Source organism: Streptomyces sp. NBC_00385, from assembly GCF_035917155.1.
Taxonomy (GTDB): Bacteria; Actinomycetota; Actinomycetes; order Streptomycetales; family Streptomycetaceae; genus Streptomyces; species Streptomyces poriferorum.
The window spans coordinates 1,922,672-1,980,102 of record NZ_CP107951.1 but is presented as its reverse complement, the minus strand read 5'-3'; the positions used below and the strand labels follow the sequence as shown (position 1 = coordinate 1,980,102).

Genomic DNA, 57,431 nt, shown 5'->3' with positions numbered 1-57,431 from the left:
GTCGGCGGTGACACGGTGGAGTGCAAGAAGAACGGGCCTGTCACGGTCAACGGCAAGGCGCTGGACGACAAGTCGTTCATCTTCGAGGGCAACACTCCCTGCAACGACGAGCCGTTCGGACCGATCAAGATCCCCAAGGACCGCATCTGGGTCATGGGCGACCACCGCCAGAACTCCCTCGACTCGCGTTACCACCAGGAGCTGCCGGGCGGCGGCACCGTCTCCACCGACGAGGTGGTCGGCCGGGCCGTCGTCATCGCGTGGCCGGTGAACCGCTGGGCGACTCTGCCCATCCCGAAGACCTTCGACCAGCCGGGTCTGAACGCCGCGATGTCCGTGGCGCCCGGTGCGATCGGCATCGCCGGAGCTGTGCCGTTCGTGTTCTGGCGGCGTCGACGGGCCGATGCGCGATTCCGGGCGGCAGAGGTGCACGGCAGCTCGTCGTGACCGGCTGACTCGTGTCGGTTCACCGCACAGGCGAGCTGAGACACCCCGCTGGGATGTGGCACGGACGGACCGCCCTCCGGTTACTCGATGAGCAACCGGAGGCGGTCCTTTTCGTGGGCGGCCCGGGGCTCCCCCGAAGCGGTCGGCGGGACGGCCGGGTGACGACGTGGCTGCGGAACTCCCGTTCGTTGTCCGAAGCAGTGGGCCTGTACGAACAGGTCCTGGAGCAGGCGAAGGCCGCAGAGTGAGGTAGGAACGTGACGGACATGGCTGCCGGTGCACGACCTGGACATGAAGAGCCCGCGGAGTCGTCTGACGGGCCCGGTCAGCCCGCCGATACCGTCGCCGGCACGCTGGACGGGCCACTGGGACCGGACGCTCCCGCGGACACGACCGCGACGGACGGCGGTGGCGGGAAGACGCGGAAGCAGCGGCCCTTCTGGAAGGAGCTGCCGCTGTTGATCGTCGTCGCGCTGGTTCTCGCTTTGCTGATCAAGACCTTCCTGGTGCAGGCGTTCTCGATTCCGTCGGACTCGATGCAGGACACCTTGCAGCGGGGCGACCGGGTGCTGGTGGACAAGCTGACGCCGTGGTTCGGCTCGGAGCCCGAGCGCGGCGAGGTGGTCGTCTTCCACGACCCGGCCGCTTGGCTGGCCGGGGAGCCCACACCCGAGTCGAACGTGGTGCAGGACTTCCTGAGCTTCATCGGCCTGATGCCGTCGGCCGAGGAGAAGGACCTGATCAAGCGGACGATCGCGGTGGGCGGCGACACCGTGGAGTGCGCGAAGGGCGGCCCGGTCGAGGTCAACGGGAAGGCACTCGACGAGCCGTACATCTTCCCGGGGAATTCGGCGTGCGACGACAAGCCGTTCGGTCCGTTCACCGTGCCCGAGGGAAAGATCTGGGTCATGGGCGACCACCGGCAGGACTCCTCGGACTCGCGCTATCACACCGATGACGTGACCAAGGGCTTCGTCCCCGTCGACGACGTGGTGGGGCGGGCCGTGGTGGTGGCGTGGCCGGTCGACCGCTGGGCGATGCTGTCGGTACCGGACACCTTCGACCAGTCGGGGATCGGCGCGGCGGCGGGCCTGGCCCCCGGGGCGCTCGGCCTCGCGGGTGCGCTGCCTCTCGTACTGTGGCGCCCCAGGAGGCTGACCGGCGGGCGTACCGCCGGGTAGGGTGCCGACTCGGATCAGCGATTGTCGATCTCCGATGGGGGACGCTGCGATGAGTGCAACAGGACGTACAGGAGACGGCCGCGGCCGGCTCGGCAGCAAACTGTCGGGGCTGGCCGTGGCCGTCGGCTGTGTGCTCTTCCTCGGCGGCTTCGCCTGGGCGGCCGTGGTGTACCGGCCGTACACGGTGCCGACCGAGTCGATGACCCCGACGGTGAACGCCGGCGACCGGGTCCTCGCACAGCGGGTGGACGGCGGCGAGGTGCGCCGGGGCGACGTGGTGGTGTTCACCGACGAGGCGTGGGGTGCCATGCCGATGGTGAAGCGGGTCGTCGGCATCGGCGGCGACAAGATCGCCTGCTGTGAGAAGGACGGCCGGCTCACGGTCAACGGCATACCCGTCGCGGAACCGTATCTTCAGGCCGGTGAACCCGCCTCGGGAAACGACTTCACGGCCGAGGTGCCGAAGGGCAAGCTCTTCCTCCTGGGTGACGACCGCAGGTCCTCGCTGGATTCCCGGGTCCACCTCCAGGAGGGCGACCACGGTGCGGTGCCGCGCAGCGCCGTACAGGCCCGGGTGGACGCCGTCGCCTGGCCGCTGGGCGGCATGATCGGGCGGCCGCAGGCCTTTGCCGCGCTGCCAGGCGGAGTGTCCACCCAGGGGCCCCTGAAGCTTCAGCTCGGGGCCATGGCCGGGGGCGTGGTGCTCATCCTCGGCGGTGCCGTGTACGGGCCGGTCGCGGCGCGGTCCGCCCGGTCGAAGCGGAACAAGCGGGAGACGGTGACCGCAGGTGCCCGCTGAGGCGCGCAAGGTCGCCCGTCTGGTGCTCCTTGATCCGGAGGACCGCGTTCTGCTGATGCACGGGTTCGAACCGGAGGATCCGGAGAGTACGTGGTGGTTCACCCCGGGCGGCGGCCTCGAAGGCGACGAGACCCGCGAGCAGGCCGCCCTGCGCGAACTGGCCGAGGAAACCGGGATCACCGACGTCGAGCTGGGCCCGCTGCTCTGGCAGCGGATGTGCTCCTTCCCGTTCGACGGACGGCGCTGGGAGCAGGACGAGTGGTATTTCCTGGCCCGCACGACACAGACCGCGACGGACACCAGCGGGCAGACCGGGCTGGAACGCCGCAGTGTCGCGGGTCTGAGGTGGTGGACCTCCGCCGAACTGTCGGCGGCGCGTGAGACGGTGTACCCGACCAGACTCGCCGAGCTGCTGCGCACGCTGCTCGACGAGGGTCCTCCGCGTACGCCGCTGGTTCTCGCCCCCGAAATCGCCTGAGCGACCGGGGGCGCCGGGCCCTGGCGCACAATGGGGGAACGCACGGCTGAAGGGGAACATGCCAATGAGCGCCGAGGACCTCGAGAAGTACGAGACCGAGATGGAGCTGAAGCTCTACCGGGAGTACCGCGATGTCGTCGGTCTGTTCAAATATGTGATCGAGACCGAACGGCGCTTCTACCTCACCAACGACTACGAGATGCAGGTGCACTCGGTCCAGGGCGAGGTGTTCTTCGAGGTGTCCATGGCGGACGCCTGGGTCTGGGACATGTACCGGCCCGCACGTTTCGTCAAGCAGGTACGGGTCCTGACGTTCAAGGACGTCAACATCGAGGAGCTCAACAAGAGCGATCTCGAGCTTCCGGGTGGCTGAGTTCTCCACAACGGCCGAGTTGTCCACCAAGATCCAATAGTTGGGGGCGGACGCGTCAGAGTCGGTGCCGGAGGTGGTGCCGATATGAACGCACGGGGGGCACTCGGGCGGTACGGCGAGGATGTGGCGGCACGGCTGCTGACCGATGCCGGCATGTCCGTACTGGAACGGAACTGGCGCTGTCGCGCCGGTGAGATCGACATCGTCGCGAAGGACGGTGACGCGCTCGTCATCTGCGAGGTGAAGACCCGCAGGGTGGGAGCCTTCGAGCACCCGATGGCCGCGGTCACACCGGTCAAGGCGGAACGCCTGCGGCGGCTGGCCGGGATCTGGCTGGCCCGGCGCGGCGGCCCGCCGCCCGGCGGGGTGCGGATCGACCTGGTCGGTGTGGTGCTGCCCAGGCGCGGTGCGCCCCTGGCCGAGCATGCGCGGGGGGTGGCCTGATGGCGTTCGCGCGAGCCTGCTCGGTCGCCCTCGTCGGTGTCGAGGGCGTGGTGGTGGAGGTCCAGGCGGACCTGGAGGCGGGGGTCGCCGCGTTCACCCTGGTGGGGCTGCCGGACAAGAGCCTGGTGGAGAGCCGGGACCGGGTCAGGGCGGCCGTGGTCAATTCCGGGGCGGAGTGGCCGCAGAAGAAGCTCACGGTGGGACTCTCGCCGGCCTCGGTACCCAAGGGAGGTTCGGGGTTCGATCTCGCAGTCGCGTGCGCGGTGCTCGGGGCCGCCGAGCGGATCGATCCCGCGTCGATCGCGGACGTGGTGATGATCGGGGAGCTGGGGCTGGACGGCAGGGTGCGGCCGGTGCGCGGGGTGCTTCCCGCGGTCCTGGCCGCGGCGGAGGCCGGGTACCGGCACGTGGTCGTGCCCGAGCAGACCGCGGGCGAGGCCGCCCTGGTCCCCGGGGTCTCGGTGCTCGGTGTCCGGAGCCTGCGGCAGCTGATCGCCGTGCTCTGCGACGAGGAGGTGCCCGAGGAGACGGCGGCCCACGACGAGGGCCGGCCCGACACGATGCTGGCCGGTCTGATGGTGCCGGGTGCCGGTATGGGAACGGGGATCGCCCGGGGCTCGGCGCAGGGCGAGGGCAGCCGGCCGGATCTGGCGGACGTCGCGGGTCAGGAGCGGCCGCGGATGGCCCTGGAGGTCGCCGCGGCGGGCGGACACCACCTCCTGCTGAAAGGACCGCCAGGCGCGGGCAAGACCATGCTGGCCGAGCGGCTGCCGGCCATCCTGCCGCCGCTGACCAGGCAGGAATCCCTGGAGGTGACCGCGGTGCATTCGGTGGCCGGCATCCTGCCGCCGGGCGAACCGCTCGTCTCCCGCCCGCCCTACTGCGCCCCGCACCACTCGGCGACCATGCAGTCGCTGGTCGGCGGGGGTAACGGGCTGCCGCGGCCCGGCGCGGTCTCGCTGGCGCATCGCGGGATTCTCTTTCTTGACGAGGCGCCGGAGTTCTCGGTGAAGGCACTGGACGCGCTGCGCCAGCCGCTGGAGTCGGGGCATGTGGTGGTCGCCCGCAGCGCCGGTGTGGTGCGGCTGCCGGCCCGGTTCCTGATGATGCTCGCAGCGAACCCCTGCCCGTGCGGGCGGCACACCCTGAGCGGGGCCGGGTGCGAATGCCCGCCCTCGGCGGTCCGCCGGTACCAGGCCAGGCTTTCCGGTCCGCTGCTCGACCGGGTGGACCTGCGGGTGACCGTCGACCCCGTCAGGCGCGAGGACCTGATGGGCCGCGGCGGCCGGGGCGAGTCGACGGAGACGGTCGCCGCCCGGGTGCTCAGGGCCCGGGCGCGGGCCGCGGAACGGCTGGCCGGGACCCCGTGGACCACGAACAGTGAGGTGCCGGGGCATGAGCTGCGGACCCGGCTGGCCGCGGCACCGGGCGCGCTGATGGCGGCCGAGCGGGACATGGAGCGGGGCATGCTCACGGCGCGCGGTCTCGACCGGGTGCTGCGGGTGGCCTGGACCGTCGCGGATCTGCGCGGAGCCGACCGCCCGGACGCCTCGGACATCGGGGTGGCCCTGGAGCTGCGTACCGGGATTCCGCGCGGGGCCCCGATGGGTGCGGGGGCGTCATGACCGGACAGGGGACAGCGGGCTGCCCGGACGCCGCAGGGGGAGCGGGCCGGTCGGGCGAGCCGCGGGGGCGGGCGGCCGATGACCGGCGGATGCCCGGCTGCACGCGTGCCCGCGACGGGGTGAGCGACGGGGAGCGGCTGGCCCGGGCGGCGCTGACCCGGGTGCTGGAGCCGGGGGACGTGCGCGGTGGGCGCTGGCTGCGGGAATGCGGTGGCACGGAGCTGATGCGGCGGATCACCACCCCGGACGGTTCGGCCGAACAGCTGAGCGGGATGACGGCGAGCCGGCTGGCCGGTTACCGGCTGCGGGCCCGGGCCGTCGAGCCCGAGCGGGACCTGGCGGCGGCGGCCTCGGCCGGCGGGCGCTTCGTCTGCCCCGGAGACCGGGAGTGGCCGAGCCAGCTGGACGACCTGGGCGACGCCCGGCCGACGGGACTCTGGGTGCGGGGGAGGCCCGACCTGCGGCTCTGGGCGCTGCGCTCGGTCGCCGTGGTCGGGGCGCGGGCCTGCACCCCGTACGGGGCCCACATGGCGACGACTCTCGGCGCGGGCCTGGCGGAACGGGGATGGGTGGTCGTCTCGGGCGCGGCCTTCGGGGTCGACGGGGCGGCTCACCGGGGCGCCCTGGCAGCCGGCGGCGCGACGATGGCGGTTCTGGCCTGCGGGGTGGACGTCGCCTACCCCCGCGGCCATGCCGAACTGATCGGACGCATCGTCGAACAAGGGCTCGTCCTCGGTGAACTGCCACCCGCCGATCACCCCACCCGCAGCAGATTCATCCTTCGGAACCGGGTGATCGCCGCGTTGACGCGGGGCACGGTCGTCGTCGAGGCCGAGTACCGCAGCGGCTCACTGGTCACGGCCCGGTGCGCACAACGGCTCGGCCGTCACACCATGGGAGTACCGGGCCCCGCCACCAGCGGCCTGTCGGCAGGTGTCCATGAACTCCTGCGAGGCGAGGGCGTGCTGGTGACGGACGCCGCGGAAGTCGCGGAGATGGTGGGTGACATCGGGGACCTGGCTCCGCAGAGGCACGGCCCGATGCTGCCCCGCGACTACCTGGATCCCGTCTGCGGCAGGGTGCTTGACGCGCTGCCGGCCCACGGCTCCGTCAACGGACGGGAGGTGGCGCGTGCGGCGGCGACGAGCGAGGACGAGGCACTCGGCAAGCTGTACGAACTGCACTCACTGGGGTTCGTCGAACGCGAAGGCGACGGATGGAGGTTGACGAAGCGGCCGACATGCAATGGCGACGCGCGGCGAGGCGGTTCTTGACCTGGGGCATTCGGGTGAAAAGGTGATGCCGATGACCTCGGTGGATCCTTCGGTGGCGCCCCCGGGGCCGGCGCGTGACGCGGTGGCCCCGGACGCCCGTCATGTCCTCGCCCAGGTGCGCGGTCGTGTCCGCCGCCACGTCCTGCTCCATGTCCGTTCGCCGGGAAGCCCACAGCACCGATCCCTTATCCTGCGCGGACCGCGACACTTCAGTCACGCTACGCTCACAAGGATTCCGGCCCAGACGCAAGTCCCCCAGCACTTCACGGCAGAACGGCTCAAGGCACCACATGCCCCAGCACACCTCCGGGTCTGACCGCGCGGCAGTACCACCGGCTGCGCGTGGCACTGTGCGCCCGCCCGCCCCCTCCTCGCTCGACGAGTTGTGGCGTTCGTACAAGACCACGGGCGACGGGCGGTTGCGGGAACAGCTGATCCTGCACTACTCACCCCTGGTGAAGTACGTCGCCGGGCGGGTGAGCGTGGGCCTGCCGTCCAACGTCGAGCAGGCGGACTTCGTCTCCTCGGGCGTCTTCGGGCTGATCGACGCGATCGAGAAGTTCGACATCGAGCGCGCGATCAAGTTCGAGACGTACGCGATCACCCGCATCCGGGGCGCGATGATCGACGAACTGCGGGCGCTGGACTGGATCCCGCGCTCCGTACGCCAGAAGGCGCGGGCGGTGGAGCGCGCCTACGCCACCCTGGAGGCACAGCTCAGACGCACGCCCTCGGAGGCGGAGGTCGCCGCCGAGATGGGCATCCAGCTTGAGGAACTGCACGCGGTTTTCAGCCAGTTGTCGCTCGCCAACGTCGTAGCGCTGGAGGAGCTCCTCCATGTGGGCGGTGAGGGCGGTGACCGGCTGAGCCTGATGGACACGCTGGAGGACACCGCTGCCGACAATCCGGTGGAAGTGGCCGAGGACCGTGAGCTCAGAAGGCTTCTCGCCCGCGCGATCAACACCCTCCCGGACCGTGAGAAGACGGTCGTGACGCTCTACTACTACGAAGGCCTCACCCTCGCCGAGATCGGCAACGTCCTCGGGGTCACCGAGAGCCGGGTCAGCCAGATCCACACCAAGTCGGTGCTGCAACTGCGCGCGAAGCTGGCCGACGCCGGCCGCTGAGACGGCCCGGACAGGCCCCGGACGCAGTTCCGGGCGGGCCCCGGGAGATGCGAACGGGTGCCGGGCAGACCCCCGGCGGGCCGCGGCAGGCGTGAACGGGCCCCGGACGGACCCGGCAGGGGCGCTTCGGCCAACGATCGGGGCCGCCCGCCCCCTCTCCGACACCCGCCGCCGTAGAGTGGTCGTGTGCCCAGGATTCGAGCGGCCTCCGTGGCCGAGCACCGGACCATGCAGCGCGGCGCCCTCCTGGACGCAGCGCGCTCCCTGCTGTCCGAGGGAGGCACGGAGGCCTTGACCTTCCCCGCCCTCGCCGAACGCACGGGCCTCGCACGGTCCTCCGTCTACGAGTACTTCCGTTCCCGCGCCGCCGTCGTCGAGGAGCTCTGCGCCGTCGACTTCCCCGTGTGGGCGGCGGAGGTCGAGAGCGCGATGGAGCGGGCGGGGACGCCCGAGGAGAAGATCGAGGCGTATGTCCGGCGCCAGCTCGACCTCGTCGGGGACCGACGCCACCGGGCGGTCGTCGCGATCTCCGCGAGCGAGCTGGACGCGGGTGCGCGCGAGAAGATCCGGGCGGCGCACGGCGGCCTGATCACCATGATCGTGGAGGCGCTCGGCGATCTCGGACACGAGCAGCCCCGGCTTGCGGCCATGCTGCTCCAGGGCTCCGTGGACGCGGCGGTCCGGCGCATCGAACTGAGTGTGGCGGAGGAACCCGCCGTGATCGCGGACACCGCCGTCGCGATGGTCCTGAACGGCGTCCGCGGCATCCGCGACGACCAGGACTGACCGCCCACGCCACCAGGACCGGCCAGGGTGCTTTCTGCCCTCGCCAAGGCCTACGGGGCACCGGGTGCGGGTACGCCCCACACCGGCAGCAGCCGCGAGGGCCCGCGCCGCAGCAGGGACGGCGGCAGCAGCGACAGCGGGTCCAGATAGGCCTCCGCGCGCCGCAGGCCCCAGTGCAGACAGCCGGAAGGGCAATGCGACGCCCCGGCCGACATGACCGCCACCACCTGTCCCGCCGCGACCTCGTCGCCCTTCGCGACCAGCGGGCGTACCGGCTCGTAGGTGGTCCGCAGCGGCGGATCGCCCGTCCCGGCGAGTTCGATCACGACCACTCCGCGCCCCGCCACGCCACCCGCGAAGGACACCCGGCCCGCCGCGGCCGCGAGCACCTGCGCGCCGGGGCCGGCGCCGAGGTCCACCCCGCGGTGCCCGCGCCCGTACTCGGTGGCCGGCGGCTCCCACCCGCGTACGACCGGGGGTCTCCCCTCCAGCGGCCAGCTCCGCCCACCGGCCGGATCCACCGGGACGGCTGCCCGGCCGTCCGCCGCACCGGGAGACACCACCTCATCCGCGGCCCCCGCCGCGCTCGGCGGTGGCCGCTGTGCAGCCCGGGCGTACAGCCCGCCGCACCCCATCGCGAGCAGTCCCACGAGCAGCAGCCCCGAGACGGCCGCCACCGCCCGGCCGGCCCGCCATCCGGAAATGGCGGCCCGCTGTCCCGGTCTGCCTGCTCGCCGCCCGCCCCCGCCGTCCGGCGCACCGGGGCGCACGGCAGGACGGTGACCGGGCCGGATCCGCTGACAACGACGTTCCGATGCAAATCGCATGCCGCCCACCGTCCCCCGCCCCGGGGGATCCGCGGGGATCATGGAGCGGATCTGTGGACTACCGGCCGGTTGTGGACAGCGCCGTCACCCGGCACCCGGCGGGTCCCGTACACTTCTTCTGGCGATCCGGGTCACCGGGTCGACTTCGCACGCCCCGCCACCTCCTTCTCTGCGGAGGTGGCCGCGCTCCTCGGTCCTTCGTGGCACGGCGCGTCGGGGCGTCAGGCGCGACAGCAAACCTGCGGTCGCGATAACCGAGCACCTCAAGGAGTACGGCCATGGCCGTCGTCACGATGCGGGAGCTGCTGGAAAGCGGCGTCCACTTCGGTCACCAGACCCGTCGTTGGAACCCGAAGATGAAGCGCTTCATCTTCACGGAGCGCAACGGCATCTACATCATCGACCTGCTCCAGTCGCTGTCGTACATCGACCGCGCCTACGAGTTCGTCAAGGAGACCGTCGCCCACGGCGGCTCCATCATGTTCGTGGGTACGAAGAAGCAGGCCCAGGAGGCCATCGCCGAGCAGGCGACGCGCGTCGGCATGCCGTACGTCAACCAGCGTTGGCTCGGTGGCATGCTCACCAACTTCTCCACCGTCTACAAGCGCCTTCAGCGTCTGAAGGAGCTCGAGCTCATCGACTTCGAGGACGTGGCCGCCTCCGGCCTCACCAAGAAGGAGCTCCTGGTTCTCTCCCGCGAGAAGGCCAAGCTGGAGAAGACCCTCGGTGGTATCCGCGAGATGCAGAAGGTGCCGAGCGCCGTCTGGATCGTCGACACCAAGAAGGAGCACATCGCCGTCGGTGAGGCGCGCAAGCTCCACATCCCGGTCGTCGCGATCCTCGACACCAACTGCGACCCCGACGAGGTCGACTACAAGATTCCGGGCAACGACGACGCGATCCGCTCCGTCACCCTGCTCACCCGCGTGATCGCCGACGCCGTCGCCGAGGGCCTCATCGCCCGCTCCGGCGCTGCGACCGGCGACTCGAAGCCGGGCGAGAAGGCCGCCGGCGAGCCGCTCGCCGAGTGGGAGCGCGACCTGCTCGAGGGCGACAAGAAGGCTGACGCCGAGGTCCAGACCTCCGCCGAGACCGAGAAGGTCGCGGACGCGGAGGCCGCTGAGGCCCCCGCCGCCGAGGCTGCTGCCGAGGCCCCCGCGGCTGAGGCCCCCGTCGCCGAGGCTCCGGCCGCGGACGCGGACGCCGAGCAGGCCTGACACCCGTCACGGCTGAAGACGGCGGGGGCCGGTGCCACAGGCACCGCCCCCGCCGTTCACCCGTAGATCTTTCAGACTTCGAGAGAGAAATACAGACTCATGGCGAACTACACCGCCGCTGACGTCAAGAAGCTCCGTGAGCTCACCGGCGCCGGCATGATGGACTGCAAGAAGGCGCTCGACGAGGCCGACGGCAACGTCGACGGAGCCGTCGAAGCCCTCCGTATCAAGGGCCAGAAGGGCGTCGCCAAGCGCGAAGGCCGTTCTGCCGAGAACGGCGCGGTCGTCTCCGTCGTCTCCGAGGACAAGACGTCCGGCGTTCTGCTCGAGCTGAAGTGCGAGACCGACTTCGTCGCCAAGGGTGACAAGTTCCAGGCCGTCGCCAACACGCTCGCCGCTCACGTCGCCGCGACCTCCCCGGCCGACATCGAGGCGCTCCTCGCCTCCGAGATCGAGCCCGGCAAGACCGTCCAGGCGTACGTGGACGAGGCCAACGCCAACCTCGGCGAGAAGATCGTCCTGGACCGCTTCGCGCAGTTCCAGGGTGCCTTCGTCTCGGTGTACATGCACCGCACCATGCCCGACCTGCCGCCGCAGATCGGTGTTCTGGTCGAGCTGGACAAGGCCGACGCCGACCTGGCGAAGGGCATTGCCCAGCACATCGCCGCCTTCGCGCCGAAGTACCTGTCCCGCGAGGACGTTCCGGCCGAGGTCGTCGAGGCCGAGCGCCGCGTCGCCGAGGAGACCACGCGCGCCGAGGGCAAGCCCGAGGCCGCGCTCCCGAAGATCGTCGAGGGTCGCGTCAACGGCTTCTTCAAGGAGGCCACCCTCCTCGGCCAGCCGTACGCGCTGGACAACAAGAAGTCCGTCCAGAAGGTCCTGGACGAGGCCGGTGTCACCCTGAAGCGCTTCTCGCGCATCAAGGTCGGCATCTGAGTCCGTCCGCGAAAAACGGTGGACCCCGATAGGGTCTGGTGCAGTCGACGGCCGCACACCGCCGTACGACCGCAGATCTGACGAGGAGGCCATTGCCGCTGAGGGACACCAGACCCACCGGCAATGGCCTTCTTCGTATGTGCACGAGGAGAATCTCCATGAACAAGGGCGCGGACGCCGCAACAGGTGACCACAAGCGCGACGACGGCAAGGTGCGCGGACGCTTCATGCTGAAGCTGTCCGGAGAGGCGTTCGCCGGCGGCGGGGGTCTCGGTGTCGACCCCGACGTCGTGCACGCCATCGCCCGCGAGATCGCGGCCGTCGTCCGCGACGGTGCGGAAATCGCGATCGTCATCGGCGGCGGCAACTTCTTCCGCGGTGCCGAGCTCCAGCAGCGCGGCATGGACCGGGCCCGGTCCGACTACATGGGCATGCTCGGCACCGTCATGAACTGCCTCGCTCTGCAGGACTTCCTGGAGAAGGAGGGCATCGACTCCCGCGTCCAGACGGCCATCACCATGGGCCAGGTCGCGGAGCCTTACATTCCGCTGCGCGCCGTACGGCACCTGGAGAAGGGCCGCGTCGTCATCTTCGGCGCCGGCATGGGCATGCCGTACTTCTCGACCGACACCACCGCGGCACAGCGCGCCCTGGAGATCGACGCCGAGGCACTGCTGATGGGGAAGAACGGCGTGGACGGGGTCTACGACTCCGACCCGAAGACCAACCCCGGAGCGGTGAAGTTCGACGCGCTGGAGTACAGCGAGGTGCTCGCCCGCGATCTCAAGGTCGCCGACGCCACCGCCATCACGCTCTGCCGCGACAACCAGCTGCCGATCCTCGTCTTCGAGCTGACCACCGCGGGCAATATCGCCCGCGCGGTCAAGAGTGAGAAGATCGGCACGCTCGTGAGTGACCAGGGCACCCGGGCCTGACAACCGGGGGGACCGTACCGGGGCAACCCGGTGGGTCCCGGGGGCGCAGGGGGTGCCCCCGAAGGATGGACAACGGCCTGCCGGTCGGACACCGTGCAGGTGAGGACGCGACGCAGGACCCGCCGGGCCCGAGCACGCCGGGCCCACTCAAGACACGCAGGAGCACGTGGTGATCGAAGAAACCCTCCTCGAGGCCGAGGAGAAGATGGAGAAGGCCGTCGTGGTCGCGAAAGAGGACTTCGCCGCGATCCGTACCGGCCGTGCGCACCCGGCGATGTTCAACAAGATCGTCGCCGACTACTACGGTGCGCTGACCCCGATCAACCAGCTCGCCTCGTTCTCGGTGCCCGAGCCCCGTATGGCCGTCGTGACGCCGTTCGACAAGACCGCGCTGCGCAACATCGAGCAGGCCATCCGCGACTCGGACCTCGGCGTCAACCCGAGCAACGACGGCAATATCATCCGGGTGAACTTCCCCGACCTCACCGAAGAGCGCCGTCGCGACTACATCAAGGTCGCGAAGACGAAGGCCGAGGACTCCAAGATCTCGATCCGGGCCGTCCGCCGCAAGGCGAAGGAGACCCTGGACAAGCTGGTCAAGGACAAGGAGTCCGGCGAGGACGAGGTCCGCCGCGCCGAGAAGGAGCTCGACGACACCACCGCGAAGTACGTCGCGCAGGTGGACGAGCTGCTGAAGCACAAGGAAGCCGAGCTGCTCGAAGTCTGATGAACGACTCCTCCTGGGGCGTCCCGCAGGGCGTCGGTCATCGGGCTGCGCCCGAGATGCGGGCCGCTCCGGCGGGTCCTGCATACGATGTGCATGACGCCCAGCAGACTCGGCCCATGCCCATCGTGCCGGACGTTCCCGACGCAGGTAGAGACGCTGACGACCGTGATGACCGGGACCAGGGGGCCGGACGCCTGAACGGCGGCCCCCTGTTCCGCGACGAGAAGCCGCAGGAGCCCATGTCCACCGCGCCACCACCCCCGCAGAAGAAACGTGCGGGCCGTGATCTGGGAGCCGCCATAGGGGTCGGCGTGGGGCTCGGTGCCGTCGTCGTCGCCTCGCTCTTCATCGTCCAGGCCGTCTTCGTCGGCGTGATCGTCGTCGCGGTCGTCGTGGGCCTGTGGGAGCTCACCTCCCGGCTGGAGGAGCGCAAGGGCATCAAGGCGCCCCTCGTGCCGCTCGCGATCGGTGGCGCGGCCATGGTGGTGGCCGGTTACGCGCGGGGTCCGGAGGGTGCCTGGATCGCCATGGCCCTGACCGCCCTGGCGGTACTCGTCTGGCGGATGACCGAGCCGCCGGAGGGCTACCTCAGGGACGTCACGGCCGGCGTCTTCGCCGCGTTCTACGTGCCGTTCCTGGCCACCTTCGTCGCCATGCTCCTGACCGCCGACGACGGGCCGCAGCGGGTCCTGACCTTCCTGCTGCTGACCGTGGTCAGCGACACGGGGGCGTACGCCGTCGGCTGGCGTTTCGGTAAGCACAAGCTCGCACCGCGCATCAGCCCCGGGAAGACCCGCGAGGGCCTCTTCGGAGCCGTGGCGTTCGCGATGGTGGCCGGTGCGCTGTGCATGCAGTTCCTGATCGACGACGGCACGTGGTGGCAGGGCCTGCTGCTCGGCCTCGCGGTCGCCGCCAGCGCCACCCTCGGTGACCTGGGCGAGTCCATGATCAAGCGTGACCTCGGGATCAAGGACATGGGCACGCTCCTCCCCGGGCACGGAGGGATCATGGACCGGTTGGACTCCCTGCTGCCGACGGCCCCGGTCGTCTGGCTGCTGATGGTGATTTTCGTCGGCTCCGGCTGAGCGCCCGCAGGCATGACACGAGTGAGGGCCCGCCGTCCACGGCGGGCCCTCACTGCTGTGACATCAGCCACGCTCCCGCAGCGCCGAGCGCATGTGGTGATGGAGCTCCAGCGCCCGGCGGCGCATCCACAGGATCCAGAGGCAGAACGCGACCACGCCGACGGCGAAGACCAGCGGAAAGACCACCGACCCGTTGACGGCCCCCAGGACGAGCAGCCCTGCCGCGACCAGAGCCATGAAGCCCAGCCAGTACGGCAGCCACCTGCCTCCCCGCTCGATCTTCCTCAGCTGATCGTCGACCAGGCGCAGCATGAGGGCCCGCTCCTCGGGATCCCGTGGCACCTCGCGGTGCCGAATCCTGCGGTTGAGGCCGGCGATCGCATGCGGGCCGGCGCCGGTCGCCCGGCTGGTCCTGCGGCGCTGGACAGCCAGGAACCCGACGACCACGAGGGTGTAGAACAGGCCCTGGACCATCCACACGCCGGGGTCTTCATCCCGGCGGAACAGGGCGCCCAGCCCCAGACCCAGTACAAGGACGACCAGTCCCTGCGCGATCAGGCTGTCACTGAACCAGTGCTTCACGGTCTGCACGGCACATACCTCCTGTGGTGTCGGCGGAGCGGCCCTGTCATGTCCCGGATACCCCGCACGGCCCGGTTCACCGGGGCCACAGCCGGGGTGCGGGCGACGAACGAAGGCACCTCCGCGCGTCTGCGACACTGGAAGAACCATGCCTAAGCCCGGAGAACTCACTTTCGTCGCGCCCCGCGGAGCCAAGAAGCCCCCGCGGCACCTCGCCGACCTCACGCCCGCCGAGCGCAAGGAAGCAGTCGCCGCGATCGGCGAGAAGCCGTTCCGCGCCCAGCAGCTCTCGCAGCACTACTTCACGCGGTACGCGCACGAACCGGCGGAGTGGACCAACATTCCTGCCGGATCGAGGGACAAGCTCGCCGAGGCGATGTTCCCCGACCTGATGTCCGTGGTCCGCCACATCAGCTGCGACGACGACACCACGCGCAAGACGCTCTGGAAGCTGCACGACGGGACGCTGGTCGAGTCCGTCCTGATGCGCTACCCCGAGCGCGTCACGATGTGCATCTCCTCGCAGGCCGGGTGCGGCATGAACTGCCCGTTCTGCGCCACCGGGCAGGCCGGTCTCGACCGCAACCTGTCGACCGCGGAGATCGTCCACCAGATCGTCGACGGCATGCGGGCCCTGCGCGACGGTGACGTTCCGGGCGGTCCTGCCCGGCTGTCGAACATCGTCTTCATGGGCATGGGCGAGCCGCTCGCCAACTACAACCGTGTGGTCGGCGCGATCCGCCGGCTGACCGACCCCGAGCCCGACGGCCTGGGGCTCTCGCAGCGTGGGATCACGGTCTCCACCGTCGGCCTCGTGCCCGCGATGCTCCGGTTCGCCGACGAGGGCTTCAAGTGCCGTCTCGCCGTCTCGCTGCACGCCCCGGACGACGAACTGCGTGACACCCTCGTGCCGGTGAACACCCGCTGGAAGGTCCGCGAGGTGCTGGACGCCGCGTGGGAGTACGCGGAGAAGTCCGGCCGTCGCATCTCCATCGAGTACGCGCTGATCCGCGACATCAACGACCAGGCATGGCGGGGCGACCGGCTCGGCCGGCTGCTCAAGGGCAAGCGGGTCCACGTCAACCTGATCCCGCTGAACCCGACGCCCGGCTCGAAGTGGACCGCCTCGCGGCCCGAGGACGAGAAGGCGTTCGTCGAGGCGATCGCCGCCCACGGGGTGCCGGTCACCGTCCGGGACACCCGGGGCCAGGAGATCGACGGGGCCTGCGGGCAGCTGGCGGCATCCGAGCGATGAGGCCGAAACCGGCCGTGTAGCCTGGGCTCGAAATCAACTTCATATTCCGACAGGGGAGCGCCACAGCGCTGAGAGTGCGGCACCAAGGACAGGTTGGCCGCAGACCCTCTGAACCTCGCCCGGGTCATTCCGGGTAGGAAGTTCGGACCTTACTCAAGCTGTTGCGCCCTGCCCGCTTCCGGTTTCCACCGGCGCGGGCAGGGCCGCGTCTCTTCCTGGTCACTCCAGGAGGAATCACATGAGCACCACCAAGAAGATCGCGGTGACGGCCGTCGCCGCCGCGCTCGGCGCCACGGCGCTGGCCGGCTGCGGAAGCTCCGACGACTCTGCGTCCGGCTCCGGACCCACCGGGAGCTCCGGCTCCAAGACCGTCACCCTCGTCAGCCACGACTCCTTCAACGCGTCCAAGGACGTCCTGAAGGAGTTCACCGCGGAGACCGGCTACACCGTCAAGGTACTGAAGAGCGGTGACGCCGGCGCCGCCCTCAACCAGGAGATCCTGACCAAGGGTTCGCCGCGCGGCGACGTGTTCTTCGGCGTCGACAACACCCTGCTCTCACGCGCCCTCGACAACGGCCTGTTCACGCCGTACGAGGCCAAGGGACTCGACCAGGTCGCGGCCGATGTCCAGCTGGACGCCGGGAAGCACCGGGTCACCCCGGTCGACACGGGCGACATCTGCATCAACTACGACAAGAAGTACTTCGCCGACAAGAAGCTCGCGCCGCCGAAGACCTTCGACGACCTGGCGAAGCCCGCGTACAAGGACCTCCTCGTCACCGAGAACGCGGCGACCTCCTCGCCCGGCCTCGGCTTCCTCCTCGGCACCGTCGCCACCTACGGCGAGGACGGCTACCAGGACTACTGGAAGAAGCTGAAGGACAACGGCGTCAAGGTCGTCGACGGCTGGGAGCAGGCGTACAACGAGGAGTTCTCCGGCTCGGCCGGCGGCAAGAAGGCCAAGGCGGACCGGCCGCTCGTCGTCAGTTACGCCTCCAGCCCGCCCGTCGAGGTGCTGTACGCGGACCCGCAGCCGAAGACCGCCCCGACCGGCGTCGCCACCGGGACGTGCTTCCGCCAGATCGAGTTCGCCGGCCTGCTCGACGGGGCGAAGAACGAGGCGGGCGGCAAGGCCCTGCTGGACTTCCTGATCGGCAAGAAGTTCCAGGAGGACATGCCGCTCAACATGTTCGTCAGCCCGGTCACCGAGGGCGCGAACGTGCCGGACCTCTTCACTGAGTTCGGTGCCACGGTCGACAAGCCGACGACCGTCGCCCCGGACGAGATCGCCAAGAACCGTGAGCAGTGGGTCCAGTCATGGTCCTCGCTCGTAGTGAAGTAACGAAGACTCCCGTACGCGGACCGGGCGCGCGCGGGAAGTCCGCGCGCGCCCGGTCGCTGCGCGGGGGCGCGGTGCGGCTCGGCCTGATGGCCGTGCCCGTCGCGTTCTTCGCGCTGTTCTTCGCCTACCCCGTCGTCGCGATCGTCGGGCGCGGGCTCAAGGCCGACGGCGTGTGGCAGTTCGGGCGGTTCGGCGAGGTGCTGAGCCGGCCGGACATCCAGCACGTCCTCTGGTTCACGCTCTGGCAGGCCCTCGCCTCGACCGCGCTGACCCTGTTGATCGCGCTGCCCGGCGCGTACGTGTTCGCCCGGTTCGACTTCCCCGGCAAGCAGTTGCTGCGGGCGGTCGTCACCGTGCCGTTCGTCCTGCCGACCGTCGTGGTCGGGACCGCGTTCCTCGCGCTGCTCGGCCGTGGCGGCTTCCTCGACGAGCTGTGGGGCGTACGGCTCGACACCACGGTGTGGGCGATCCTGCTCGCTCATGTCTTCTTCAACTACGCGGTCGTCGTGCGCACCGTGGGCGGACTCTGGTCGCAGCTCGACCCCCGGCAGGAGGAGGCCGCGCGGGTCCTGGGTGCCGGACGGTTCGCCGCCTGGCGCCGCGTCACCCTTCCCGCGCTCGGACCCGCCGTGGCCGCAGCCGCCCTCATGGTCTTCCTCTTCACCTTCACCTCCTTCGGCGTTGTCCAGATCCTCGGCGGCCCCGGCTTCTCCACGCTGGAGGTGGAGATCTACCGGCAGACCGCGCAACTGCTCGACCTGCCCACCGCCGCCGTACTGACCCTGGTGCAGTTCGTCGCGGTCGGCGCCGTCCTCGCCGTGCACGCGTGGACCGTACGGCGCCGGGAGACCGCGCTGAAGCTCGTCGACCCGGCACAGACGGCCCGCAGGCCGCGCGGCACGGGACAGTGGGCCCTGCTCGGTGGCGTGCTGCTGACCGTGCTGGTGCTGATCCTGCTGCCGCTCGCCGTCCTGGTGGAGCGGTCACTCGATGTGTCCGGCGGCCACGGCTTCGCCTTCTACCGTGCGCTCGGATCGGCGGAGGCGAACAGCGGTACGTTCCTGGTCGCCCCCATCGAGGCGATCGGGAACTCGCTGCGCTACGCCCTGGTCGCCACCCTGATCGCCCTGGTCGTCGGAGGGCTGGCCGCGGCGGCCCTGACCAGGAAGGCCGGCCGGCTCGTCCGGGGATTCGACGCGCTGCTGATGCTGCCGCTCGGCGTCTCCGCCGTCACCGTCGGCTTCGGCTTCCTGATCACCCTCGACGAGCCGCCGCTGGACCTGCGCACCTCCTGGATCCTGGTGCCGCTCGCCCAGGCCCTGGTCGGGGTGCCCTTCGTCGTACGCACCATGCTGCCGGTGCTGCGAGCGGTGGACGAACGGCTGCGCGAGGCGGCCGCGGTGCTCGGTGCCTCGCCGTGGCGGGCCTGGCGCGAGGTGGACCTGCCCCTGGTGCGCCGGGCGCTGCTGGTCGCGGCGGGCTTCGCGTTCGCCGTGTCGCTCGGTGAGTTCGGCGCCACGGTCTTCATCGCACGGCCCGACAACCCGACGCTCCCGGTGGCTGTCTCCCGGCTGCTGGGCCGGTCCGGGGAGCTCAACTACGGCCAGGCGATGGCCCTCAGCACCATCCTGATGCTCGTGTGCGCGGTCTCGCTGCTGCTGCTCGAACGTATCCGCACCGACCGATCCGGGGAGTTCTAGAGATGCTGACACTCGAATCGGCGACCGTGCGCTTCGGTGACCGCGCGGCGCTCGATGCCGTGGACCTGGAGGTCGCCGAGCACGAGATCGTCTGCGTTCTCGGGCCGAGCGGCAGCGGGAAGTCCACGCTGCTGCGGATCGTCGCCGGACTCCAGCAGGCCGACGCCGGACGGGTGCTGCTCGACGGCGCGGACCAGGACGGCGTTCCGGTGCACCGGCGCGGCCTCGGCCTGATGTTCCAGGACCACCAGTTGTTCCCCCACCGCGACGTCGGCGCCAACGTCGCCTTCGGGCTGCGGATGCACGGTGTGAAGCGCGCCGAGCAGGACCGCAGGGTCGCCGAACTCCTCGACCTGGTGGGCCTGCCCGGCGCCGAACGGCGCGCCGTCGCCGCGCTCTCGGGCGGCGAACAGCAGCGCGTCGCCCTCGCCCGGGCCCTCGCCCCCCGCCCCAAACTCCTGATGCTGGACGAGCCCCTGGGCCAGCTGGACCGCAGTCTGCGCGAACGCCTCGTCGTCGAACTGCGCACGCTCTTCGGCCGCCTGGGTACGACGGTGCTCGCCGTCACCCACGACCAGGGCGAGGCCTTCGCGCTCGCCGACCGCGTCGTCGTGATGCGCGACGGACGCATCGCCCAGGTGGGCACCCCCCTGGAGGTCTGGCGGCGGCCCGCCTCCGCCTTCGTCGCCCGGTTCCTCGGATTCGACAACGTGGTGGACGCGATGGTCACCGGCGAGGCCGCGATCACGGACTGGGGCAAGGTGCCGGTGCCGGCGGACTCGCCCCAGGGGGCGTGCGACCTGCTGGTGCGGCCCGCCGGGGTCCTGATCGGCGGCCCGCAGGACGGTCTGCGCTGCACCGTGGGCGCGCGCACCTTCCGCGGTAACCATGTCGCGGTGAAACTGCATCCGGAGCGCGGCCCCGTCCTGGACGCGGAGTGCGCGCTGAACAGCACTCCGGACGAGGGCGCGCAGGTCGGGGTCACCTTCGCCGCGGCGGAGAGCGTCGTGCTGCCCGCTGCGCGGGTCTAAGGGCTGTCCCGCCAGGAATTGCGGGACAGCCCTTAGGCCGCCGACAGTCGCGCAAGCGCCCCCGGCGCTTCCTCCACCGTGTCCACGAGCGCGATACGCGACTCCATCGGCCGGCCCGCCGCGAGGGACCGGAGCAGCGGCCACGCGGGGAGTTCCCTCGTCCAGTGGTCGCGGCCGACCAGCACCATCGGGGAGGGGTCGCCGCGGGATCCGTAGTAGTTCGGGGTGGTGCTGTCGAAGATCTCCTGGACGGTGCCGGCCGCACCCGGGAGGAAGATCACCCCAGCGGTCGAGCGGGCCAGCAGGCCGTCCTCGCGCAGGGCGTTGGCGAAGTACTTGGCGATGTGGCCGGCGAACGGGTTCGGCGGCTCGTGGCCGTAGAACCAGGTGGGGATCGACACGGATCCGCCGCCGGCCGGCCACCGCTCCCGTACGGCGAACGCCGCCAGCGCCCAGTCGGTGACCGACGGGGTGAACGAGGGCACCGCGCCCAGCAGTTCGCAGGCCTTGTCCAGCATCGCGTCGGGGTGCGGGGCCGCGTAGGCGCCGAGGTTCGCCGCCTCCATCGCGCCAGGGCCGCCACCGGTGGCCACCGTCAGGCCGCTGCGGGCCAGGGTCCGGCCGAGGCGTGCCGCGGCCGCGTAGGGGGCGCTGCCGCGGGGTGTCGCGTGGCCGCCCATCACGCCGACGACCCGTTGCCCGACGAGGAGTTCGTCCAGCGCGTCGGAGACCGCGTCGTCGTGGAGCGCGCGCAGCATCGAGGCGAAGGCGTCGCCGTCCGAGCGGGTGCGGCGGAACCAGCGGTAGGCGCGGGCGTCGGGCGTCGCGTCGTAGCCGCCCCCGGCCAGCCCCTCGTAGAGCGCGTCGGGGGAGTAGAGCTGACCGCGGTACGGGTCGAAGGGGAGACCCGGAACCGGAGGGAAGACGAACGCGCCGTCGGCCCGTACCTTCTCGGCGGGCCCGGGCTCCATCGGGCAGCCGAGGAAGACGGCGCCGGAGGTGTCGGTGGCCAGCAGTGCCGCGCTGCGCGCGGTCAGGTCGACGGACTGGACGCGGTGCCCGGTCAGCGGGCCGGCCGCGACCGCCGCGTCGAACTCGGCGAGCGTCTCGATCTCGACGCCGGGTGCGGGGATGCTCTCTCGCGGGTTCTGCACACCGTCATGCTACGGACCGGCCGGGGAGCACGCCCCGGCCGGAACCCGTTCAGGCGGTCAGCGGCAGTGCGGCCAGCTCGGCGATGGCCCAGGTCAGCGGGGCGAACACGAGAAGCAGGGCGGCCGCGCGCAGCGCCGTCGCCGCGCGCAGCGCCGAGGCCGGGGCGCCGAGCCGCAGCAGTGCCCGAGCCGTCTCGGCACGGGCCTGCTTCGCCTCCAGCGCGGAGGTCAGCAGCGTCGCGGTGGTGCAGCCGATGACGAGTACGGCCCCGAGTGCGGTGAGCGGGCCGAAGGGGCGTGGCCCCGTCCCGTACAGCGCGAACGCGGCGATGACCGCGGAGAGGACCGCACAGACGACTCCCAGAGGCCGGCCGATCCGGTGCGCCTCGTTCATCAGTACGCGGCCCGCCAGCAGGCGTACGGCTCCGGGACGCACCGCCTGGAGCAGTCGCCCGCACAGGTAGGTGAGCCCCGGGCCCGCCGTGGCGAGACCGATGGCTGTCAGGGTCCATCCCACCAGGACCCAGGCGGGTGTGGAGTCGAGCTTGCCGGGGAGCGGGAAGGGGCTGCCGGTCGAACCGCGGTTCGCGTACGCCTCGACGGCGAGTCCGGCGGCGGTGAGGGCGACGCCCCAGGGCAGCCCTGTGGGCGGCGCCGCCGGGGCCGGGATCTGCTCCTCGGGCAGCAGGTCGTCGGCGTCCTCCGACGTGCCCGCGGCCCGCAGCGGGGCGGTGCGCAGCGCCATCGCGCTCGCCGTCGCGGCGGCCGCGGGCACCAGGGTCAGCAGGACGAGGGCGGCGGCCAGGGGCAGCGGTGCCTCGGCGCCGAGCAGGCCGGCCGCGGCGCCGTCGAACGGCAGCCCGGACAGGTCGCCGCGCAGGTGGAGGAAGAAGAGCAGCGCCACCATCGAGCCGAGGGTGCACGAGACGGCGGTGGAGACCGCGGCGAGCACGCTGAGCCGCACCGGTCCGAGGCCGACGGCGGACAGTCCGGCGCGCGGGCGGGTGCTCGGGTCGGTACGCGCCACCGCGACCGCGAACTGCACCGTGGCGGCCAGCGGTACGAAGCACCACAGCAGCCGCAGTACGGAGCCGGCGGAGTGGGCCGGATGCCCGGAGGCGTAGCCGAGGGTGCACAGCAGGAGGAAGCCGACCCCTGCGGAGGCGGCCGCGACGAGCAGGCGCCGCATCAGGACCAGTGGGTGGGAACCGCGGGCTAGACGGAGAGCGAGCACGCCGCGCGGCCCTCCGTATCGGTCACGGCGGGCAGGGCGACCGTGGCGACCCGGCGTCCGTCCAGCAGCGGCACCACACGGTCGGCGAGCGCGGCGATCTCCGCGTCGTGCGTGGCGAGCACCACCGTGATGCCGTGCGAGCGGGCCGCGCTGGTGAGGGTGCGCAGGACGTGAGCACGGTCGGTGCGGTGCAGCGTGGCGGTCGGCTCGTCGGCGAAGATCACCGAGGGCGCGGCGGCCAGTGCGCGGGCCACCGAGATCCGCTGCCGCTGGCTCTGCTGGAGGGCGTGCGGACGCTTCCGCGCGCACATGCCGATGTCGAGGCGTTCCAGCCACTCCATGGCGGCCTTCTTGGCCTCCCGACGCCCCGTGCCGCGCAGCATCAGCGGCAGGGCGGTGTTCTCCCAGGTGTTCAGTTCCGGGACGAGCTGGGGTTCGGGGGCGATCCAGCCGAACTTGTCGCGGCGCAGCCGCTCCCGCAGCCGCGGGCCCATGGTGTGCACCGGGACGCTGTTGAACCACACCTCGCCCTGCTGGGGCACCAGCTGGCCGGAGAGGCAGTGCAGCAGGGTCGTCTTGCCACTGCCGCGCGGACCGGTCACCGCGAGGATCTCGCCGTCGCGGATTCCCAGGGAGACCCCGCCGAGGGCGGGTGAGCCGTTGTGGGAGTGCTGCAGGGAACGCGCCCAGATCACGTCGTTGTCCGGCGGGGCCACCATGGCGTACACCTCGGTTCAGATCAGATATCCCGTTCCCCCGTACGGGGGAACGAAGGCGGGGCCGATCGGTCACTCGGCACCGTAGGGATTCGGACCGCGGTGTGCGCACAGCACGCGGCCCGGGTGCGCTTCTTCCCACTCGAATGGGCGCATCCGGGCCGCGTGGACCGTATGAAATGACCGCTGGAGGGCCGTCGGGGGACGGTCAAGCGGTGGTCAAGCCGGTGCCGGCTGTTGGGCCGAAAGGCCCTAGCGGTCAGAGCTTCGTCCAGGCCTCCGTCAGGACGGACCGCAGGATGCCCTCGATCTCGTCGAACGTGGACTGGTCGGAGATCAGCGGCGGGGCGAGCTGGACGACCGGGTCGCCGCGGTCGTCGGCCCGGCAGTACAGGCCGTTGTCGTACAGCGCCTTGGAGAGGAAGCCGTACAGGACGCGCTCGGTCTCCTCGTCGGTGAACGTCTCCTTGGTGACCTTGTCCTTCACCAGCTCGATGCCGTAGAAGAAGCCGTTGCCGCGGACGTCGCCGACGATCGGCAGGTCGTGGAGCTTCTGGAGGGTGGTGAAGAAGGCGTTCTCGTTGTCGAGGACGTGCTGGTTGAGGCCCTCGCGCTCGAAGATGTCGAGGTTGGCGAGGCCGACCGCCGCGGACACCGGGTGGCCGCCGAAGGTGTAGCCGTGCAGGAAGGTGTTGTCGCCCTCGTAGAACGGCTCGGCGAGCCTGTCCGAGATGATGCAGGCACCGATCGGGGAGTAGCCCGAGGTCATGCCCTTGGCGCAGGTGATCATGTCCGGCACGTAGCCGAACTTGTCGCAGGCGAACATCGTGCCGAGGCGGCCGAAGGCGCAGATGACCTCGTCGGAGACGAGCAGCACGTCGTACTTGTCGCAGATCTCGCGGACGCGCTGGAAGTAGCCGGGCGGGGGCGGGAAGCAGCCGCCCGCGTTCTGTACGGGCTCCAGGAAGACGGCCGCGACGGTGTCCGCGCCCTCGAAGAGGATCTCCTGCTCGATCTGGTCGGCGGCCCAGCGGCCGAAGGCCTCCGGGTCGTCGCCGAAGAGCGGGGCGCGGTAGATGTTGGTGTTCGGCACCTTGTGCGCGCCGGGGACCAGCGGCTCGAAGGGGGCCTTGAGGGCCGGCAGACCGGTGATGGACAGGGCGCCCTGCGGGGTGCCGTGATAGGCGACCGCACGCGAGATGACCTTGTACTTGGTCGGCTTGCCCTTGAGCTTGAAGTACTGCTTGGCCAGCTTCCAGGCGGTCTCGACCGCCTCGCCGCCACCGGTGGTGAAGAAGACCTTGTTGAGGTCGCCCGGGGCGTAGTCCGCGAGGCGCTCGGCCAGCTCGACGGCCTTCGGGTGGGCGTAGGACCACACCGGGAAGAAGGCCAGCTCCTGGGCCTGCTTGTACGCGGCCTCGGCGAGCTCGTGACGGCCGTGGCCGGCGTTGACGACGAACAGGCCGGACAGGCCGTCGAGGTAGCGCTTGCCCTGGTCGTCGTAGATGTAGGTGCCCTCGCCACGCACGATGGTGGGAACGGGCGCGTTCTCGTAGTCCGACATGCGGGTGAAGTGCATCCACAGGTGGTCGTACGCGGTCCGGCTGAGGTCCTTGCTCACGGCTATCGGGTTCCCCACATATAGGTCTGCTTCTTGAGCTTGAGGTAGACGAAGCTCTCGGTGGAGCGCACACCGGGAATGGCCCGGATGCGTTTGTTGATCGTCTCCAGCAGGTGGTCGTCGTCCTCGCAGACGATCTCCACCATCAGGTCGAAGGAGCCCGCGGTCATCACCACGTACTCGCATTCGGTCATGGCCGTCAGGGCCTCAGCGACGGGGTCGAGGTCGCCCTCGACGTTGATCCCGACCATTGCCTGCCGCCGGAACCCCACGGTGAGCGGGTCGGTGACGGCGACGATCTGCATCACGCCCTGGTCGAGCAGCTTCTGGACGCGCTGCCGCACGGCCGCCTCGGAGAGGCCGACGGCCTTGCCGATCGCGGCGTACGGACGACGCCCGTCCTCCTGGAGCTGCTCGATGATTGCGAGGGACACGGCATCGACCGCTGGGGACGATCCGTTCCCGGTCCTGGAGTCTGCGCTGCGACTGGCCACGGAGCCACTCTGCACCGGGACTCGTCCGTCTCGCAACCCTCAATCGATGAAATTCGTTGTCGATGGCCTCGGATCACACTGAATCCGAAGTTAGCGGCGGTTGGGTATGTCGAAACCGTTACCCATGCGACTAGGCTGGACGTCTCACCCATTGGACGTGTCGACAGGAGGGGTGGTTGTGACCACCGAGGTGCGCCGTCTGCGCAACTACATCAACGGCGAGTTCCGGGACGCTGCCGACGGGCGGACCATCGATGTGGTCAACCCGGTGACGGAGGAGGTCTACGCGACCTCCCCGCTGTCCGGCGAGGCCGACGTCGATGCCGCGATGGACGCCGCCGCTGCCGCCTTCCCCGCGTGGCGTGACGTCACGCCCGCCGAGCGCCAGCGCGCCCTGCTGAAGATCGCGGACGCCTTCGAGGAGCGCGCCGAGGACCTCATCGCGGCCGAGTCCGAGAACACCGGCAAGCCGATCGGGCTGACCCGCACCGAAGAGCTCCCGCCGATGGTGGACCAGATCCGCTTCTTCGCGGGTGCCGCCCGGCTGCTGGAGGGCCGCTCGGCCGGCGAGTACATGGAGGGACTGACCTCCATCGTCCGCCGCGAACCGGTCGGAGTCTGCGCGCAGGTCGCGCCGTGGAACTACCCGATGATGATGGCCGTCTGGAAGTTCGCTCCGGCGCTCGCCGCGGGCAACACCGTCGTCATCAAGCCGTCCGACACCACCCCGGCGTCCACCGTGCTGATCGCCGAGATCATCGGGCAGATCCTGCCCAAGGGTGTCTTCAACGTCATCTGCGGCGACCGCGACACCGGCCGTGCGATGGTCGAGCACCGGACGCCGGCCATGGCCTCCATCACCGGTTCGGTCCGGGCCGGCATGCAGGTCGCCGAGTCCGCCGCCAAGGACGTCAAGCGGGTCCACCTGGAGCTCGGCGGCAAGGCTCCCGTCGTCGTCTTCGAGGACACCGACATCGCGAAGGCCGTCGAGGACATCTCGGTCGCGGGCTACTTCAACGCCGGACAGGACTGCACGGCGGCGACCCGCGTGCTCGTCCACGAGTCGATCCACGACGAGTTCGTCACCGCGCTGGCCAAGGCCGCCGCCGACACGAAGACCGGGCAGCCGGACGACGAGGACGTGCTCTACGGCCCGCTCAACAACGCCAACCAGCTCGCCCAGGTCAGCGGCTTCATCGAGCGGCTCCCCGCCCACGCCAAGGTCGAGGCCGGCGGCCACCGGGTCGGCGAGAAGGGCTACTTCTACGCCCCGACCGTCGTCTCCGGGCTCAAGCAGGACGACGAGATCATCCAGAACGAGGTCTTCGGCCCGGTCATCACCGTCCAGTCCTTCACGGACGAGGCCCAGGCCCTGGAGTGGGCGAACGGCGTCGACTACGCGCTGGCCTCCTCGGTGTGGACCAAGGACCACGGCCGCGCCATGCGGATGTCCAAGAACCTCGACTTCGGCTGTGTGTGGATCAACACCCACATCCCGCTCGTCGCCGAGATGCCGCACGGCGGGTTCAAGAAGTCCGGCTACGGCAAGGACCTCTCCGCCTACGGCTTCGAGGACTACACCCGCATCAAGCACGTCATGACCTCGCTCGACGGCTGACCTTCGCGGCATCCGTTACGGACACGGCCCCGGCGCACTGTGCGAGCGCCCGGGGCCGTATCCGTGTCCGCCCCCGCGCCGGACCCTCGACAGGGTGTGCGCAGCGGGCGGGCAGCGCTGGACGGTTGGTCCATTGCCCGCCGCACCGGCCGACCGGCATCCTGCGCAGGTGCGAGCGATCCCGAACCACCCCATGTCCCGCCGGTCCGTGCTCCGCGCCTTCGGGGCGGGAGCGGCCGGCGTCACGCTGGCCGGCTGCGGAGTCCCCGCCGCCTTCGTGGAGCCGGGTGACCGTGCCGGACGCGACTACTCCGCCGGCGATCACACCCTGCACTTCGCCAACTGGCCCCTCTACATCGACACGGACGACGAGGACGAGTCGAAGCGGCCCACCCTCGACGCGTTCAGCGAGCGGACCGGGATCTCCGTCACGTACACCGAGGAGATCAACGACAACGACGAGTTCTTCGGCAAGATCAGCCCGGCCCTGATGAACCACCAGCAGACCGGCCGCGACCTGATCGTCATCAGCGACTGGATGGCGGCGCGGTTCGTCCGGCTCGGCTGGGTCCAGGAGATGGACCGGGCGAAGCAGCCCAACGTGTCGAAGTACCTCGACCCGCAGCTGCGCTCGCCCGCCTTCGACGAGGGCCGGATGCAGAGCGTGCCCTGGCAGTCCGGCATCACCGGTATCGCGTACAACCGCAAGAGGCTCGGCCGGGAGATCAGGCACACGAGCGAGCTGTGGGCGGACGACCTGCGCGGCAAGGTCACCCTGCTGTCCGGGCTCGACGAGTCCTTCGCCCTGCTGATGCAGGGCAACGGTGTCGACATCACCCGCTGGAAGCGCGACGACTTCTACGACATCTGCGACCAGGTGGAGAAGCTGGTGAAGACCAAACACATCCGCCGCTTCACCGGCAACGACTACATCAAGGACCTCTCCACCGGAGACGTGCTCGCCTGCCAGGCCTACTCCGGTGACGTCATCCAGCTCCAGGCGGACAACCCGGACATCGAGTTCGTGGTGCCCGAGGAGGGGGCCGAGCTCTGGGCGGAATCCCTCATGATCCCCAACCTCGCCCGCCACAAGCGCAATGCGGAGAGGCTCATCGACTACTACTACGAGCCCGAGGTCGCCGCCGAGCTCGCCACCTGGGTCAACTACGTCTGCCCGGTGCCGGCCGCACGTGAGGTGCTCGCCTCCTCCAAGGACGAGGAGACCGCCGCGCTGGCGGAGGACCCGCTGATCTTCCCCGACGACGACATGCGCAAGCGGCTGGCCATCGCCCGCGACATCACGTCCGAGGAACGCACGGAGTTCGCCAAGAAGTGGAACGCCGTAGTCGGCTTGTGAATCCCTGCCGGGGGTGGCGTAAAGGGCCGGTAAACGCGGGCGTACGCTGCGGACATGAGCGAGCGACGCGCCCTGCGGAGGCGTATACGCGTGTGGTTGGCCGTCTTCATCGTCTGTCTGGTTCTGAGCGGGCTGACCGCCTTCCCGCTCGTCCACGAACTGCGCTGGGCCGAGGACCTGCTGAGCTCCCCGGCCTCGCCCGTGCCCGAGCACTTCCCGGCCCTGATGGAGTGGATCACCCGTGTCCGCACGGGGATCGACACGGCCGACGCCGAGTATCCGTTCGTGCTGTACGGCACCGACTGGCTGGCCTTCGCGCATCTCGTGATCGCGGTCGCCTTCTACGGTCCCTACCGTGATCCGGTCCGCAACATCTGGGTCATCGAATTCGGCATGATCGCCTGTGCCGGGATCGTCCCGCTCGCCCTGATCTGCGGTCCGATCCGCGACATCCCCTTCTGGTGGTCGGTCATCGACATGTCGTTCGGCTTCTTCGGGGTGATCCCCCTGCTGATCGTGCACCGCAAGATCAAGCGGCTGGAGGCCATGGAGCGGACGCCGGGGCCGGCGGCTGCCGCGGCGCCCGTCCCGGCAGCCTGAGTCACCCACCCGCCGGGGCGCCGAAGGCGGCCACCATGATGTCCCGCGCCGTGGGATTCATGTCCTTCCCCTTCGCGTCCGTCGCGTTGACGCTGTAGACGAGGGTCCGGGAGAGATCACGGGTGGCGGCGACGGCCGTGTTGTAGCCCCAGCGGCCACCCGTCTTTCCCCAGACCTCGCGCCCCCCCAGCGTCAGCACCGAGAGACCCGCGCTGTACGCGGCAGGCCCGCCCGTGCCGTACTCCCGCACCGAGGCGCCGGGCAGGGTGAACATCTCCTCCAGCAGCGCCCCGCGCACCACCTGCCCACCGAACAGTGCCCGGGTGAACCTCTCCAGATCGGCTGTGGTCGAGATCAGATCTCCCGCCGCCCAGGCGTCGCTCGCCCCCCACACCGTCACGTCGCGGAGCTCGCCCTCCGTACCGAATATCTGGTACCCGCGGTTGTGCCGTCCGCGTATCGACGGATCGGTGCCGGGGAAGAAGGTGTCCTTGAGACGCAGTGGCTCCAGGACGCGACGCGAGACCTGGGAGGCGTATGTGTCACCCGTCACCCGCTCGATGAGCAGGCCCGCCACCGTGTAGCCGATGTTGGCGTAGTGCTGCTGGGTGCCGGGCGCGAAGTCCGGCCGGTGCGCGGTGGTTTCGCGCACCACCTCCGCCGGGTCGGTCAGGTCGAACCGGTGCTCGTACCAGTCCTCCACCGTGTCGCCGTTGCCCGGGTCGACGGACGGAAGGCCGCTCGTGTGGTTCAGCAGCTGGCGCACCGTGACCTTCCCGTACGTCGCCGGGATCAGGTCGGGCAGGTAGTGCCGGACCGGGCGGTCCAGGCCGATCCTGCCCTCCCCGGCCAGCTGGAGGACCACGGCCGCCGTGAAGACCTTGGTGACCGAACCGGCCCGGAATCGCCCCGCCGGATCCGCCGGCCGCCCGGACACCAGGTCGTGGACGCCGGCGCTGCCCCGCCAGACACCCCCGGTGCCCGAGACGCGCACCAGCGCGGCCGTGGCGTCGTCCGACGGGACTCCGCTGATCGCTGCCCGCAGCGCCTCGGCCTCCGACGCTCCGACGGGCGATGACCACCGGCCGGCCGGGCCGGACACCGGCGACGCGACCGCCGCCAGGGCCGGTGAGGCGGCGGGGCCCGCGGCGATACCGAGGAGCAGGGCGGCCGCGATGACGGTGCGGGACGTGCGGGCGTTCATGTCCGGTGCCTCCTGGGCGTGGAATCCGGTGGAGTCCTCAACTGCTGTCGGAATCCATCCTGTTCATCCACGCATCCGGGCGGATCACCCGAGCGGGGGTTTCCTCGGGGGAGGCCTTCTCCCCTGCGCGGGGGAGGAGCCTTCGGGCCCTCCCTCCGCAGAGGGAGAGACGACACCGCACTCGTACGCGCAGATCACCGCCTGGATCCGGTCACGCAGACCCAGTTTGGACAGCACGTTGCCGACATGCGTCTTCACCGTGTGCTCGCTGACGACCAGCTCCGCCGCGATTTCCGCGTTCGACAGCCCGCGCGCCAGATGGAGCAGCGTCTCGTGTTCCCGCGTGGTCAGCACGTCCAGGCGCGCGGACGGCTCCACCGCCGCGGCGGGCGGCCGCGAGGTGTATTCGGCGATGAGCCGGCGCGCCACCGAGGGCGCCAGCAGCGAGTCCCCGGCCGCCACCACGCGTACCGCGTGCACCAGATCGTCCCGGCGGACGTCCTTGAGCAGGAAGCCGCTCGCCCCTGCGTGCAGAGCTTCGTAGACGTACTCGTCCGAGTCGAACGTGGTCAGCATGACCGTCCGGCAACCGCTCCCGGCCGTGATGGTGCGGCAGGCCTCGATGCCGTCCGTTCCGGGCATCCGGATGTCGAGCAGCGCCACCTCGGGGGCCAGCCGCCGCACGGCCTCGACGGCCGCGGCGCCGTCACCTGCCTCGGCCACCACCTCGATGTCCGGTTGCGCGTCCAGGATCATCGCGAAGCCGCTGCGCACCAGCTCCTGGTCGTCGGCGACCACCACGCGGATCGTCACTGCTCCACTCCTGTCCGTCGTGCCGTCGCTGATTCCGGCCGCGGGTGCGGGATCGTCACCGCGACCCGGAAGCCACGGCCGTCCGGACCGGGGCCGGTGCGGGCCGTGCCCCCGTGCGCGGCGGCACGCTCCCGGATGCCGGTCAGCCCCAGCCCCGATCCACCGCCGGGGCCGCGCCCGTCATCGGTGACCGTCAGGCTCAACGCCTCGCGCCCGTGCTCCAGCCGCACCCGGACCGAGGCCGCGCCGGCATGCCGGACCACGTTCGTCAGGGCTTCCTGCACGATCCGGTAGACGGTGGCCTCGACCGCCGGGCCCGGTGGCCGGCCGTCGCCCGTGACCTCGTACGAGACCGCCGGACCGCCCGCCCGCACCCGCTCCACCAGGCCGGGCAACCCGTCCAGCAGGGGCTGGGGCTCGCGGGGCGCGTCCGGTTCTCCCTCGCCGTCGCGCAGCACGCCGAGCATCCGGCGCAGCTGCACCATGGCGTCCCGGCCCGCCTCCGAGATCGCGTCGAAGGCGGCCTCGGCACGTTCCGGAGCCGTACGGACCGCCACCGGGCCGGCTTTGGCCTGCACGATCATCAGGCTCACGGCATGGGACAGGACGTCGTGCATCTCCCGGGCGATCCGGGCCCGTTCACGGGCTGCGGCCTGCTCCGCCTCGATTAGGTGCGTCAGCTCCAGCTGGCGGGCCCGGTCCTCCACCGCCCGCAGATACGCCTTGCGTGTCACGGCGAGCCGGCCGAAGGCGTAGGCCGCGGCGAACACGAACAGGGAGAAGAGCAGCTCCCTCAGCGCGTCGCTGTCGAACCCGACGGAGACCAGGACCGCCAGCGTCGTGAGCAGCGCGATCCCGGTCCGCTTCGGCGGCGAGGAGAGCTCGGCCACCGTGTAGAACGCCACGAGGCCGGTGTACGGGAGCGGCTGGCCCGGGCCGTCGACGGCGAACTTGTACAGTCCGCCGGCCACGAGCACGGCGAGGAGGACCGCGACCGGCGCCCGGCGGCGGGCGACCAGCGGCAGCACCATCAGGGTGGTCAGCCCGTACGTCGCCCACGTCGCCTCCGGCAGATCGGGGCCGCGTGGCACGACGAACGGCATGGTCATGGCGGCCTGGACCAGCAGCGCGATCAGGAGGTCGACCGTGCCGGGACCGGCCCGCCCCGCTCGCGCGGTGAGGTCGCGTATGCGCATCGGGCGGCGCCGTCAGGGCTTCCGCGCCACCGCGCCGAACTGGGCGACCTCCGCCCCGGCCGGGCCGGGACCGGGGCGCCAGCGCGCACACGAGACGATGCCCGGATCCAGGATGTCCAGCCCGTCCAGGAACGCGGCGAACTCGAAACGGCCGCGGGCGGTGATCGGGGGAGTGGCGTTCTCGTTCCAGAACCGCATCGCCGCCTCGTTGCCCTCGCCGCCCAGCTCCAGCGTGGGGTGGGTGAGGACCAGATAGCTGCCGGACGGCACCGCGGCCATCAACTGCCGCACGATCCGCAGCGCCTCGTCCGTGTCGAGGACGAAGTTCAGGATGCCCAGCAGCATGACCGCGACCGGGCGCTCCAGATCGAGGGTGGGCTGCGCGGCCCGCAGGATCCGGTCCGGGTGACGGGCGTCCGCGTCGATGTACTCGGTCGCGCCCTCCGGTGAACTGGTGAGCAGCGAGCGGGCGTGCGCCAGGACGATGGGGTCGTTGTCGACGTAGACGACGCGGGCGTCGGGCGCGGTGTGCTGGGCCACCTCATGGGTGTTGTCCGCCGTCGGCAGGCCGGTGCCTATGTCCAGGAACTGGCCGATGCCCGCGTCGCCGGCCAGGTGCCGCACCACCCGGCCGAGGAACGCCCGGTCCGCCCGGGCCACTTCGCCGATGCTCGGATACATGCCGGTGACCTGGTCACCGACGGTCCGGTCCACCGGGAAGTGATCCTTGCCGCCGAGCCAGTAGTTCCACACGCGGGCGTTGTGGGCGACGTCGGAACGGACGCGGGCGGGAACGGAATTGCTGCGGGGGGCGGTCACGTCTGGCTCCTTGGCGCCGGCCTGGCATCAGGACGATGAGGTCCCGTCCATGATGCCGGACCGGTCAAGATCCCTGAGACGTGGTGGAGTTGAGGATCACCTTGTGCAGGACGTCGATCCGGTTGGTGGTGATCGAGTCCACGCCCTGCCGGATCAGCCGGCGCATCGTGCGGCCGGTGTCCGCCGTCCACGCCGACACCAGCAGCCCGTCACGGTGGTTGCGGTCCGTCAGCTCCCGGCTCACCAGGCCGAACCGGTAGTTCAGCCAGCGCGGCCGCACCGCGTCGAGCAGGGCCGCCCGGGGCGGGGCCAGTGTCGTCCAGGTCATGGCGATCTCGGCGGACGGGTCGGCGGCCCGCACCCTCAGCATCGCCTCGGGCCCCGCGCAGTAGTAGGCGCGTTCACCGGCCCCGCACTCACGGACCACGCCGACGGTCCCGCGGACGGAATCGGCCGTGGACCCGGGCAGGTCGAGCATGAGGCGGTGCGCCCCGGCGACGAGCAACGCCTCGCGCAGGGTGGGCACCGCGCCCTCGGTCCGCTCGGTCAGCTCCTGGTGCGTGAGCCGGTCCAGCCGCACGTCATGACCCCAGAGCCGCTCCAGCGTGGCGTCGTGCAGCAGGACCGGTACGCCGTCGCGGGTGACCCGGACGTCGATCTCGACCGCGTCCGCCCCCCGTTCGATGGCGGAGCGGATCGAGAGGAGGGTGTTCTCGCGGACGCGGTAGGGATCTCCGCGGTGCGCGACGGCGGTGACAGAGGTGACAGGAGTGACAGTGGCCATGGGGCCATTGTCACCACTGAGGGGTCACCGGCCGGTGTGCTCCAGCCAGTCCGTCGTGTACGTGTCGATCTCGGCGGCCAGCGTGCGCTTGCCTGCCGCGTCGAGGAAGGACGCCTCGACGGCGTTCTTCGCGAGCGCCGCGAGGCCCCGCTCGTCGAGTCCCAGCAGGCGGGCAGCCACCCCGTACTCACTGTTGAGGTCGGTACCGAACATCGGCGGGTCGTCGCTGTTGATGGTGACCAGGACACCGGCCTCCACCATCTCCTTCACCGGGTGCTGCTCGATGTCCGTGACGGCCCGGGTCGCGATGTTGGAGGTGGGGCACACCTCCAGGGCGATGCGGTGCTCGGCGAGGTGGGCCAGCAGCTTCGGGTCGCGGACCGAACTGGTGCCGTGGCCGATGCGCTCGGCCCGCAGCGAGGTCAGCGCGTCCCAGATCGTCTGCGGTCCCGTGGTCTCCCCGGCGTGCGGCACGGAGTGCAGGCCCTCGGCGATCGCCCGGTCGAAGTAGGGCTTGAACTGCGGGCGGTCCACGCCGATCTCCGGGCCGCCGAGACCGAAGGAGACGAGCCCCTCCGGCCGCAGGTCCACGGCGAGGCGGGTGGTCTCCTCGGCGGCCTCCAGACCTGCCTCGCCCGGAATGTCGAAGCACCAGCGCAGGACGACCCCGAGCTCGGACTCGGCGGCCTTGCGGGCGTCCTCGATGGCCTCCATGAAGGCCTGTTCGGGGATGCCGCGGCGGGTGGAGGAGAAGGGGGTGACGGTCAGCTCCGCGTAACGGATGTTCTGCCGCGCCATGTCCCGGGCCACCTCGAACGTCAGCAGCCGGACGTCCTCCGGGGTGCGGATCAGGTCCACGACCGAGAGGTACACGTCGATGAAGTGGCCGAAGTCGGTGAAGGTGAAGTAGTCGGCCAGCGCCTCGGGGGCGGTGGGGACCTTGGAGTCGGGGTGGTGCGCGGCCAGTTCGGCGACGATGCGGGGTGAGGCCGAGCCGACATGGTGGACATGGAGCTCGGCCTTGGGCAGCCCCGCGATGAAGGGGTGCAGATCGGTCATCGGATCCTCCGGGGGCAGGGGTGGTACGGGGCCCGGTATGACAGGGAACCGGGCAGGGGACGGGAGTCATCGTAGGACGGGGTGGCCCGTAGCATGACGGCATCACGATGGGGGAGGCCCATGTCAGACAGCTCAGAACGGCCCGCGGACGGGTCCGCGCCGCGCGATCCGTGGGCTCCGCCGGACGCCAAGGTGCCGTTGGCCAAGAACACCGGCGACACCCGTCCGCAGACGGACGCGGGCACCGGGCATCCGGGGCCGCCGCCCGTGCACGATCAGCAGACGGTCACGTCGATGCCGAACTCCGGGACGGGCCCCATACCCACGGCCGGTTTCGGCCCGCCCGGCCAGGGACAGCCGGCCGGCCCCTGGCAGGACCCAGGGACGGTGCCGCCACCGCCGGTCGGTCCGAACGGTCCCGGTCAGGCGGCCCCGCCGCCCGCGGGACAGTACGGCTACCCGGCCCCGCCGCAGTACGGCTACCCGGTCCCGCCGGCCCCGCAGTACGGCGGCTACCCGGGCTACGGCGGCCAGCCGGCGTGGGGCGCGGGGCCCGCCAACGGCATGGGCACGGCGTCGATGGTGCTGGGAATCCTCGCCGTCTGCCTGTTCTGCATCTACGGCATCCCCAGTCTCGTTCTGGGGACGCTCGCGCTGATCTTCGGCATCATCGGCCGCAAGCGGGCCGCGCGCGGGGAGGCGGACAACGCCGGCCAGGCGCTGGCCGGGCTCATCCTGGGGTCCGTCGGCATCGCCATCGGCGTCATCATCATCGGTGGCCTCATCTGGCTCTTCGCGACGCACGCGGAGGAGTTCGACGACGACACCACCTACGGCGACGACAACACCTACGGGACATCCCTCGTCATCGAGGATGCGCGGTGACGTCCCCGGTCGTCGCGGGCGCGCGATGACATCCTTCGTCGTCGAGGGCGCGTAACGGCATCCCCGGTCCCCGGCTCTGCCCGGTGAACGGCCGGGTATCGGGGCCCGCGGGGGGTGTGGAGCACATTCCACACCCCCCGCGGGCCCCCTTTCATATGCTGTCCGCGCCGTCCCGCAGCGCGGCCCGCGCCTCCATCAGCGCGAACCCCAGCAGATTCAGGCCCCGCCAGGTCGCCGGGTCCTCCGCGCGCGGGTCGTCCGCCGTGAGACCGATGCCCCAGATCCGGTCCATCGGGCTCGCCTCGACCAGCACCCGGTCGCCCGTGCCCAGCAGGAATCCGCCCAGCTCCGCGTTCTGGCCGAACTTGTGGAAGCTGCCCTCGACCACCAGCCGGAACCGCTCGCGCTCCCACACGTTCCCGTCGAAGTCGCGGACCAGCCGGCCCACCTTCTTCGCCTCGGCCGGGCTCTTCGCCGCCACCGCCCGCTCCGCGGCCTCCGCGTCACCGAACAGCCTCGCCTTGCCGGCCATCATCCAGTGCTCGGCCGACGCGTACGTCACCCCGTCGACCGTGAACGGCGAGGGCCACCACTGACTGAGGCAGCTCGCACCGATCCGGCCGTCCGGGCGCGGCCGGTGCCCCCAGAACAGCAGGTACTTCACCCTGTCGCCCGCACCGGCCCGCGACACGAGCCCGCCGACATCCCGGACATCCCCGATGTGTTCCATGACACGCGAGTCTGGCATCCGCCACTGACACTCCGTACGCGGAAGTCCGCACCGACACGACACATGGTCGACAGATTCCGTCGCGTAACCAAAAGGCAACAACGGAATCACTTGTTGGGCTCGGTCTCCTCTGCCAGGATCGGCACTCAAATCGAGCAGAAGCTACGCCGCCCCCGGTCTGCGGGGCAGCGGCGGAGGAGAGCGTGATGGGCAACAGCTTCCAGGTGCAGGACCGCTTCGCGGACGGCGCGCAGTACATCGGCGGAAGGCTGCGGTCCGGCACATCAGGACAGAGTCACGAGGTGGTGGATCCGGCCACCGGCGACACCGTGTACACCTACGAGCTGGCCGGAACCGCGGACGTGGACGCGGCCGTCGCGGCGGCACGCGAGGCGTTCCCCGGCTGGTCCGGAGCGACCCCGGCCGAGCGGTCCGAGGCCATGCACCGCTTCGCCGCCGTGCTCGCGGAGCAGGCGGACGACTTCGCGTACGCGGAGTCCCTCCAGTGCGGCAAGCCGCTCAAGCTCTCGACCGAGTTCGACGTCCCCGGCACGGTCGACAACACGTCCTTCTTCGCCGGTGCCGCCCGCCATCTGGAGGGGAAGTCCGCCGCCGAGTACGACGGCGACCACACCTCGTACGTACGGCGTGAGGCGATCGGTGTCATCGGATCCATCGCCCCCTGGAACTACCCGCTCCAGATGGCTGCCTGGAAGGTCCTCCCGGCCATCGCCGCGGGCAACACCATCGTCCTCAAGCCCGCCGAGATCACCCCGCTGACCTCGTTGATGTTCGCGCAGGCGGCCACCGAGGCGGGCATCCCGGACGGCGTGATCAACATCGTCACCGGCGCCGGCAAGGACGCGGGCGAGCACCTCGTCGGGCACCCGGACGTCGTGATGACCTCGTTCACCGGCTCCACCGCCGTCGGCAGGCGCGTCGCGGAGATCGCCACCTCCACCGTCAAGCGCCTCCACCTCGAACTCGGCGGCAAGGCCCCCTTCGTGGTCTTCGACGACGCCGACCTGGAGGCCGCGGTCAACGGAGCCGTGGCCGGTTCCCTCATCAACACCGGCCAGGACTGCACGGCGGCCACCCGCGCCTACGTCCAGCGTCCGCTCTACGACGCCTTCGTCCAGGGCGTCGCGGCACTGATGGAGACGGTCCGCCTCGGTGACCCGTTCGACGCGAAGACCGACCTCGGCCCGCTGATCAGCCACGCCCAGCGCGACCGGGTCGCCGGCTTCGTCGAGCGCGCCCGCGCCTACGCCACCGTCGTCACCGGTGGCGAGGCCCCCGGCGGCGCACTGGCGGAGGGCGCCTACTACCGGCCGACCCTGGTCGCCGGGGCCGCGCAGGACAGCGAGATCGTCCAGGCCGAGATTTTCGGCCCGGTCCTGGTCGTGCTGCCCTTCGACACCGACGACGAGGGCATCGCCCTCGCCAACGACACCCCCTACGGACTCGCGGCCTCCGCCTGGACCCGCGACCTGTACCGGGCCAATCGCGCCACCCGCGAGATCAAGGCGGGCTGCGTGTGGATCAACGACCACATTCCGATCATCAGCGAGATGCCGCACGGCGGCTACAAGGCCAGCGGCTTCGGCAAGGACATGTCGTCGTACTCCTTCGAGGAGTACACGCAGGTCAAGCACGTGATGTACGACAACACCGCGGTCGCCCGGAAGGACTGGCACCGCACGATCTTCGGGGACCGATAACCCGGCCGGTCCGGCCGCATACCCACCCGAAAGGGCAACGCGTATGGAGCAGTACGAGCCCGAGCGACTCTCGGCGGCCCAGCTGGCCGCGATGCGCCGGAGCCTGACCAACGGCAGGGGCGCCCTCACCCGCCGATCGCTGCTGCGCGCCTCAGGCATGGGCGCCCTCGCGATCGGCGGTCTGGGGACGCTGAGCGCGTGCGGCATCCCGCCCGCCAAACGCGAGGGCGACGCGGCAGAGGCCTCGGACGACCACTCGGCCAAGGAGAAGCAGGTCAACTTCTCCAACTGGACCGAGTACATGGACGTCAGCGAGGACGAGAAGCACCGGCCCACCCTGGACGGGTTCACCGAACGCACCGGGATCAAGGTGAAGTACACCGAGGACATCAACGACAACGTCGAGTTCTTCGGGAAGATCAAACCGCAGCTGGCGGCCGGCCAGGACACCGGCCGCGACCTGATCATCGTCACCGACTGGCTGGCCGCCCGCATCATCCGGCTCGGCTGGGCCCAGAAGCTCGACCCGGTGAACCTGCCGCACGCGTTCGCCAACCTCTCACCCCAGTTCCGCACCCCCGACTGGGACCCGGGCCGCGCCTACTCCTACCCCTGGACCGGCATCCCGACCGTCATCGCGTACAACTCCAAGGCGACCGGCGGCCGCAAGGTCGACTCCGTGACGCAGCTGCTCGACGACCCCACCCTCAAGGGCCGGGTCGCGTTCCTCTCCGAGATGCGCGACTCCGTCGGGATGACCCTGCTCGACATGGGCAAGGACCCGGGGAAGTTCACCGACGCCGACTACGACGCCGCGATAGGCCGGATGCAGAAGGGCGTCGACAAGAACCAGATACGCCGCTTCACAGGCAACGACTACACCGCCGACCTGGACAAGGGCGACATCGCCGCGTGCGTCGCCTGGGCCGGTGACATCATCCAGCTGCAGGCCGGCAACCCGGACATCAAGTTCGCCATCCCGGCCGCCGGATACATCACCTCCAGCGACAACATGCTGGTCCCGGCCAAGGCCCGGCACAAGACCAACGCCGAGAAGCTCATGGACTACTACTACGAGCCCCCGGTCGCCGCCCAGCTCGCCGCGTACATCAACTACGTCTGCCCGGTCGACGGGGTCCGCGAGGAACTCGCCAGGATCGACAAGGCGATGGCCGCCAACACGCTGATCCTCCCGGACAAGGCGATGGCCGCCAGGTCGCACGCCTTCCGCTCCCTGAGCGCCGAGGAAGAGACGGCGTACGAGGAGAAGTTCGCCAAGCTCATCGGCGCCTGACCGCCAACGCCACGCCCTCCCTCCCCTGATCTCCCTCTGACACCACTGGGACTGCGATCCATGACACAGCAGCAGACAGGCGGCGACGTCCGCCTCACCGGGATCAGCAAGACGTACGGCTCCTTCGCCGCCGTCCAACCGCTCGATCTGACCGTCCCGCAGGGCTCCTTCTTCGCGCTGCTCGGCGCGTCCGGCTGCGGCAAGACCACCACCCTGCGGATGATCGCGGGCCTGGAGGAGGCCACCACCGGAACCGTCACCCTCGGCGGCCGGGACATCACGGACCTCCCCCCGTACAAGCGGCCCGTCAACACCGTCTTCCAGAGCTACGCGCTGTTCCCGCACCTCGACATCACGGAGAACGTCGCCTTCGGACTGCGCCGGCGCGGCATCAAGTCGGTCAAGAAGCAGGTCGACGACATGCTGGAGCTCGTCCAGCTCGGCGACTTCGCCAGGCGCAAGCCCCATCAGCTCTCCGGCGGCCAGCAGCAGCGCGTCGCCGTCGCCCGCGCCCTGATCAACCACCCGCAGGTGCTGCTCCTCGACGAACCGCTGGGCGCCCTCGACCTCAAGCTGCGCCGCCAGATGCAGCTCGAACTCAAGCGGATCCAGACCGAGGTCGGCATCACGTTCATCCACGTCACCCACGACCAGGAGGAGGCCATGACCATGGCCGACACCGTCGCGGTGATGAACGCGGGCCGGGTCGAGCAGCTGGGCGACCCGGCGGACCTCTACGAGAACCCGCGGACCACCTTCGTCGCCAACTTCCTCGGCACCTCGAACCTCATCGAGGGCGAGGTCGTCTCCACCGGCACGGACATCGTCGTAGCGGCCGGGGGCGGCAAGCTGCGGCTGCCCGCCGACCGCTGTCCGGCGCCGACCGCGAACGGCGGCAGGCTGCTCCTCGGCATCCGCCCGGAGAAGATATCCCTCACGCACCGCGACGACGCGGACGAGATAGCCGAGGGCCGCAACCGGGTCACCGGCCGCATCATCGACTCCAGCTTCATCGGGGTCTCCACGCAGTACGTGGTGGAGAGCCCGGCGGGCAAGTCCCTCCAGGTCTACGAGCAGAACGTCGAGAGGCGCGCACGGCTCACCGCCGGGGCCGAGGTCGTCCTGCACTGGAATCCGGCCCACACCTTCGGTCTGGACGCCGCCCAGGACATCGACGCCGGCGTGGAGACGGTGGAGGACGCGGCGTGAGCCTCACCAAGGAGGCGCCACCGGCCCCCGCGGCCGAGCCGGTCCTGCGCAAGCCCTCCACCCGCAAGCGCCTCGTGCCGTACTGGCTGCTTCTGCCCGGCATCCTGTGGCTCGTCGTCTTCTTCGCGCTGCCACTGGTCTACCAGGCCTCGACCTCCGTACAGACCGGATCCCTGGAGCAGGGATACGAGGTCACCTGGCACTTCCAGACGTACTGGGACGCGCTGACCGACTACTACCCGCAGTTCATCCGGTCCCTGCTGTACGCGGGCACCGCCACGATCCTGTGTCTGCTGCTCGGCTACCCGCTCGCCTACCTCATCGCGTTCAAGGCCGGCCGCTGGCGGAACCTGGTGCTGGTGCTGGTCATCGCGCCGTTCTTCACCAGCTTCCTGATCCGCACGCTCGCGTGGAAGACGATCCTCGCGGACGGCGGCGCGGTCGTCGACGTACTGAACACGCTGCACGTCCTGGACGTCACCAGCTGGCTCGGCTGGACCGAGAACAACCGCGTCCTGGCCACACCGATGGCGGTCGTCTGCGGTCTCACGTACAACTTCCTGCCGTTCATGATCCTGCCGCTCTACACCTCGCTGGAGCGGATCGACGGCCGGCTGCACGAGGCCGCCGGGGACCTGTACGCCACGCCCGCCACCACCTTCCGCAAGGTGACGTTCCCGCTGTCCATGCCGGGTGTCGTCTCCGGGACGCTGCTGACCTTCATCCCGGCCAGCGGTGACTACGTCAACGCGGAACTGCTGGGCTCCACCGACACCAAGATGGTCGGCAGCGTCATCCAGACCCAGTTCCTGCGCGTCCTCGACTATCCGACGGCGGCAGCGCTCTCCTTCATCCTCATGGCGGTCGTCCTGATCGCGGTCACCTTCTACATCCGCCGCTCCGGGACGGAGGACCTGGTCTGATGCCCGTACTGCGCTGGCTGCGACGCCATCTGATCGTCATCGCGGGTCTGCTGACCCTCGCCTACATGATCCTTCCGAACATCGTCGTGATGGTGTTCTCCTTCAACAAGCCCAACGGGCGCTTCAACTACTCCTGGCAGCGCTTCTCGACCGACGCCTGGAAGGATCCCTGCGGCGTCGCCGACATGTGCGGCTCGCTCTCGCTCTCCCTCCAGATCGCCGTCTGGGCCACGGTCGGCGCGACCGTCCTCGGCACGATGATCGCGTTCGCCCTGGTCCGCTACCGCTTCCGGGCGCGCGGGGCGATCAACTCGCTGATCTTCCTGCCGATGGCGATGCCCGAGGTCGTCATGGCCGCGTCGCTGCTCACGCTGTTCCTGAACATGGGTGCGCAGCTGGGCTTCTGGACGATCCTCATCGCCCACATCATGTTCTGCCTCAGCTTCGTCGTCACGGCCGTCAAGGCGCGCGTCATGTCGATGGATCCGAGGCTGGAGGAGGCGGCCCGCGATCTGTACGCAGGGCCGGTACAGACCTTCGTGCGGGTGACCCTGCCGATCGCCGCCCCCGGAATCGCCGCGGGAGCGCTGCTCGCCTTCGCGCTCTCCTTCGACGATTTCATCATCACCAATTTCAACGCGGGTTCCACCGTCACCTTCCCCATGTTCGTCTGGGGCTCGGCACAGCGCGGCACGCCCGTACAGATCAACGTCATCGGCACGGCGATGTTCATCATTGCGGTACTGGTGGTTCTCGCCGGTCAGCTGATCGCGAACCGGCGCAAAAAAGCACGACCCTGAAAGTCCCGAAGGAGTTGGAAACCATGGCCCCAGCTGCCATGCGTACTGCCGCACAATCACTCGCCGACGCGAAGCCGGTGTCGTTCTGGCTGGACGACCCCGGCAGGCCCGAGGCGCTCCCCGCGCTCACCGGTGACGAGCACTGCGATCTGCTCGTCATCGGGGGCGGCTACAGCGGACTGTGGACCGCGCTGCTCGCCAAGGAACGCGAACCGGAACGCGATGTCGTCCTGATCGAGGGGCACGAGACGGGCTGGGCCGCCTCGGGCCGCAACGGCGGATTCTGCGCCGCCTCCCTCACCCACGGCCTGCCCAACGGACTGGAGCGCTGGCCCGACGAGATCAAGAAGCTGGAGGAGCTGGGCGCGCGCAACCTCGACGCCATCGAGGCGGCCGTGGCCCGCTACTCCATCGACTGCGAGTTCGAGCGTACCGGCGAGATCGATGTCGCCACCCAGCCCCACCAGCTCGAAGAGCTGCGGGAATGGCATCAGGAGTCCGAACGGCACGGCTTCGGCGGAGTCGAGTTCCTCGACCGGGAGGCGCTGCGTGCCGAAGTCGACTCACCGACGTTCCTGGGCGGTCTCTGGGACCGCAGCGGCGTCGCGATGCTGCACCCGGCCAAGCTGGTCTGGGGCCTGAAGCGGGCCTGTCTCGACCTCGGCGTGCGGATCTACGAACACACCCGCGGGCTGGAACTGGCCAGAACCGGAACCGGAATGGCGGTCCGCACACCGTACGGAAAGGTCCTCGCCCGCCGTGTCGCTCTGGGGACGAACATCTTCCCCTCGCTCGTGAAGCGGGTCCGCCCGTACACCGTCCCGGTCTACGACTACGCGCTGATGACCGAACCGCTGACCGGGGACCAGCTCGCCGCCATCGGCTGGAAGAACCGCCAGGGACTCGGGGACAGCGCCAATCAGTTCCACTACTTCCGGCTCTCCGCGGACAACCGGATCCTGTGGGGCGGATACGACGCGATCTATCCGTACGGCGGCCGGCTGAGCGCCGAACTCGACCAGCGCCCCGAGACGTTCCTCAAACTCGCCGGGCAGTTCTTCGAGTGCTTTCCGCAATTGGCGGGCGTGCGTTTCAGCCATGCCTGGGGCGGTGCGATCGACACCTGCTCCCGGTTCTCCGCATTCTTCGGTACGGCCCATCAGGGACGGGTCGCCTACGCCGCCGGATTCACCGGGCTCGGCGTCGGTGCCACCCGGTTCGGTGCCGACGTCATGCTCGACCTCCTCGCGGGCCGCCCCACCGAGCGGACCGCCCTGGAGATGGTGCGGACGAAGCCGATGCCCTTCCCGCCGGAGCCCCTCGCCTGGGCCGGGATCGAGCTGACGAAGAGGTCGCTGGCCAGGGCCGACGACAACGGCGGCCACCGCAACCTGTGGCTGCGGACGATGGACCGCGTGGGCCTCGGCTTCGACAGCTGACCCACAGGCCGCGGGCGGGTGACCCAGATCACTACCGATGGGTAGCCGAACCCGCGTAATGGATCGGCCCGACCCCTCTCTCCCCGGTGAACGCACCGGCGCCTCCTGCCGGTGCGACACGGAACGGAGGCCGGTCATGACGGGCGCGGGGGCCAGGGCAGCAGTCGAGTGGCTTGCATCGGTGGCACCGGATCCCGGCGCCTGCCGGTGGGAATGGGAGCGCGATCCGCGAGGGGTCGCGCTCCTGCCCGCCGGCCGGCGCTGGGACGTGCTGATCCTTCCGGGGGAGCTGGGCTATCCGACGCTCGACGTGCTCACCCGCCTCATCGACCGGCCGGGACCGGTCCTCGCCGGCTTCGGCGATGCCCGCATGGGCTTCTTCGTGCCGCCGGGCACGGCCGCCCGCTGGGTGGGCACGGGGGTGCGGGGCGCGGGCCCGGGTACCTGGATCGTCGTGCCCCATCCGGGGCGGGCCGTCGTCGGCAAGGTCCGCTGGCTGATTCCGCCGGACGGATCCGGCACGCTCACCGACGCCACGCTGCTGGAGCTGGCGATGCATGAGGCCGCGGCGGGAGGACGGGAATAGCGGGGTGGATGCCAGAGGTCTTGACAACCTGATTGGTCTGGACCATGTTGTGCGCCACACTCAATTCCCCCCTGCACGGAGGCCGTTGTGGAACGCACGGGACCCCCCGCCCGCATGACCGGACTTCTGGCGGCCTTCTCGGCCGCCCTGCTGGCCGTCGGCGGCCTGGCCGCGACGGCGCCGAGCGCCGCGGCGGCCGACGCCGATGTGGCGCGCAACGGCACCTTCGAGGCCGGCCTGACCGGCTGGAACTGTACGGGCGGCAGTGGAGTCGCCGTCAGCACGCCCGTACACGGCGGCACCTCGGCGCTGAAGGCGACCCCGGCCGGCAGCGACAACGCCAAGTGCTCCCAGACCGTGACGGTGAAGCCCAACTCCACGTACACGCTGAGCGCCTGGGTGCAGGGCAGCTACGTCTACCTGGGCGCGGCGGGCACCGGCACCACCGACGTGTCCACCTGGACGCAGTCCGCCGGGGCCTGGAAGCAGCTCACCACCACCTTCAAGACCGGTGCCTCGACCACCTCCGTCAGCGTGTACACGCACGGCTGGTACGGAACCCCCGCCTACTACGCCGACGACCTCACCCTCGTCGGCCCCGGCGGCGACCCGGTCGTCCTCCCGGCGGTCCCCGCGGGCCTCAGGGCCGGCACGCCCACCTCGTCCTCGGTACCGCTGTCCTGGACCGCCGCCACGGGCGCCACCGGCTACAACGTCTACCGGGGCGGAACGAAGGTCCTCTCCGCCACCGGCACGTCGGCGACCGTGACGGGCCTGACCGCCTCGACCGCGTACAGCTTCCAGGTCACCGCCACCAACGAGGCGGGCGAGTCCGCGAAGTCCGCCGCGGTCTCCGCGACCACCACGGCGGGCGGCGGAGGCGGCGGCGGCTCGGACCTCCCGGCCCACGCGCTCGTCGGCTATCTGCACTCCAGCTTCGCCAACGGCTCCGGCTACACCCGCATGGCGGACGTGCCCGACTCCTGGGACGTCATCGACCTGGCCTTCGGTGAGCCGACCTCCGTCACCTCCGGCGACATCCGCTTCTCGCTCTGCCCGGTCACCGAGTGCCCGAACGTCGAGTCCGTGGCCGAGTTCAAGGCGGCCATCAAGGCCAAGCAGGCGGCCGGAAAGAAGGTGCTGATCTCCATCGGCGGCCAGAACGGGCAGGTGCAGCTCGCCACCACCGCCGCCCGTGACACCTTCGTCTCCTCGGTCAGCAAGATCATCGACGAGTACGGTCTCGACGGCCTGGACATCGACTTCGAGGGCCACTCCCTCTCGCTGAACACCGGCGACACCGACTTCCGCAGCCCCACCACGCCCGTCGTCGTCAACCTGATCTCCGCGGTGAAGTCCCTCAAGGCCAAGTACGGCGAGAAGTTCGTCCTCACCATGGCCCCCGAGACCTTCTTCGTGCAGCTCGGCTACCAGTACTACGGCTCCGGGCCCTGGGGCGGCCAGGACCCGCGCGCCGGGGCCTACCTGCCGGTGATCCACGCGCTGCGCGACGACCTCACGCTGCTGCACGTCCAGGACTACAACTCGGGCTCCATCATGGGTCTGGACAACCAGTACCACTCCATGGGCGGCGCAGACTTCCACATCGCGATGACCGACATGCTGCTGACCGGCTTCCCGGTGGCGGGCGACCAGACCAAGGTCTTCCCCGGTCTCCGCCCCGACCAGGTCGCGATCGGCCTGCCCGCCTCCACGCAGGCGGGCAACGGACACACCTCGCCCGCCGAGGTCACCAAGGCGCTGAACTGCCTGACCAAGAAGACCGACTGCGGTTCGTACGCCACCCACGGCACCTGGTCGGGGCTGCGCGGCCTGATGACGTGGTCCGTCAACTGGGACCGCTTCAACAACTGGGAGTTCTCGAAGAACTTCGACGCGTACTTCGGCGGCTGAACAACCGCAGCGCCACCAGCAGCACCCCGCACAGCCACCAGCTGCCTGCTACGTCGAGAGGCCAGTGGTAGCCGCGGAGCACCAGACCGATGCCCGTCGCCACCGTCATCAGGACGGCGGCGACGGGCATCATCCATGGGTAGCGCACATACGGGGCGAGCAGGAGCGCCGCGGCGCCGTACGCCACGGCGGCGGTCGCGGCATGGCCCGAGGGGTAGTAGCCGGTGGCGTCGGTCAGCGGTCCCGGGCGGGCGATCCAGTCCTTGAGCGGGACGACAAGCAGCGGCACGGCCGCCATGGTCAGGGCGGCGGCTAGCGGCGCCCGCCGCTCCCCGCGCACCAGGGTCCACAGGATCGCGCAGCCGAGGACGGGGAGCGCGACCTGCATGTTGCCGAGGTCGGCGAGGAGTTCGGTGAGCCGCTCGGGGCCGTGTCCGACGAGGGCACGGCCGGCGCGCTCGTCCAGGCGGCGCAGCGGGCCGTCGGCCGCGATCTGCCAGGTGGTGAGTGCGAACAGGGCCAGCAGGCCCGACACCACGGAGAAGAAAAGGGCCGTCCGGCCCGGGACAGGGGGGGTTGTTCCGGGCCGGACGGTGGGACCGGTGTGCCGCGCGCCCCGGGGGGTGTGGGGCGGGCGGCCATCCGATCGGTGAGGAGTTCCGGAGCCGGAGGCTCCAGTGGTGTGCGCGAAGGCACAACCAGGACGGCGCTGGGGAAGCTCCGGCCCGGCATCACCCGCAGTCCCCTGCGGGCGGGGTGTTTCTCTCATCTGCGGAAACCGTACGTCAGGCGATGGGGGGACCGACAGCGGGAACGGTATCCCGCCATCGCCCCCGCACACCTTCTTCACAGGCCCTCACGCGGGCACCGGGCATCCGCGGAGAAAACGCCGTGCGCCGCCACCGGGGGCGGGCGGATCAGACTCCGGCGAACGCCTGCTCGAGCACGTCGAGGCCCTCGTTCAGCAGGTCCTCACCGATCACCAGCGGCGGCAGGAAGCGCAGCACGTTGCCGTACGTGCCACAGGTCAGGACGAGCACGCCCTCGGCGTGGCAGGCTTTCGCGAGCTGTGCGGCGGCCTCCGGGTTCGGGTCCTTCGTCCCCGCCTTCACCAGTTCGATCGCGATCATCGCGCCGCGGCCGCGGATGTCACCGATGAGGCCACCGTTGGGAAGCTTCGACTGCATCTCGGCGAGGCGGCCCTTCATGACCTCCTCGATCCGCTTCGCCTTCCCGTTCAGGTCCAGCTCGCGCATCGTCTCGATGGCGCCGAGCGCACCCGCGCAGGCGACCGGGTTCCCGCCGTAGGTGCCGCCGAGGCCGCCGGCGTGCGCGGCGTCCATGATCTCGGCGCGGCCGGTCACGGCGGAGAGCGGGAGACCGCCCGCGATGCCCTTGGCCGTCGTGATCAGGTCCGGGACGACGCCCTCGTCCTCGCAGGCGAACCACTGGCCGGTGCGGCAGAAGCCGGACTGGATCTCGTCGGCGACGAAGACGATGCCGTTGTCCTTGGCGAACTGCGCGATCGCCGGCAGGAAGCCCTTCGCCGGCTCGATGAAGCCGCCCTCGCCGAGCACCGGCTCGATGATGATCGCGGCGACGTTCTCCGCGCCGATCTGCTTGGTGATCTGGTCGATGGCCTGGGCGGACGCCTCCGCGCCTGCGTTCTCTGCACCGGTCGGCCAGCGGTAGCCGTAGGCCACCGGGACGCGGTAGACCTCGGGCGCGAACGGACCGAAGCCGTGCTTGTACGGCATGTTCTTGGCGGTCAGCGCCATCGTGAGGTTGGTCCGGCCGTGGTAGCCGTGGTCGAAGACGACGACCGCGGTGCGCTTGGTGTGGGCGCGGGCGATCTTCACCGCGTTCTCGACGGCCTCGGCGCCCGAGTTGAACAGCGCGGACTTCTTCGCGTGGTCGCCCGGGGTGAGCTCGGCGAGCTGCTCGCAGACCTCGACGTACCCCTCGTACGGCGTGACCATGAAACAGGTGTGGGTGAAGTCGGCGAGCTGGGCGGAGGCCCGGCGCACGACGGCTTCGGCGGAGGCGCCGACCGAGGTCACGGCGATGCCGGAACCGAAGTCGATCAGACGGTTCCCGTCCACGTCCTCGATGATCCCGCCGCCCGCGCGGGCGGTGAACACCGGCAGGGTGGAGCCCACACCTGCGGCGACCGTCGCGAGCCGGCGAGCCTGCAGCTCCACGGACTTCGGGCCGGGAATGGCAGTGACGACGCGGCGCTCCTGCGGAATTGCGGTCATGCGGGGCTCCTGGGGGTGTTTCGGACGCTTCTCTTTCTGCAGGCTAGGTGCGGGGAAGGGGGCGCGGCATGCTCCGATCGGGAGTGGTGGGGCGCGTGTCCTTGTCCGTGACGGACAGAAGGAGGTGCCGGGGCGTGTGCCCTTCTGTCCGTGACGGACAGAAGGAGGCGGAAGAGCGGTACGGGACGTGGGGCCCCCGGACCCGTCACTATCCGGGCGCGTTGCTGAACTCACCGTGTGCGCGCACTAGATTGGCCGGTGCAGCGGTCGGACCTGGCTGGTCAGGGGGCAACGGTTCATGGACAACGAAGGCACGCACGGCACCCGGGGCACGCGGGGTGCGCAGCCGCCCGACGGCCGGCCCGGGAGCTCCGTGCCGCATCCGGCCGGCCCGCCGCCCGCGACCCCGCCCGTGTTCCCCCCGACGGTCCCGCCGCCCTCCGCGCCACCCGCCGTCCCGAAGCGCCCCGCGACCGCCCCCGGGCAGCCCCGGCCGGCCGGGGCGCGGTCGGACACGGCCGAATGGCTGAACGCGGCACGCCCCAGGACCGAGCCGGGGGTGTGGCGGTACGCCCACGTGCCACGGCCCGCCGAGCGCCCGCCCCGTCCCTCGCTGGTGGGTCCGCTGGCGACGCTGGTCCTGTGGCTCCTGCTGTGGCTGCTGCTGACGGAACGGGCCGTCCCCTACGTGTCCAAGCCGATCGAGATCATCACCGGTCCCGAATGGTGGTCCTTCGGCGGTCTCAAGGAGGACGCGCCGGCGCTGGTGGTCAACTCCACCACGCTCTACTACCAGGTCCTGGTCCTCGGCCTGGGATTCTGGGCCGCCCGGATCGGCGGCTGGGCCCATGTCTTCCGCTACTTCGCGGGACCCCGGCTGGACCGGGCCAGGCTGCTGCTCTCGGTCTCCGGCGCGGTGGTCACCGTATGGCTCGTCTGGACCCGGCGGGTACCGCTCGCCGACATCATCCTGCCCGCCGTTCCGACCAGCTGGATGCAGGGCGGCGGCAACCAGTACGCGGCGCTCCTCGTCTCGCTCATCGCCTACGCCCTGATCGGTACCGCGATCGTGTGGCCCTTCGCCAGAATCGGCCAGTGGCCGGCGGCGCTCGCCCCCCTTCTCGGACGCGGTGAACCCGGCCCGGAGCGGCCCCGGACCGCTCCGGCACCGGCCGGACCGGACCTCGCCCACTGGCCCGAACTGCGGGCCGCCGGAATCACGGACGCCGCCGAGGCCCTCACCGCGGCCGTCCACGCCGACCGGATGAACGACATCGACTGCGTACGGCTGCGCCACGCCTGGGGAGCCGCCCGGACCCGGCCCGACCGGCGGGACTCCTTCACCGACACCGTGCTGCGCAAGGGCGCCGACGCCTATCTGCACCCCTCCGGCCGCCGGGACCTGCCCCGGCGGACCGCCGTGCACGACCCGCTCACCGGCCAGGTCCGGATCGGCGCCTGCGCCGACGACCCGCGCAACCCCTACGCGCGCCGCGGCTCGGGGATGGCACTGGAGCCCGCGTCGCTGGGTACCTCGCTGCTGGTCGTCGGACCGCCCGGCTCGGGGAAGACGGAACGGGTGGTGCGGCCCGTCGTCGAATCCCTCGCCCTGCGGGCGCTCACCGGCCAGGCGGCGGTGCTCGCCGTCGGCGCGGGCGGCGACCGGCTCGGCCCGGACGGTGCCTACGACGTCGTCGTCAGGATCGGCGACCCCGCGTCCCTGCACGACTTCGACCTGTACGGCGGGACGACCGACCCCGACGAGGCCGCGGCCGCCCTCGCGGAGGGCCTCGCCGGCGACCTCCCCGCCCCGGACACCCGGCGCGCGGCGACCGCGCTGGGCCAGCTGCTCGGCCCGTACCGTGCCGTTCACGGCACCTTCCCCGCCGTACCCGAACTCCGTGAACTCCTCGAAGGCTCCGCCACCGCACTGGACGGCCTGCGGCAGGCACTGCAGGCGTCCGGACACCACGCGATGCTGCGCGAACTCGACGCGCGGCAGCGCCAGGCGGGCGGCGCCGGTGACCCGGCGGCCGTCCTCGCCGACCGGATCGCCGTGCTCGACCGGCCGGCCTTCGCCGGGTTCTTCGCCACCGGGCCCGATGCCCGCCCGTTCTCGCTGCGCTCCCTGGAGCAGCATCCGCTGCGGGTGCGCATCGATCTGCCGGAGCGCGCGCACGCCGAGGCGTCCCGGCTGCTGGCCCGTCTGATCCTCGCCCAGTTCAACGCGATCACGGTGGCCCGCGCCGACCGATCCCTCTTCGTCTGCCTGGTCCTGGACGACGCGACCCACACCGTCACCGCCGAAACCGTCCGGGGCATCCGCCGGCTGCGCTCCGTCAACGCCGGGGCGGTCCTCGCCCTGCGCACCCTGGACGACGTGCCCGAGGAACTGCACACGCCGCTGCTCGGCGCGGTCGGCTGCACCATGGCCTTCCCCGGCGTCACCACCTGGGACGGCAAACGCTTCGCCGAGACCTGGGGCAAGGAGTGGGTCGAGGTCCGCGAGGTCGCCCAGCACGGCGTCTTCGCCGACCAGCCGCTCACCCGCGCCCTGCACGCCCTGCGGAAGATGGCCACCGGCAAGGCCGTCACCACGGACGCGGTGACCGTGCGCCAGGTCGAACGGGAACGGTGGTCCGCCTCCGGACTCGCCTACGAGCTGCCCGTCGGCCACGCGGTGCTCTCCCTCACCACGGTCGACGGCGAACACGCGCCCCCGCTCCTGGTGCGGCTGGGCGGCTGACGGAGGAAGGCGCGGCCGGTGCGACGGTGACGGGGACTCTGCCACCCTGGCAGAATCGCTTCGAGCCGTTCATACGGGACGGCGAAATCGCCCCCTCCCAAAGGTCCCCCGATCCCCATGCCCCCCACACTCGCCTCGCTCGTCCAGCACTCGGCGCTCAAACTCACGGTGCGTGCGGGGGCGGACCGGCTCGACGCGCCCGTGCGCTGGGCGCACGCGAGTGAGCTGGCCGACCCCGTCCCCTACATGGAGGGCGGCGAACTGCTCCTGGTCACCGCGACCAACCTCGACGCGGAGAACCCCGAGATCATGGGCCGGTACGTGCGACGGCTGGCCGGAGCCGGCGTGGTCGGGCTCGGTTTCGCCGTCGGGGTCACCTACGACGAGGTACCGCAGCCGCTGGTCGACGCCGCCGAGGAAGCCGGGCTGCCCCTGCTCGAAGTGCCGCGCCGCACCCCTTTCCTCGCCATCGCCAAGGCCGTCTCCTCCGAGATCGCCGCCGACCAGTACCGGGCCGTCACCGCGGGCTTCGAGGCGCAGCGGGAACTGACCAGGGCGGCTCTCGCCGGGGACGGCCCCGCCGAACTGCTCACCCGTCTCGCCGCACACGTCGACGGCTGGGCCGCGCTGTACGACGCCTCCGGCTCGGTCGTGGCCGCCGCGCCCGACTGGGCGGCCCGCCGCGCCGCCCGGCTCACCCCCGACGTGGAGCGCCTGCGGGAGCGCCCGGCGCCGGCCAGCGTCGTCGTCGGTGACACCGACGACCGCGTCGAGCTCCAGTCCCTGGGCACCGGCCGGCGGGTCCGCGGCGCGCTGGCCGTGGGCACCGGGGCGGCGCTGGGCACCGCGGAGCGCTACGCGGTGCACTCGGCGGTCGCCCTGCTCACCCTCACCACGGCCCGCTCCCGCTCGCTCCAGGGCGCCGAACAGCGGCTCGGCGCCGCGGTGCTGCGCATGCTCCTGGCCGGCCAGCCCGACCACGCGCGCGGCGTCGCCGGGGATCTTTACGGCGGGCTGCTCGACGCGCCCTTCCGACTGCTCATCGCCGAGGCCGCCGAAGCGTCGACCACGGCGCAGCTCAGCGAGGCCATGGAGACCGCCGCCGCCCGCTCCGGCGAAACGCTGCTGATGGTGCCCGAGGGCGAACGCCTCGTCGTGCTGGCCGCCGACGGAGGTGCCGCCGTCGCCGCCTGCGCCGCGTACGCCGAGGCGCAGGAGGCCGCGCCCCCGCGCGAACCGTCCGCACCGGACGTGGCCGTAGTCGTCGGGCTCTCCGCCCCCGCGGGACCCATCGCCGTGTCCGCCGCGTACAAACAGGCCGAGCAGTCCCTCTCGGTCGCCCGCCGCCGGGGCAGGGCCCTGGTCGAGCACGAGGAACTGGCAGCCGGATCCGTCCTGCCGCTGCTCGCGGACGACGCGGTCAGGGCCTTCGCCGACGGCATGCTCCGCGCCTTGTACGAGCACGACGCCAAGGGGCGCGGCGACCTCGTGGCCTCCCTGCGGGCCTGGCTCTCGCACCACGGCCAGTGGGACGCGGCCGCGGCGGACCTCGGGGTGCACCGGCACACCCTGCGTTACCGCATGCGCCGGGTGGAGGAGATCCTCGGCCGTTCGCTGGACGACGCGGACGTCCGGATGGAGCTGTGGCTCGCCCTCAAGGTCGCGAACCCCCCGACGGCTCAGTAGGTCCTCGCCCGCCTGCGACAATCCGGCGCACCGCGCCCCGCCTGTGCTCCACGCCGGACAAACGCCAGGCGGACACCACGGCCCTACGGTGGGGAGCGGAACACCCCACGCCATCGAAGGGCCGGAACCTCCATGACCTCCACCCACGCCTTCTGGCTGGCCGGCCGCGAGGCCACCGGCGAGGAAAGCTTCGACGTCACCAACTCCTGGGACGGGCGTCTCGTCGGCACCGTCAGCGTGCCCACCGAGGCCCAGGTGGAGGAGGCCGTCGCCGCCGCGCACGCCGTACGCGACGAGTTCGCCGCGACCCCGGCCCACGTCCGCGCCGCCGCACTCGACCACGTGGCCCGGCGCCTGACGGAGCGCACCGAGGAGATCGCCCAGGTGATCTCCGCCGAGAACGGCAAGCCCATCAAGTGGGCGCGCGGCGAGGTCGGCCGCGCGGTATCCGTGTTCCGCTTCGCCTCCGAGGAGGCCCGCCGCTTCAACAGCGGCGACGCCCAGCGCCTGGACACCGACGCCGGCGGCACCGGCCGTCTCGGCCTGACCCGCCGCTTCCCGCGCGGCACGGTCCTCGGCATCGCCCCGTTCAACTTCCCGCTGAACCTGAGCGCCCACAAGGTCGCCCCGGCCATCGCCGTCGGCGCCCCGATCATCCTGAAGCCCGCCCCGGCCACCCCGATCTCGTCGCTGATCCTGGGCGAGCTGCTGGCCGAGACCGACCTGCCCGCCGGTTCCTGGTCGGTGCTGACGGTCCCCAACGACCGCATGCCCGCCCTCGTCCAGGACGAGCGCCTCCCCGTGATCTCGTTCACCGGGTCCGCCCCGGTGGGATACGCGATCATGGACTCGGTGCCGCGCAAGCACTGCACCCTGGAGCTCGGTGGCAACGGTGCCGCCGTCGTCCTCGGTGACTACGCCTCCGAGGCGGACCTGGACTGGGCCGCGACCCGTATCGCGACCTTCTCCAACTACCAGGGCGGCCAGTCCTGCATCTCGGTACAGCGCGTCATCGCGGACGCCGCCGTCTACGACCGGCTCCTGCCGAAGATCGTCGCGGCGGTCGGGGCCCAGGTCACCGGCGACCCGTCCGACGCCGCCACCGACGTCGGCCCGCTCGTCGACGAGAACGCCGCCAAGCGCGTCGAGTCCTGGGTCGACGAGGCCGTACAGGCCGGCGCCCAACTGCTCGCCGGCGGCAAGCGCGACGGGGCCACGTACGCGCCGACCGTCCTCGCCGAGCTCCCCGAGGGCGTCACCCTGTGCCACGAGGAGGTCTTCGGACCGGTCCTCTCGGTCCAGAAGGTGGACGGCGAGGCCGAGGCGTTCGCCTCCGTGAACTCCTCCAAGTACGGCCTCCAGGCAGGCGTGTTCACCCACGACCTGCAGACCGCCTTCCGCGCCCACCGCGCGCTGGAGGTCGGCGGCGTGATCATCGGCGACGTCCCCTCGTACCGCGCCGACCAGATGCCGTACGGCGGCGCCAAGCAGTCCGGTGTCGGCCGGGAGGGCGTCCGCTACGCGATGGACGACTACACCTACGAGCGCGTCCTGGTCCTCACCGGCCTCGCCCTCTGAGCCCCTGCCGCCCGTGATTCCGCCCGGACAGCGAGACGGCGGACGGCGGGGGAACGGCCCGAACCCACTGTGCGGGGGTTCGGGCCGTTTCGCATGCCGCACGCCGCAGCGGGCAGTGGAGTGGTGACCGACCCGATCGGCGCCCCAGGGCTGGTGGCAGGGGCACGAAACGGGTACATACGGACGAGTAGAACCGTTAGGTACGCAAGGGCGGACCGACCCCGGCCGCCTCGGACCTTTCGGGACCACCCACCCGACGAAGCGGCGAGGTGAGCTCCTCATGTCCGCACCATCCGCACAACGTCCGTCCGCACAACCGCACACGCCCAAGGTCACCGAACGCGAAGCGCGGCAGGTGGCCGAGGAAGCGCGCGAACAGGACTGGCGCAAACCCAGTTTCGCCAAGGAACTCTTCCTGGGCCGCTTCCGGCTCGACCTGATCCACCCGCATCCGCTGCCCGCCGCCGAGGACGTCCGGCGCGGCGAGGAGTTCCTCGCCCGGCTGCGCGAATTCTGCGAGACCCGGATCGACGGCGCCCTGATCGAGCGCGAGGCGAGGATCCCCGACGAGGTCGTGAACGGCCTCAAGGAGCTCGGCGCGCTGGGCATGAAGATCGATGTGAAGTACGGCGGCCTCGGGCTGACGCAGGTCTACTACAACCGGGCCCTCGCCCTGGTCGGCTCGGCCAGCCCCGCGATCGGCGCCCTGCTCTCCGCCCACCAGTCCATCGGCGTGCCGCAGCCCCTGAAGACCTTCGGCAGCCAGGAGCAGAAGGACACCTTCCTGCCCCGGCTGGCCCGTACCGACATCTCGGCGTTCCTCCTCACCGAGCCGGACGTGGGCTCCGACCCCGCGCGGCTCGCCACCACAGCCGTCCGGGACGGGGACGACTACGTCCTCGACGGGGTGAAACTGTGGACCACCAACGGGGTGGTCGCGGACCTGCTGGTCGTCATGGCGCGCGTACCGAAGTCGGAAGGGCACAAGGGCGGCATCACGGCCTTCGTGGTCGAGGCCGACGCCCCCGGCATCACCGTGGAACACCGCAACGCCTTCATGGGGCTGCGCGGTCTGGAGAACGGCGTCACCCGCTTCCACCAGGTGCGCGTCCCCGCGGCGAACCGCATCGGCCCCGAGGGGGCAGGGCTCAAGATCGCCCTCACCACCCTCAACACGGGCCGGCTCTCCCTGCCCGCCATGTGCGTCGGCTCCGGGAAGTGGTGCCTGAAGATCGCCCGCGAATGGTCGGCCGTCCGTGAGCAGTGGGGCCGGCCCGTGGCCCGGCACGAGGCCGTGGGCGTCAAGATCTCCTTCATCGCCGCGACCACCTTCGCCCTCGAAGCCGTCGTCGACCTCTCGTCCCAGATGGCGGACGAGGACCGCAACGACATCCGGATCGAGGCGGCGCTCGCCAAGCTGTACGGCTCCGAGATGGGCTGTCTCATGGCCGACGAGCTGGTCCAGATCCGCGGCGGCCGGGGCTTCGAGACGGCGGACTCCCTCGCCGCCCGCGGTGAACGGGCCGTCCCCGCCGAGCAGATGCTCCGGGACATGCGGATCAACCGGATCTTCGAGGGCTCGACGGAGATCATGCACCTGCTGATCGCCCGCGAGGCGGTCGACGCCCACCTCAAGGTCGCGGGCGACATCATCGACCCCGACAAGCCGCTCTCCGCCAAGGCCCGGGCGGGTGCGAACGCCGCCGGGTTCTACGCGAAGTGGCTCCCGAAGCTCGTCGCCGGACCGGGACAGCTCCCGCGCACCTACGGGGACTTCCACCCCGCCGGCCACGCCGACCTGTCCGGGCACCTGCGCTACGTCGAACGGGCCTCCCGCAAACTGGCCCGCTCCACCTTCTACGCCATGTCCCGCTGGCAGGGCCGGATGGAGACCAAGCAGGGCTTCCTCGGCAGGATCGTCGACATCGGCGCGGAGCTCTTCGCCATGAGCGCCGCCTGTGTCCGCGCCGAACACCTGCGGGTCGAGAACGACCACGGCCGCGAGGCGTACCAGCTCGCCGACACCTTCTGCCGCCAGTCCCGCATCAGGATCGAGGAGCTCTTCACCCGGCTCTGGTCCAACACCGACGACCTCGACCGGAAGGTCGTCGACGGAGTCCTCGCAGGCACGTACACCTGGCTGGAGGAGGGCATCGTCGACCCGAGCGGCGAAGGCCCGTGGATCGCCGACGCCACCCCGGGCCCCTCGACCCGGGAGAACGTGCACCGGCCGATCCGCTGAGCCCGTGCAGCCGGAACGGCGGGGCACGTCCACGCGCTGGACGTGCCCCGCCGCCGTGCGCGCGACACGGCAGGATGGACGCCCGTGACCGTCATCCATGTCCCCGGTTCCAAGTCCGTCACCGCGCGCGCCCTCTTCCTGGCCGCCGCCGCGAACGGCACCAGCACCCTCGTACGTCCGCTGAGCTCGGACGACACCGAAGGCTTCGCGGAAGGGCTCACCGCCCTTGGCTACGCGGTCGAGCGGGGAGCGGAGGCCTGGCACATCACGGGCCGCCCCTCCGGTCCCGCCGCCACGGACGCCGACGTCTACTGCCGGGACGGCGCGACCACCGCCCGGTTCCTGCCGACCCTCGCGGCGGCCGGCGCCCGCGGCAGCTACCGCTTCGACGCCTCCGCCCAGATGCGCCGCCGCCCTCTCGCCCCCCTCACCGAGGCGCTGCGCACGCTCGGCGTCGACCTCCGCCACGAGGCCGCCGAGGGCCACCACCCGCTGCGCGTCGAGGCCGCCGGCATCAAGGGCGGCGAACTGACCCTGGACGCCGGGCAGTCCAGCCAGTACCTCACCGCGCTGCTGATGC

The 57,431-nt window shown here is 70.9% G+C and carries 52 protein-coding genes (2 of these 52 running past the window's edge); 36 read left to right on the top strand and 16 right to left on the bottom strand.

Going from position 1 to position 57,431, the window contains the following annotated elements; translation table 11 throughout:
- From lepB (OG959_RS08545) to OG959_RS08500, 10 genes are all read left to right on the top strand, one after another.
- Positions 1–447, top strand: partial view of a signal peptidase I gene (gene lepB / locus OG959_RS08545; RefSeq protein ID WP_326666282.1) — the 3' portion only. It extends 474 nt beyond the left edge of the window; the window shows 447 of its 921 coding nt (coding positions 475–921); its start codon lies off the left edge, out of view; its stop codon occupies positions 445–447.
- Positions 448–713: 266 nt separating this feature from the next.
- Positions 714–1,628, top strand: coding sequence for a signal peptidase I (lepB, locus tag OG959_RS08540; protein ID WP_326657616.1), 915 nt, complete (start codon positions 714–716; stop codon positions 1,626–1,628).
- Between the two features lie 49 nt (positions 1,629–1,677).
- Positions 1,678–2,427: a signal peptidase I gene (gene lepB, locus OG959_RS08535; protein WP_326657615.1), complete on the top strand. Its 750-nt coding sequence runs from the start codon at positions 1,678–1,680 to the stop codon at positions 2,425–2,427.
- A complete protein-coding gene (locus tag OG959_RS08530) occupies positions 2,417–2,905 on the top strand; it encodes an NUDIX hydrolase (RefSeq protein ID WP_326657614.1) in 489 nt (162 codons plus the stop codon). Before lepB (OG959_RS08535) ends, OG959_RS08530 begins: the two co-directional genes overlap by 11 nt.
- A gap of 64 nt (positions 2,906–2,969) precedes the next feature.
- Complete coding sequence (locus OG959_RS08525) at positions 2,970–3,278, top strand: DUF2469 domain-containing protein (protein ID WP_003965949.1); 309 nt, start codon at positions 2,970–2,972, stop codon at positions 3,276–3,278.
- A gap of 84 nt (positions 3,279–3,362) precedes the next feature.
- Positions 3,363–3,722: a YraN family protein gene (locus tag OG959_RS08520; protein ID WP_326657613.1), complete on the top strand. Its 360-nt coding sequence runs from the start codon at positions 3,363–3,365 to the stop codon at positions 3,720–3,722.
- Positions 3,722–5,347 (top strand): YifB family Mg chelatase-like AAA ATPase, encoded by a 1,626-nt coding sequence (locus OG959_RS08515; RefSeq protein ID WP_326657612.1) that lies wholly within the window; start codon positions 3,722–3,724, stop codon positions 5,345–5,347. Before OG959_RS08520 ends, OG959_RS08515 begins: the two co-directional genes overlap by 1 nt.
- Before the next feature lie 89 nt (positions 5,348–5,436).
- A complete protein-coding gene (gene dprA, locus OG959_RS08510) occupies positions 5,437–6,621 on the top strand; it encodes a DNA-processing protein DprA (protein WP_326666281.1) in 1,185 nt (394 codons plus the stop codon).
- Between the two features lie 290 nt (positions 6,622–6,911).
- The gene (whiG, locus tag OG959_RS08505; protein WP_148021166.1) at positions 6,912–7,748 is read left to right on the top strand and encodes an RNA polymerase sigma factor WhiG; all 837 of its coding nucleotides are present in this window, start codon (positions 6,912–6,914) and stop codon (positions 7,746–7,748) included.
- A 210-nt stretch (positions 7,749–7,958) separates the two neighbouring features.
- Entirely contained in the window at positions 7,959–8,534 is a 576-nt protein-coding gene (locus OG959_RS08500) for a TetR/AcrR family transcriptional regulator (protein ID WP_326666280.1), read from the top strand.
- 50 nt (positions 8,535–8,584) lie between these two features.
- Here OG959_RS08500 and OG959_RS08495 read toward each other — a convergent pair whose 3' ends face one another.
- Positions 8,585–9,304 carry a peptidoglycan DD-metalloendopeptidase family protein gene (locus OG959_RS08495; RefSeq protein ID WP_326657610.1) on the bottom strand — a complete coding sequence of 240 codons (720 nt, stop codon included), beginning with the start codon at positions 9,302–9,304 and terminating at the stop codon, positions 8,585–8,587.
- Between the two features lie 335 nt (positions 9,305–9,639).
- Here OG959_RS08495 and rpsB point away from each other — a divergent pair, with 335 nt between their 5' ends.
- From rpsB to OG959_RS08470, 5 genes are all read left to right on the top strand, one after another.
- The gene (rpsB, locus tag OG959_RS08490) at positions 9,640–10,578 is read left to right on the top strand and encodes a 30S ribosomal protein S2 (RefSeq protein ID WP_326657609.1); all 939 of its coding nucleotides are present in this window, start codon (positions 9,640–9,642) and stop codon (positions 10,576–10,578) included.
- A gap of 99 nt (positions 10,579–10,677) precedes the next feature.
- A complete protein-coding gene (gene tsf, locus OG959_RS08485; protein WP_148021168.1) occupies positions 10,678–11,514 on the top strand; it encodes a translation elongation factor Ts in 837 nt (278 codons plus the stop codon).
- Positions 11,515–11,672: 158 nt separating this feature from the next.
- Positions 11,673–12,449, top strand: a complete 777-nt coding sequence (gene pyrH / locus OG959_RS08480; protein ID WP_148021169.1) for a UMP kinase — start codon at positions 11,673–11,675, stop codon at positions 12,447–12,449.
- A 169-nt stretch (positions 12,450–12,618) separates the two neighbouring features.
- Complete coding sequence (gene frr / locus OG959_RS08475) at positions 12,619–13,176, top strand: ribosome recycling factor (protein ID WP_024488459.1); 558 nt, start codon at positions 12,619–12,621, stop codon at positions 13,174–13,176.
- Positions 13,176–14,261, top strand: coding sequence for a phosphatidate cytidylyltransferase (locus tag OG959_RS08470; RefSeq protein ID WP_326657608.1), 1,086 nt, complete (start codon positions 13,176–13,178; stop codon positions 14,259–14,261). Before frr ends, OG959_RS08470 begins: the two co-directional genes overlap by 1 nt.
- A gap of 63 nt (positions 14,262–14,324) precedes the next feature.
- Here the strand turns inward: OG959_RS08470 and OG959_RS08465 are convergent, their stop codons facing one another.
- Complete coding sequence (locus tag OG959_RS08465; protein WP_326657606.1) at positions 14,325–14,852, bottom strand: hypothetical protein; 528 nt, start codon at positions 14,850–14,852, stop codon at positions 14,325–14,327.
- Positions 14,853–14,991: 139 nt separating this feature from the next.
- Here OG959_RS08465 and rlmN point away from each other — a divergent pair, with 139 nt between their 5' ends.
- From rlmN to OG959_RS08445, 4 genes are all read left to right on the top strand, one after another.
- Positions 14,992–16,098, top strand: a complete 1,107-nt coding sequence (gene rlmN / locus OG959_RS08460) for a 23S rRNA (adenine(2503)-C(2))-methyltransferase RlmN (protein ID WP_326657604.1) — start codon at positions 14,992–14,994, stop codon at positions 16,096–16,098.
- Between the two features lie 238 nt (positions 16,099–16,336).
- Entirely contained in the window at positions 16,337–17,440 is a 1,104-nt protein-coding gene (locus tag OG959_RS08455) for a thiamine ABC transporter substrate-binding protein (protein ID WP_326657603.1), read from the top strand.
- An 86-nt stretch (positions 17,441–17,526) separates the two neighbouring features.
- Positions 17,527–19,140, top strand: coding sequence for an ABC transporter permease (locus OG959_RS08450; RefSeq protein ID WP_326666278.1), 1,614 nt, complete (start codon positions 17,527–17,529; stop codon positions 19,138–19,140).
- 2 nt (positions 19,141–19,142) lie between these two features.
- Complete coding sequence (locus OG959_RS08445) at positions 19,143–20,171, top strand: ABC transporter ATP-binding protein (protein WP_326657602.1); 1,029 nt, start codon at positions 19,143–19,145, stop codon at positions 20,169–20,171.
- A gap of 32 nt (positions 20,172–20,203) precedes the next feature.
- Here the strand turns inward: OG959_RS08445 and OG959_RS08440 are convergent, their stop codons facing one another.
- From OG959_RS08440 to OG959_RS08420, 5 genes are all read right to left on the bottom strand, one after another.
- Positions 20,204–21,325, bottom strand: coding sequence for an LOG family protein (locus tag OG959_RS08440; RefSeq protein WP_326657601.1), 1,122 nt, complete (start codon positions 21,323–21,325; stop codon positions 20,204–20,206).
- A 49-nt stretch (positions 21,326–21,374) separates the two neighbouring features.
- Complete coding sequence (locus OG959_RS08435; RefSeq protein WP_326657599.1) at positions 21,375–22,559, bottom strand: hypothetical protein; 1,185 nt, start codon at positions 22,557–22,559, stop codon at positions 21,375–21,377.
- Positions 22,541–23,278, bottom strand: a complete 738-nt coding sequence (locus tag OG959_RS08430) for an ABC transporter ATP-binding protein (RefSeq protein WP_326657598.1) — start codon at positions 23,276–23,278, stop codon at positions 22,541–22,543. Before OG959_RS08430 ends, OG959_RS08435 begins: the two co-directional genes overlap by 19 nt.
- A 256-nt stretch (positions 23,279–23,534) precedes the next feature.
- A complete protein-coding gene (locus tag OG959_RS08425; protein WP_326657597.1) occupies positions 23,535–24,914 on the bottom strand; it encodes an aspartate aminotransferase family protein in 1,380 nt (459 codons plus the stop codon).
- Positions 24,899–25,390 (bottom strand): Lrp/AsnC family transcriptional regulator, encoded by a 492-nt coding sequence (locus OG959_RS08420; protein ID WP_326657596.1) that lies wholly within the window; start codon positions 25,388–25,390, stop codon positions 24,899–24,901. Before OG959_RS08420 ends, OG959_RS08425 begins: the two co-directional genes overlap by 16 nt.
- A 178-nt stretch (positions 25,391–25,568) precedes the next feature.
- Between OG959_RS08420 and OG959_RS08415 the strand changes: the two genes are divergently transcribed.
- The 3 genes from OG959_RS08415 to OG959_RS08405 all read left to right on the top strand — a co-directional run bounded on the left by OG959_RS08415 (position 25,569) and on the right by OG959_RS08405 (position 28,965).
- On the top strand, positions 25,569–27,008 hold the full coding sequence (locus OG959_RS08415) for a gamma-aminobutyraldehyde dehydrogenase (protein ID WP_326657594.1): 1,440 nt from the start codon (positions 25,569–25,571) through the stop codon (positions 27,006–27,008).
- 193 nt (positions 27,009–27,201) lie between these two features.
- Positions 27,202–28,365 carry an ABC transporter substrate-binding protein gene (locus OG959_RS08410; protein WP_326666276.1) on the top strand — a complete coding sequence of 388 codons (1,164 nt, stop codon included), beginning with the start codon at positions 27,202–27,204 and terminating at the stop codon, positions 28,363–28,365.
- A 54-nt stretch (positions 28,366–28,419) separates the two neighbouring features.
- Positions 28,420–28,965 carry a hypothetical protein gene (locus OG959_RS08405; RefSeq protein WP_326657593.1) on the top strand — a complete coding sequence of 182 codons (546 nt, stop codon included), beginning with the start codon at positions 28,420–28,422 and terminating at the stop codon, positions 28,963–28,965.
- 1 nt (position 28,966) lies between these two features.
- Here the strand turns inward: OG959_RS08405 and OG959_RS08400 are convergent, their stop codons facing one another.
- From OG959_RS08400 to OG959_RS08375, 6 genes are all read right to left on the bottom strand, one after another.
- Positions 28,967–30,169 (bottom strand): serine hydrolase domain-containing protein, encoded by a 1,203-nt coding sequence (locus tag OG959_RS08400; protein WP_326657592.1) that lies wholly within the window; start codon positions 30,167–30,169, stop codon positions 28,967–28,969.
- Positions 30,170–30,253: 84 nt separating this feature from the next.
- Positions 30,254–30,982 carry a response regulator transcription factor gene (locus OG959_RS08395; protein WP_326657590.1) on the bottom strand — a complete coding sequence of 243 codons (729 nt, stop codon included), beginning with the start codon at positions 30,980–30,982 and terminating at the stop codon, positions 30,254–30,256.
- Complete coding sequence (locus tag OG959_RS08390) at positions 30,979–32,178, bottom strand: sensor histidine kinase (protein ID WP_326657588.1); 1,200 nt, start codon at positions 32,176–32,178, stop codon at positions 30,979–30,981. Before OG959_RS08390 ends, OG959_RS08395 begins: the two co-directional genes overlap by 4 nt.
- Positions 32,179–32,190: 12 nt before the next feature.
- Positions 32,191–32,997: an SAM-dependent methyltransferase gene (locus tag OG959_RS08385; protein ID WP_326657586.1), complete on the bottom strand. Its 807-nt coding sequence runs from the start codon at positions 32,995–32,997 to the stop codon at positions 32,191–32,193.
- Positions 32,998–33,061: 64 nt separating this feature from the next.
- Positions 33,062–33,781, bottom strand: coding sequence for a glycerophosphodiester phosphodiesterase (locus OG959_RS08380; protein ID WP_326657584.1), 720 nt, complete (start codon positions 33,779–33,781; stop codon positions 33,062–33,064).
- A gap of 24 nt (positions 33,782–33,805) precedes the next feature.
- Positions 33,806–34,840 (bottom strand): adenosine deaminase, encoded by a 1,035-nt coding sequence (locus OG959_RS08375; RefSeq protein ID WP_326657583.1) that lies wholly within the window; start codon positions 34,838–34,840, stop codon positions 33,806–33,808.
- A gap of 120 nt (positions 34,841–34,960) precedes the next feature.
- Here OG959_RS08375 and OG959_RS08370 point away from each other — a divergent pair, with 120 nt between their 5' ends.
- Positions 34,961–35,725, top strand: a complete 765-nt coding sequence (locus OG959_RS08370) for a DUF4190 domain-containing protein (RefSeq protein ID WP_326657581.1) — start codon at positions 34,961–34,963, stop codon at positions 35,723–35,725.
- A 151-nt stretch (positions 35,726–35,876) separates the two neighbouring features.
- Here OG959_RS08370 and OG959_RS08365 read toward each other — a convergent pair whose 3' ends face one another.
- Positions 35,877–36,455: an NADAR family protein gene (locus tag OG959_RS08365; protein ID WP_326657580.1), complete on the bottom strand. Its 579-nt coding sequence runs from the start codon at positions 36,453–36,455 to the stop codon at positions 35,877–35,879.
- A gap of 206 nt (positions 36,456–36,661) precedes the next feature.
- Between OG959_RS08365 and OG959_RS08360 the strand changes: the two genes are divergently transcribed.
- The 8 genes from OG959_RS08360 (at position 36,662) to OG959_RS08325 (ending at position 46,341) form a co-directional block, all read left to right on the top strand.
- Positions 36,662–38,176 carry a gamma-aminobutyraldehyde dehydrogenase gene (locus OG959_RS08360; RefSeq protein WP_326657579.1) on the top strand — a complete coding sequence of 505 codons (1,515 nt, stop codon included), beginning with the start codon at positions 36,662–36,664 and terminating at the stop codon, positions 38,174–38,176.
- A gap of 43 nt (positions 38,177–38,219) precedes the next feature.
- A complete protein-coding gene (locus tag OG959_RS08355) occupies positions 38,220–39,470 on the top strand; it encodes a polyamine ABC transporter substrate-binding protein (protein WP_326657577.1) in 1,251 nt (416 codons plus the stop codon).
- Between the two features lie 60 nt (positions 39,471–39,530).
- Complete coding sequence (locus OG959_RS08350; protein ID WP_326657576.1) at positions 39,531–40,679, top strand: ABC transporter ATP-binding protein; 1,149 nt, start codon at positions 39,531–39,533, stop codon at positions 40,677–40,679.
- Positions 40,676–41,602, top strand: a complete 927-nt coding sequence (locus tag OG959_RS08345) for an ABC transporter permease (protein WP_326657575.1) — start codon at positions 40,676–40,678, stop codon at positions 41,600–41,602. Before OG959_RS08350 ends, OG959_RS08345 begins: the two co-directional genes overlap by 4 nt.
- Entirely contained in the window at positions 41,602–42,402 is an 801-nt protein-coding gene (locus tag OG959_RS08340) for an ABC transporter permease (protein WP_148021210.1), read from the top strand. Before OG959_RS08345 ends, OG959_RS08340 begins: the two co-directional genes overlap by 1 nt.
- A 23-nt stretch (positions 42,403–42,425) precedes the next feature.
- Positions 42,426–43,841, top strand: coding sequence for an NAD(P)/FAD-dependent oxidoreductase (locus OG959_RS08335; RefSeq protein ID WP_326657574.1), 1,416 nt, complete (start codon positions 42,426–42,428; stop codon positions 43,839–43,841).
- Positions 43,842–43,977: 136 nt separating this feature from the next.
- A complete protein-coding gene (locus OG959_RS08330) occupies positions 43,978–44,427 on the top strand; it encodes a hypothetical protein (protein ID WP_326657572.1) in 450 nt (149 codons plus the stop codon).
- Between the two features lie 87 nt (positions 44,428–44,514).
- Positions 44,515–46,341 (top strand): chitinase, encoded by a 1,827-nt coding sequence (locus OG959_RS08325; RefSeq protein WP_326657571.1) that lies wholly within the window; start codon positions 44,515–44,517, stop codon positions 46,339–46,341.
- On the opposite strand, the gene OG959_RS08320 is transcribed toward OG959_RS08325, so the two are convergent.
- Both OG959_RS08320 and gabT read right to left on the bottom strand, forming a co-directional pair.
- Complete coding sequence (locus OG959_RS08320) at positions 46,292–47,110, bottom strand: phosphatase PAP2 family protein (RefSeq protein ID WP_326657570.1); 819 nt, start codon at positions 47,108–47,110, stop codon at positions 46,292–46,294. The two genes, OG959_RS08325 and OG959_RS08320, sit on opposite strands and share 50 nt — an antisense overlap.
- 148 nt (positions 47,111–47,258) lie before the next feature.
- Entirely contained in the window at positions 47,259–48,599 is a 1,341-nt protein-coding gene (gene gabT / locus OG959_RS08315) for a 4-aminobutyrate--2-oxoglutarate transaminase (RefSeq protein WP_326657569.1), read from the bottom strand.
- Positions 48,600–48,897: 298 nt separating this feature from the next.
- Here gabT and OG959_RS08310 point away from each other — a divergent pair, with 298 nt between their 5' ends.
- The 5 genes from OG959_RS08310 to aroA form a co-directional block, all read left to right on the top strand.
- Positions 48,898–51,345, top strand: a complete 2,448-nt coding sequence (locus tag OG959_RS08310) for an ATP/GTP-binding protein (RefSeq protein ID WP_326657568.1) — start codon at positions 48,898–48,900, stop codon at positions 51,343–51,345.
- Positions 51,346–51,462: 117 nt separating this feature from the next.
- The gene (locus OG959_RS08305) at positions 51,463–53,031 is read left to right on the top strand and encodes a PucR family transcriptional regulator (RefSeq protein WP_326657567.1); all 1,569 of its coding nucleotides are present in this window, start codon (positions 51,463–51,465) and stop codon (positions 53,029–53,031) included.
- A 132-nt stretch (positions 53,032–53,163) separates the two neighbouring features.
- The gene (locus OG959_RS08300) at positions 53,164–54,609 is read left to right on the top strand and encodes an aldehyde dehydrogenase family protein (RefSeq protein ID WP_326657566.1); all 1,446 of its coding nucleotides are present in this window, start codon (positions 53,164–53,166) and stop codon (positions 54,607–54,609) included.
- A 280-nt stretch (positions 54,610–54,889) separates the two neighbouring features.
- Positions 54,890–56,851 (top strand): acyl-CoA dehydrogenase family protein, encoded by a 1,962-nt coding sequence (locus OG959_RS08295; RefSeq protein WP_326657565.1) that lies wholly within the window; start codon positions 54,890–54,892, stop codon positions 56,849–56,851.
- Between the two features lie 84 nt (positions 56,852–56,935).
- A protein-coding gene (gene aroA / locus OG959_RS08290) for a 3-phosphoshikimate 1-carboxyvinyltransferase (RefSeq protein ID WP_326657564.1) crosses the window boundary here: on the top strand, positions 56,936–57,431 show its start. The gene runs 752 nt beyond the window's last position; 496 of the gene's 1,248 nt are visible here — the first part of the coding sequence; its start codon is at positions 56,936–56,938; the stop codon falls past the right edge of the window.

Excerpts from the sequence above, each read along its gene's own strand:
- lepB (WP_326657616.1), top strand. The coding sequence starts at position 714 with ATGGCTGCCGGTGCACGACCTGGACATGAAGAGCCCGCGGAGTCGTCT.
- lepB (WP_326657615.1), top strand. The coding sequence starts at position 1,678 with ATGAGTGCAACAGGACGTACAGGAGACGGCCGCGGCCGGCTCGGCAGC.
- OG959_RS08525 (WP_003965949.1), top strand. The coding sequence starts at position 2,970 with ATGAGCGCCGAGGACCTCGAGAAGTACGAGACCGAGATGGAGCTGAAG.
- OG959_RS08520 (WP_326657613.1), top strand. The coding sequence starts at position 3,363 with ATGAACGCACGGGGGGCACTCGGGCGGTACGGCGAGGATGTGGCGGCA.
- OG959_RS08515 (WP_326657612.1), top strand. The coding sequence starts at position 3,722 with ATGGCGTTCGCGCGAGCCTGCTCGGTCGCCCTCGTCGGTGTCGAGGGC.
- dprA (WP_326666281.1), top strand. The coding sequence starts at position 5,437 with ATGCCCGGCTGCACGCGTGCCCGCGACGGGGTGAGCGACGGGGAGCGG.
- whiG (WP_148021166.1), top strand. The coding sequence starts at position 6,912 with ATGCCCCAGCACACCTCCGGGTCTGACCGCGCGGCAGTACCACCGGCT.
- rpsB (WP_326657609.1), top strand. The coding sequence starts at position 9,640 with ATGGCCGTCGTCACGATGCGGGAGCTGCTGGAAAGCGGCGTCCACTTC.
- tsf (WP_148021168.1), top strand. The coding sequence starts at position 10,678 with ATGGCGAACTACACCGCCGCTGACGTCAAGAAGCTCCGTGAGCTCACC.
- pyrH (WP_148021169.1), top strand. The coding sequence starts at position 11,673 with ATGAACAAGGGCGCGGACGCCGCAACAGGTGACCACAAGCGCGACGAC.
- OG959_RS08470 (WP_326657608.1), top strand. The coding sequence starts at position 13,176 with ATGAACGACTCCTCCTGGGGCGTCCCGCAGGGCGTCGGTCATCGGGCT.
- rlmN (WP_326657604.1), top strand. The coding sequence starts at position 14,992 with ATGCCTAAGCCCGGAGAACTCACTTTCGTCGCGCCCCGCGGAGCCAAG.
- OG959_RS08455 (WP_326657603.1), top strand. The coding sequence starts at position 16,337 with ATGAGCACCACCAAGAAGATCGCGGTGACGGCCGTCGCCGCCGCGCTC.
- OG959_RS08450 (WP_326666278.1), top strand. The coding sequence starts at position 17,527 with ATGGCCGTGCCCGTCGCGTTCTTCGCGCTGTTCTTCGCCTACCCCGTC.
- OG959_RS08445 (WP_326657602.1), top strand. The coding sequence starts at position 19,143 with ATGCTGACACTCGAATCGGCGACCGTGCGCTTCGGTGACCGCGCGGCG.
- OG959_RS08430 (WP_326657598.1), bottom strand. The coding sequence starts at position 23,278 with ATGGTGGCCCCGCCGGACAACGACGTGATCTGGGCGCGTTCCCTGCAG.
- OG959_RS08410 (WP_326666276.1), top strand. The coding sequence starts at position 27,202 with ATGTCCCGCCGGTCCGTGCTCCGCGCCTTCGGGGCGGGAGCGGCCGGC.
- OG959_RS08405 (WP_326657593.1), top strand. The coding sequence starts at position 28,420 with ATGAGCGAGCGACGCGCCCTGCGGAGGCGTATACGCGTGTGGTTGGCC.
- OG959_RS08400 (WP_326657592.1), bottom strand. The coding sequence starts at position 30,169 with ATGAACGCCCGCACGTCCCGCACCGTCATCGCGGCCGCCCTGCTCCTC.
- OG959_RS08390 (WP_326657588.1), bottom strand. The coding sequence starts at position 32,178 with ATGCGCATACGCGACCTCACCGCGCGAGCGGGGCGGGCCGGTCCCGGC.
- OG959_RS08380 (WP_326657584.1), bottom strand. The coding sequence starts at position 33,781 with ATGGCCACTGTCACTCCTGTCACCTCTGTCACCGCCGTCGCGCACCGC.
- OG959_RS08375 (WP_326657583.1), bottom strand. The coding sequence starts at position 34,840 with ATGACCGATCTGCACCCCTTCATCGCGGGGCTGCCCAAGGCCGAGCTC.
- OG959_RS08370 (WP_326657581.1), top strand. The coding sequence starts at position 34,961 with ATGTCAGACAGCTCAGAACGGCCCGCGGACGGGTCCGCGCCGCGCGAT.
- OG959_RS08365 (WP_326657580.1), bottom strand. The coding sequence starts at position 36,455 with ATGGAACACATCGGGGATGTCCGGGATGTCGGCGGGCTCGTGTCGCGG.
- OG959_RS08360 (WP_326657579.1), top strand. The coding sequence starts at position 36,662 with ATGGGCAACAGCTTCCAGGTGCAGGACCGCTTCGCGGACGGCGCGCAG.
- OG959_RS08355 (WP_326657577.1), top strand. The coding sequence starts at position 38,220 with ATGGAGCAGTACGAGCCCGAGCGACTCTCGGCGGCCCAGCTGGCCGCG.
- OG959_RS08350 (WP_326657576.1), top strand. The coding sequence starts at position 39,531 with ATGACACAGCAGCAGACAGGCGGCGACGTCCGCCTCACCGGGATCAGC.
- OG959_RS08340 (WP_148021210.1), top strand. The coding sequence starts at position 41,602 with ATGCCCGTACTGCGCTGGCTGCGACGCCATCTGATCGTCATCGCGGGT.
- OG959_RS08335 (WP_326657574.1), top strand. The coding sequence starts at position 42,426 with ATGGCCCCAGCTGCCATGCGTACTGCCGCACAATCACTCGCCGACGCG.
- OG959_RS08330 (WP_326657572.1), top strand. The coding sequence starts at position 43,978 with ATGACGGGCGCGGGGGCCAGGGCAGCAGTCGAGTGGCTTGCATCGGTG.
- OG959_RS08320 (WP_326657570.1), bottom strand. The coding sequence starts at position 47,110 with ATGAGAGAAACACCCCGCCCGCAGGGGACTGCGGGTGATGCCGGGCCG.
- gabT (WP_326657569.1), bottom strand. The coding sequence starts at position 48,599 with ATGACCGCAATTCCGCAGGAGCGCCGCGTCGTCACTGCCATTCCCGGC.
- OG959_RS08310 (WP_326657568.1), top strand. The coding sequence starts at position 48,898 with ATGGACAACGAAGGCACGCACGGCACCCGGGGCACGCGGGGTGCGCAG.
- OG959_RS08305 (WP_326657567.1), top strand. The coding sequence starts at position 51,463 with ATGCCCCCCACACTCGCCTCGCTCGTCCAGCACTCGGCGCTCAAACTC.
- OG959_RS08300 (WP_326657566.1), top strand. The coding sequence starts at position 53,164 with ATGACCTCCACCCACGCCTTCTGGCTGGCCGGCCGCGAGGCCACCGGC.
- OG959_RS08295 (WP_326657565.1), top strand. The coding sequence starts at position 54,890 with ATGTCCGCACCATCCGCACAACGTCCGTCCGCACAACCGCACACGCCC.